45 protein-coding genes, 3 pseudogenes, 1 riboswitch and 1 other annotated feature are annotated in these 50670 nt (G+C 35.8%); of the genes and pseudogenes, 15 read left to right on the forward strand and 33 right to left on the reverse strand.

The genetic code is table 11. The features are described 5' to 3' along the window. Positions 1 to 178 precede the first annotated feature (178 nt). Entirely contained in the window at positions 179 to 610 is a 432-nt protein-coding gene (locus AC1DCY_RS18435; protein ID WP_477352516.1) for a hypothetical protein, read from the reverse strand. Positions 611 to 1005: 395 nt separating this feature from the next. Further along, positions 1006 to 1557 (reverse strand): hypothetical protein, encoded by a 552-nt coding sequence (locus tag AC1DCY_RS18440; RefSeq protein WP_477352518.1) that lies wholly within the window; start codon positions 1555 to 1557, stop codon positions 1006 to 1008. Between the two features lie 56 nt (positions 1558 to 1613). Here AC1DCY_RS18440 and AC1DCY_RS18445 point away from each other — a divergent pair, with 56 nt between their 5' ends. Next, positions 1614 to 2036: an alpha/beta fold hydrolase gene (locus AC1DCY_RS18445; protein WP_477352520.1), complete on the forward strand. Its 423-nt coding sequence runs from the start codon at positions 1614 to 1616 to the stop codon at positions 2034 to 2036. Positions 2037 to 2148: 112 nt separating this feature from the next. Here the strand turns inward: AC1DCY_RS18445 and AC1DCY_RS18450 are convergent, their stop codons facing one another. The 4 genes and pseudogenes from AC1DCY_RS18450 to AC1DCY_RS18465 all read right to left on the reverse strand — a co-directional run bounded on the left by AC1DCY_RS18450 (position 2149) and on the right by AC1DCY_RS18465 (position 9705). Beyond that, positions 2149 to 3321 carry an MFS transporter gene (locus tag AC1DCY_RS18450; RefSeq protein ID WP_477352522.1) on the reverse strand — a complete coding sequence of 391 codons (1173 nt, stop codon included), beginning with the start codon at positions 3319 to 3321 and terminating at the stop codon, positions 2149 to 2151. A 172-nt stretch (positions 3322 to 3493) separates the two neighbouring features. Beyond that, positions 3494 to 5174: pseudogene (gene argS / locus AC1DCY_RS18455) on the reverse strand (arginine--tRNA ligase). Positions 5175 to 5492: 318 nt separating this feature from the next. Beyond that, positions 5493 to 5713, reverse strand: a binding site (T-box leader). A gap of 203 nt (positions 5714 to 5916) precedes the next feature. Beyond that, positions 5917 to 7803: an FAD-dependent oxidoreductase gene (locus AC1DCY_RS18460; RefSeq protein ID WP_477352524.1), complete on the reverse strand. Its 1887-nt coding sequence runs from the start codon at positions 7801 to 7803 to the stop codon at positions 5917 to 5919. A gap of 873 nt (positions 7804 to 8676) precedes the next feature. After that, a complete protein-coding gene (locus AC1DCY_RS18465; RefSeq protein ID WP_477352526.1) occupies positions 8677 to 9705 on the reverse strand; it encodes a hypothetical protein in 1029 nt (342 codons plus the stop codon). A 318-nt stretch (positions 9706 to 10023) separates the two neighbouring features. On the opposite strand from AC1DCY_RS18465, the gene AC1DCY_RS18470 reads away from it, so the two are divergent. Beyond that, positions 10024 to 10290, forward strand: coding sequence for a stage V sporulation protein S (locus tag AC1DCY_RS18470; RefSeq protein WP_477352528.1), 267 nt, complete (start codon positions 10024 to 10026; stop codon positions 10288 to 10290). Here the strand turns inward: AC1DCY_RS18470 and AC1DCY_RS18475 are convergent. Next, positions 10285 to 10482, reverse strand: a complete 198-nt coding sequence (locus AC1DCY_RS18475) for a hypothetical protein (RefSeq protein WP_477352530.1) — start codon at positions 10480 to 10482, stop codon at positions 10285 to 10287. The two genes, AC1DCY_RS18470 and AC1DCY_RS18475, sit on opposite strands and share 6 nt — an antisense overlap. Positions 10483 to 10624: 142 nt before the next feature. Between AC1DCY_RS18475 and AC1DCY_RS18480 the strand changes: the two genes are divergently transcribed. Beyond that, entirely contained in the window at positions 10625 to 12229 is a 1605-nt protein-coding gene (locus AC1DCY_RS18480; RefSeq protein ID WP_427502983.1) for an ABC-F family ATP-binding cassette domain-containing protein, read from the forward strand. A 108-nt stretch (positions 12230 to 12337) separates the two neighbouring features. Here AC1DCY_RS18480 and AC1DCY_RS18485 read toward each other — a convergent pair whose 3' ends face one another. Together AC1DCY_RS18485 and AC1DCY_RS18490 are read right to left on the reverse strand one after the other, a co-directional pair. Beyond that, complete coding sequence (locus AC1DCY_RS18485; protein ID WP_477352533.1) at positions 12338 to 13681, reverse strand: MFS transporter; 1344 nt, start codon at positions 13679 to 13681, stop codon at positions 12338 to 12340. Positions 13682 to 13723: 42 nt separating this feature from the next. Continuing rightward, positions 13724 to 15283 (reverse strand): AMP-binding protein, encoded by a 1560-nt coding sequence (locus tag AC1DCY_RS18490; RefSeq protein WP_477352534.1) that lies wholly within the window; start codon positions 15281 to 15283, stop codon positions 13724 to 13726. Positions 15284 to 15446: 163 nt separating this feature from the next. Between AC1DCY_RS18490 and AC1DCY_RS18495 the strand changes: the two genes are divergently transcribed. Continuing rightward, complete coding sequence (locus AC1DCY_RS18495; protein WP_477352536.1) at positions 15447 to 16064, forward strand: TetR/AcrR family transcriptional regulator; 618 nt, start codon at positions 15447 to 15449, stop codon at positions 16062 to 16064. A gap of 187 nt (positions 16065 to 16251) precedes the next feature. On the opposite strand, the gene AC1DCY_RS18500 is transcribed toward AC1DCY_RS18495, so the two are convergent. Beyond that, positions 16252 to 16725 (reverse strand): DinB family protein, encoded by a 474-nt coding sequence (locus AC1DCY_RS18500; RefSeq protein ID WP_477352538.1) that lies wholly within the window; start codon positions 16723 to 16725, stop codon positions 16252 to 16254. Positions 16726 to 16950: 225 nt separating this feature from the next. On the opposite strand from AC1DCY_RS18500, the gene AC1DCY_RS18505 reads away from it, so the two are divergent. Together AC1DCY_RS18505 and AC1DCY_RS18510 are read left to right on the forward strand one after the other, a co-directional pair. Further along, positions 16951 to 17946, forward strand: a complete 996-nt coding sequence (locus AC1DCY_RS18505; RefSeq protein WP_477352540.1) for a S66 family peptidase — start codon at positions 16951 to 16953, stop codon at positions 17944 to 17946. Between the two features lie 260 nt (positions 17947 to 18206). Further along, positions 18207 to 19016 carry a S1C family serine protease gene (locus AC1DCY_RS18510; RefSeq protein WP_477352542.1) on the forward strand — a complete coding sequence of 270 codons (810 nt, stop codon included), beginning with the start codon at positions 18207 to 18209 and terminating at the stop codon, positions 19014 to 19016. A gap of 256 nt (positions 19017 to 19272) precedes the next feature. Here AC1DCY_RS18510 and AC1DCY_RS18515 read toward each other — a convergent pair whose 3' ends face one another. Further along, positions 19273 to 19473, reverse strand: a complete 201-nt coding sequence (locus AC1DCY_RS18515) for a cold-shock protein (RefSeq protein WP_049665398.1) — start codon at positions 19471 to 19473, stop codon at positions 19273 to 19275. A 224-nt stretch (positions 19474 to 19697) separates the two neighbouring features. Further along, on the reverse strand, positions 19698 to 19979 hold the full coding sequence (locus AC1DCY_RS18520) for a DUF1033 family protein (RefSeq protein WP_477352546.1): 282 nt from the start codon (positions 19977 to 19979) through the stop codon (positions 19698 to 19700). 126 nt (positions 19980 to 20105) lie between these two features. On the opposite strand from AC1DCY_RS18520, the gene AC1DCY_RS18525 reads away from it, so the two are divergent. Together AC1DCY_RS18525 and AC1DCY_RS18530 are read left to right on the forward strand one after the other, a co-directional pair. After that, complete coding sequence (locus AC1DCY_RS18525) at positions 20106 to 21833, forward strand: methyl-accepting chemotaxis protein (RefSeq protein WP_477352548.1); 1728 nt, start codon at positions 20106 to 20108, stop codon at positions 21831 to 21833. Between the two features lie 45 nt (positions 21834 to 21878). Beyond that, positions 21879 to 22160: an acylphosphatase gene (locus tag AC1DCY_RS18530; RefSeq protein ID WP_477352550.1), complete on the forward strand. Its 282-nt coding sequence runs from the start codon at positions 21879 to 21881 to the stop codon at positions 22158 to 22160. A 278-nt stretch (positions 22161 to 22438) separates the two neighbouring features. Here the strand turns inward: AC1DCY_RS18530 and AC1DCY_RS18535 are convergent, their stop codons facing one another. The 4 genes from AC1DCY_RS18535 to AC1DCY_RS18550 all read right to left on the reverse strand — a co-directional run bounded on the left by AC1DCY_RS18535 (position 22439) and on the right by AC1DCY_RS18550 (position 24823). Then, positions 22439 to 22591 (reverse strand): hypothetical protein, encoded by a 153-nt coding sequence (locus AC1DCY_RS18535; protein ID WP_477352552.1) that lies wholly within the window; start codon positions 22589 to 22591, stop codon positions 22439 to 22441. A gap of 504 nt (positions 22592 to 23095) precedes the next feature. Beyond that, positions 23096 to 23362 (reverse strand): hypothetical protein, encoded by a 267-nt coding sequence (locus AC1DCY_RS18540; protein ID WP_477352553.1) that lies wholly within the window; start codon positions 23360 to 23362, stop codon positions 23096 to 23098. A 300-nt stretch (positions 23363 to 23662) separates the two neighbouring features. Beyond that, positions 23663 to 24019, reverse strand: a complete 357-nt coding sequence (locus AC1DCY_RS18545) for a VOC family protein (RefSeq protein WP_477352554.1) — start codon at positions 24017 to 24019, stop codon at positions 23663 to 23665. Positions 24020 to 24145: 126 nt separating this feature from the next. Next, positions 24146 to 24823: a VOC family protein gene (locus AC1DCY_RS18550; RefSeq protein WP_477352556.1), complete on the reverse strand. Its 678-nt coding sequence runs from the start codon at positions 24821 to 24823 to the stop codon at positions 24146 to 24148. A gap of 285 nt (positions 24824 to 25108) precedes the next feature. Between AC1DCY_RS18550 and AC1DCY_RS18555 the strand changes: the two genes are divergently transcribed. The 4 genes from AC1DCY_RS18555 to AC1DCY_RS18570 all read left to right on the forward strand — a co-directional run bounded on the left by AC1DCY_RS18555 (position 25109) and on the right by AC1DCY_RS18570 (position 28056). Next, the gene (locus tag AC1DCY_RS18555) at positions 25109 to 25441 is read left to right on the forward strand and encodes a DUF3139 domain-containing protein (RefSeq protein ID WP_477352558.1); all 333 of its coding nucleotides are present in this window, start codon (positions 25109 to 25111) and stop codon (positions 25439 to 25441) included. A 270-nt stretch (positions 25442 to 25711) separates the two neighbouring features. Further along, positions 25712 to 26155: a hypothetical protein gene (locus tag AC1DCY_RS18560; protein WP_477352560.1), complete on the forward strand. Its 444-nt coding sequence runs from the start codon at positions 25712 to 25714 to the stop codon at positions 26153 to 26155. A 189-nt stretch (positions 26156 to 26344) separates the two neighbouring features. Beyond that, positions 26345 to 26995: a 5-bromo-4-chloroindolyl phosphate hydrolysis family protein gene (locus tag AC1DCY_RS18565; RefSeq protein WP_477352562.1), complete on the forward strand. Its 651-nt coding sequence runs from the start codon at positions 26345 to 26347 to the stop codon at positions 26993 to 26995. Next, positions 26992 to 28056, forward strand: a complete 1065-nt coding sequence (locus AC1DCY_RS18570; RefSeq protein ID WP_477352564.1) for a toxic anion resistance protein — start codon at positions 26992 to 26994, stop codon at positions 28054 to 28056. Before AC1DCY_RS18565 ends, AC1DCY_RS18570 begins: the two co-directional genes overlap by 4 nt. 75 nt (positions 28057 to 28131) lie before the next feature. Here AC1DCY_RS18570 and AC1DCY_RS18575 read toward each other — a convergent pair whose 3' ends face one another. From AC1DCY_RS18575 to AC1DCY_RS18615, 9 genes are all read right to left on the reverse strand, one after another. Continuing rightward, on the reverse strand, positions 28132 to 28329 hold the full coding sequence (locus AC1DCY_RS18575; RefSeq protein WP_053485867.1) for a DUF6501 family protein: 198 nt from the start codon (positions 28327 to 28329) through the stop codon (positions 28132 to 28134). Between the two features lie 306 nt (positions 28330 to 28635). Further along, the gene (locus AC1DCY_RS18580; protein WP_477352566.1) at positions 28636 to 29367 is read right to left on the reverse strand and encodes an amino acid ABC transporter ATP-binding protein; all 732 of its coding nucleotides are present in this window, start codon (positions 29365 to 29367) and stop codon (positions 28636 to 28638) included. A 12-nt stretch (positions 29368 to 29379) separates the two neighbouring features. Further along, on the reverse strand, positions 29380 to 30105 hold the full coding sequence (locus AC1DCY_RS18585; protein ID WP_477352568.1) for an amino acid ABC transporter permease: 726 nt from the start codon (positions 30103 to 30105) through the stop codon (positions 29380 to 29382). Between the two features lie 193 nt (positions 30106 to 30298). Continuing rightward, positions 30299 to 31165 (reverse strand): transporter substrate-binding domain-containing protein, encoded by an 867-nt coding sequence (locus tag AC1DCY_RS18590; protein ID WP_477352570.1) that lies wholly within the window; start codon positions 31163 to 31165, stop codon positions 30299 to 30301. 117 nt (positions 31166 to 31282) lie between these two features. Then, a riboswitch (Lysine riboswitch) is annotated at positions 31283 to 31469 on the reverse strand. 617 nt (positions 31470 to 32086) lie between these two features. Then, positions 32087 to 33322 (reverse strand): 2-oxoglutarate dehydrogenase complex dihydrolipoyllysine-residue succinyltransferase, encoded by a 1236-nt coding sequence (gene odhB, locus AC1DCY_RS18595; protein ID WP_477352572.1) that lies wholly within the window; start codon positions 33320 to 33322, stop codon positions 32087 to 32089. Positions 33323 to 33416: 94 nt separating this feature from the next. After that, positions 33417 to 36242, reverse strand: a complete 2826-nt coding sequence (locus AC1DCY_RS18600; protein ID WP_477352574.1) for a 2-oxoglutarate dehydrogenase E1 component — start codon at positions 36240 to 36242, stop codon at positions 33417 to 33419. 230 nt (positions 36243 to 36472) lie between these two features. Then, positions 36473 to 37858: a sensor histidine kinase gene (locus AC1DCY_RS18605; protein WP_477352576.1), complete on the reverse strand. Its 1386-nt coding sequence runs from the start codon at positions 37856 to 37858 to the stop codon at positions 36473 to 36475. Then, positions 37855 to 38529 carry a response regulator transcription factor gene (locus AC1DCY_RS18610; protein ID WP_477352578.1) on the reverse strand — a complete coding sequence of 225 codons (675 nt, stop codon included), beginning with the start codon at positions 38527 to 38529 and terminating at the stop codon, positions 37855 to 37857. The genes AC1DCY_RS18605 and AC1DCY_RS18610 overlap by 4 nt, the downstream gene beginning before the upstream one ends. Before the next feature lie 309 nt (positions 38530 to 38838). Beyond that, on the reverse strand, positions 38839 to 40866 hold the full coding sequence (locus AC1DCY_RS18615) for a diguanylate cyclase domain-containing protein (protein WP_477352580.1): 2028 nt from the start codon (positions 40864 to 40866) through the stop codon (positions 38839 to 38841). A 560-nt stretch (positions 40867 to 41426) separates the two neighbouring features. Here AC1DCY_RS18615 and AC1DCY_RS18620 point away from each other — a divergent pair. Then, positions 41427 to 41975: a GNAT family N-acetyltransferase gene (locus AC1DCY_RS18620; RefSeq protein ID WP_477352582.1), complete on the forward strand. Its 549-nt coding sequence runs from the start codon at positions 41427 to 41429 to the stop codon at positions 41973 to 41975. 135 nt (positions 41976 to 42110) lie between these two features. Here the strand turns inward: AC1DCY_RS18620 and AC1DCY_RS18625 are convergent, their stop codons facing one another. Then, positions 42111 to 43187, reverse strand: a complete 1077-nt coding sequence (locus tag AC1DCY_RS18625; RefSeq protein ID WP_477352584.1) for an undecaprenyldiphospho-muramoylpentapeptide beta-N-acetylglucosaminyltransferase — start codon at positions 43185 to 43187, stop codon at positions 42111 to 42113. A 229-nt stretch (positions 43188 to 43416) separates the two neighbouring features. On the opposite strand from AC1DCY_RS18625, the gene AC1DCY_RS18630 reads away from it, so the two are divergent. Then, positions 43417 to 44787, forward strand: coding sequence for an MATE family efflux transporter (locus AC1DCY_RS18630; RefSeq protein ID WP_477352586.1), 1371 nt, complete (start codon positions 43417 to 43419; stop codon positions 44785 to 44787). Between the two features lie 38 nt (positions 44788 to 44825). Here the strand turns inward: AC1DCY_RS18630 and AC1DCY_RS18635 are convergent, their stop codons facing one another. The 7 genes and pseudogenes from AC1DCY_RS18635 to AC1DCY_RS18665 form a co-directional block, all read right to left on the reverse strand. Beyond that, entirely contained in the window at positions 44826 to 45074 is a 249-nt protein-coding gene (locus tag AC1DCY_RS18635) for a hypothetical protein (RefSeq protein WP_477352588.1), read from the reverse strand. Between the two features lie 207 nt (positions 45075 to 45281). Then, positions 45282 to 46073: a CAP domain-containing protein gene (locus AC1DCY_RS18640; protein ID WP_477352590.1), complete on the reverse strand. Its 792-nt coding sequence runs from the start codon at positions 46071 to 46073 to the stop codon at positions 45282 to 45284. Positions 46074 to 46465: 392 nt separating this feature from the next. Beyond that, a complete protein-coding gene (locus AC1DCY_RS18645; RefSeq protein WP_477352592.1) occupies positions 46466 to 47368 on the reverse strand; it encodes a CobW family GTP-binding protein in 903 nt (300 codons plus the stop codon). Between the two features lie 81 nt (positions 47369 to 47449). Next, complete coding sequence (locus AC1DCY_RS18650) at positions 47450 to 48955, reverse strand: lmo1851 family serine protease (protein WP_477352594.1); 1506 nt, start codon at positions 48953 to 48955, stop codon at positions 47450 to 47452. A gap of 379 nt (positions 48956 to 49334) precedes the next feature. Then, positions 49335 to 49469, reverse strand: a pseudogene (locus tag AC1DCY_RS18655) (N-acetylmuramoyl-L-alanine amidase); the annotation flags it as partial. Between the two features lie 186 nt (positions 49470 to 49655). Next, positions 49656 to 50159, reverse strand: a complete 504-nt coding sequence (locus AC1DCY_RS18660) for a hypothetical protein (RefSeq protein WP_477352596.1) — start codon at positions 50157 to 50159, stop codon at positions 49656 to 49658. Next, on the reverse strand, positions 50122 to 50370 hold the full coding sequence (locus AC1DCY_RS18665) for a hypothetical protein (RefSeq protein ID WP_477352598.1): 249 nt from the start codon (positions 50368 to 50370) through the stop codon (positions 50122 to 50124). The genes AC1DCY_RS18660 and AC1DCY_RS18665 overlap by 38 nt, the downstream gene beginning before the upstream one ends. A gap of 186 nt (positions 50371 to 50556) precedes the next feature. Between AC1DCY_RS18665 and AC1DCY_RS18670 the strand changes: the two are divergent. After that, positions 50557 to 50670, forward strand: a pseudogene (locus tag AC1DCY_RS18670) (transposase); the annotation flags it as partial.

The raw sequence follows: 50670 nt of genomic DNA on the forward strand, positions 1-50670 counted from the left end.
CTGAAATTGTCTTTTGTCCTTTGTAAAGAAGTCTTAGAACTGCTAATTTTTCATCTTTTGAGTGGTTACTTCGAGCCATAAAAAAATGCCCCCCTAGATAAACAGATTTTTATTTTTTAATCTGTCTACCTAAAGGGGAGCATATCAGAAAAAGAGGGGCATTTTTTAAATCAAATCATTATTTATAAGACTTTTTGACAAGACCTTCACCTGCGATAAAAGTGAAATACGCTTTACCTGTCGGATTGTCATACAACTCGTAATAAGGCATTTCAACGTCAACCTTTGTCCACCCTTTAACTCTCATGTCTTCTCGTAAGATAATCATATAATCTGTACCATCTACAAGGCGTGGTAGAATAGATGACTTAAGTGTCGAAGTAAGAGAAAGAATAACTGAAACGATACCAGCTGCTACACTAAATTTTGTAGCCACTGTAAATACTAATCCAAGGATACCTGCTACAGAAGATAGACTTGCTTGTATTGCGTTTGAATCAGCATCCTCTTTGCGAATATGCTCTTTAGCTACTGTTTGTGCTGTAAACATTTTATCCAAATCATCTCGTGTTACTGTAATAACCTTTGTTAAATATCGATATTGTGTCATATTAATTTCCCCCGTTTGTTTTATTTTTTATATTGTGTTAGCCAACACTATATAAAGAACTTTTCATCTCCTTTTTAACAACCACTTTTCGAAAAAAAATTTAAATAATAATAAATGTAACCTTCAAGTAATTCATTTTTATATAGGGGTAGCACCAGGAAAATGCGGATCTACAACGTTAAGGAATATACACGATTTTATGCACACTAAACGGTAAGCCATAAACGTGTAAATATTGATGTATCAAGTGTTTGCGCTTCCTGTATAAAAAGCTGTATAAATAACGTTAATAGGAAAAGCCACGAAACGTTGTGATAACAACGTTCGTGGCTTTTTAATGTACGCCCAAACTTTCATTTGGGAACGTTTTTTTGTATAGATTTGTATATATCGTGCTATTTATTATTTAATTCCATTACAGCGATGGCTGCCTTTAATCGTCTATCTGGATCATCGCTATTTATTTCATCTTTAATTATTTTCATTGCATCAATTACTAATGAATTTAATTCACTTTCGATTGAAGAAATTTCATATTCATCCGACAAATCATTTATATCTATACCTTGCTTGTGATTTAAATATTTAATAAATATTGATTTATGTTTAGCCATACCTATTAACCCTAATTGGGATTTTATAGATACTTGGATTGCTTCAGGAAGCTCATTACGACTAAATGGCTCTCCGTCAAATAGCCATTCTACTTTACGTTGATGCTCGAACTTTTGAGAATTCGAATCGAAGTAATAATCACTTTTTATGATACCTGTGTAAAATACATCATTGTATGGAACGATGCAATAATCACCTATTTTCATTTGATTAACAAAGCGATCTAATAACCCTACTTTTAAACTTGCATCTCTAGGCATTAAATTTGCCTGGGCTACTACATTTTCAATATCTTTTTTAGTTGAACATCCTGTTAAATCAAAAAGCTTCAAGCTATAGGAATTTATCCTGGAGAAAAAATAAAATTTGATCGTGAGTTTTTAAAGAAATGTATGAAAGTAGAAAACTCCAAGGGAAATACGGTTTAGCTGGAAAGAGTGATCTTCCTGTATTTATAACTGCCTTTAAAAGTCCTATTTTTAAATTATCGGATCTTTTCGCGCTTTCTAAAGGACTTAAAGCAAATAGCAAGGTACATGAATTTTTAGAAGACTTTGACCTAATGGCAGAATCCTCAGATTATCAAGTTCCCGTTTATTATATTTTAGGTGAAAATGACTGGCAGGCTCCCTACATTATTGCCGAAGAATACTTTACTAAAATTAATGCTCCCCATAAAAAATTATTTATCATTCCAAATGCCGGACATAGAATCATGATGGACCAAACTAACTTGTTCTCAGATGCATTATTGCAGATCTTTAATAATGAACATTGTATGGAAACGACTAGAGCTTATAAAAGTTCATAATAATGAAGTAAAGCCGATTTTTTAATAAACGAAGTGAAATCGGCTTTTCTTGTGTCTTTTAGTCGTAGCTTTGAAAAAAAGACATGCTCGTAAATTCGCGCATGTCTCAACATTATTTTTTCTTAAGCTTAATTGTAGTAGCTAGAATGCCAATCATTAAAATTAAAAAAATTATATAAGTAAATGTATGGTTCCCAGTCACATCATAGCAATAGCCGATAAGTATAGGGATAATGGCGCTTATCATAAAGCCACCTGAAAGCACCATAGATGACCAGCTATTTGCCTCTTCATCATTTCTTGCCTCATCCAATGGTAACAATAAGCCGATTGGAAATAAGCCGCTTAATACGATACCTATTATGAATACTGCAATCCATAATAAAGCCCCTGAGCCTAACCATAGCAACATAAAGCCAATCACACCTAAGATCCCTAAAGAAAACAGCCAACCGAATCGACTCGACCATTTTTCCATTAGTATAGGGACCAAAATATTCCCAATCATTTGTACAATAGACATAAATGTTAGCATAGAGCTTGCAGCGCCAATGGAAAAGCCCTTATCCTGTAACATCGGTGCTAGCCAGGACATCATAGAGAAGAACAAAGATGTTTGTAAGCCAAAGTAAATTAAAATTGTCCAAGCACGGACATTTTTCCACGGATTTCGCGCTTCTTTTTCCGTACATATATCTGTTTCTGGTAACTCTTGATTTTGTATGGCCAGGACCCATATGCAAAGAGCAATGATAGCAAGTATTGCCCAACAGCCAAGTGCTATCGTCCAGCTCTCATGAAAATGATTATAAAAAGGTATTGTTAATGCCGCACTCAATGTTGCTCCTGTTCCTATTCCAAATGAATAAATACCTACAACCGTAGTAAAACGGTTCGGGAATTTTTTCTTGATATAGGCATTTAATATTGGTCCAATAAGTGCAATGGCAAATCCTGCAGCAAAGCTTGTGACTACAAGTAGTACATAACTTTCTTTTAAAAAGCGTAGCCCATTTGCTAATGCCAGAATGATTATTAAGAGCGTAATAGCTGTTTTTGTTCCGAGTTTTCTTTGTAATGGTACTGCGGATGGTGCAAAGAGTCCCATACAAAACACCGGAATTGATGTTAAAAAGCTCATTTTTGTATTTGATATATGGAGTGATTCTAAAAGTACATTAAATAGTGGTCCTATTCCTGTGACTGCTGGGCGCATATTGAGCGCAACGAAGAAAATACAAACAACCACAAGTACCATGGAAACACGCCATTGCTTTTTCTCCATACTTTCTAAAAACCTTCTCTCTATTGATACAGTTAAAAATTCAACTAATTTTGTTAGACCTTTGAATTCTCACTATTTCCTTTTACCATTTTTTCTAGTATCGGTCAATTTAATGGCAATTAATGATGAAAAGATGTAGCTAATAACAAGACATAGATACAGCTTACGGTACTTACATTTTTTTTGGCGCTGCAATGCCCAATAATGCTAACGATTCTTTTAAAACAATGGCTACACAATGACAAAATGCTAATCTTGATTTTCTTTGACTGTCATCAACCAATACTTTATTTTGCGCATAATATTTATTAAATTGACGCGCTACTTGTAAGGCATATTTAGCAATTTGCGACGGATCTGCTTGCTCAAAAGCGTTGGCAATTACTTTCGGGAACTGTTCCAGTAATAAAATGACAGGCCAAGCTCGCTCCCCTAATGCTTCAATTGATACTTCATAACTATGTTCATTTGCTTTCTCCAAAAGAGATGAGATACGTGCATACGTATATTGAATATATGGTCCTGTTTCACCTTCGAAATTCATCATGTGCTCAATGGAAAACTCAATATCATGAAGACGATCATTTTTTAAATCATTAAAAATAACCGCTCCTACACCAACCTGATATGCTACATTCTCTTTATCCACTAGATTTGGATTTTTTTCTTCGATATTTCGCTTCGCCGTAGCAATCGCTTCTTTTAGTACATCTGCTAATAAAACAATCTTTCCTTTACGCGTCGACATTTTTTTACCCTCTTTTAGGATCATACCAAAAGGTACATGTTGTAAGTCTTTTGCCCAATCGTACCCCATTTTCTCAATGACCTTAAATAGTTGATTAAAATGAAGAGATTGTTCATTCCCTACAATATAAAATATTTTTTTAGGGTCATATTGTTGTTTACGATAAAAGGCAGCAGCTAAATCACGTGTAGCATAAAGCGTGGCACCGTCTGTTTTAGTAATTAAACATGGAGGCATATTGTCAATTTCAACAACATTAGCACCATCAGATTGCACAAGCAACTCTTTTTCTGCCAACTCCTTAACAACAGCTGCCATTTTGTCGTTATAAAACGCTTCCCCTGCGAATGAATCAAAGATTATACCAAGCAATTGATAAATAGTCTTGAATTCTTCGAGTGATGCATCTCTGAACCATTGCCAAAGAGCTAACGCTTCTTCATCCCCATCTTCTAATGCTTTAAATGCGGTACGTGCCTGTTCATTAAGTGAATCATCCTGCTCCGCTTCCTCATGGAACTTCACATAAATTTTTAGCAGTTCCTCTATTGGGGCAGCTTCAATTGTTTTTTGATCTCCCCATTTTCGATAGGCAACGATTAATTTACCAAATTGTGTTCCCCAGTCACCTAAATGATTAATGCGAATTGCTTGATAGCCGTTTTTCTCGGCAATGTTGGCCAAAGCATTACCGATCACTGTAGAACGTAGATGGCCCATGGAAAAAAGGCTTCGCTATATTAGGTGAAGAAAAATCCAACACTATATTCCCCTTCGATTTCTCCTGAGTCCCGTATAAATTTTTTTCTTTTACTATTTGGCTAAGCACTTGATGTGTAATCGTTGGCTGATGGTAAAATATATTGACATACCCACCTACTACTTGAACTTCTTGAATGAAGTCACAGTTTAAATTGTTTTTTATTTCGGATGCGATACTGTTAGGGGATTTTCTGAATTTCTTTGCTAAAGTAAAGCATGGAAATGCCAAATCCCCTAAGTCTAAATTTTTCGGTTTTTCTAGTAAATTTTGAATTTCATTACCAGACAAATTATTATTTAATGCCACTGCGATGCTTTTCACGATTTGTGTATTCATGTTCATTCTCCTCTCAATTTAAAATCAATTTCGCCTTAGTGTAATTGGCGCTGACGCTTTGCTTTCGCGCAGAAAACATTTCTAGCTCTCGCTACAGATAAACATTGCGTCCGGATGTTGAATTGTGCTCAGACCTGCACGAGGGCCGACACGATGTCGGCCATTTCGGTAATGCCACAGGACATGGCGTTCTTAGACTGAGTTCCTCTATTTCGCTAGGTGTTTGTACACTCACTGAAAAAAGACCACATCTCCTTTTCATCTCCTACCAATAGAGGTAAGAGATTTCTACAAAATGAAGATAAAAAAAGCCCCCGTCTCTAAAATAGAGACGAGAGCATAGTTATCCCGTGGTACCACTCTAGTTGCTACATCAATATGACCACTTTCCATTGTTAACGAGGTGACTCCCCGATATTCCCTACTACTAATTCGAGAACCTTCTCCAAAGTGCGTTTCATTTATGGCTGCTGCATTAGGCTCTCACCATCCCTAATTCGCTTTCCAGTAGCTCCATAAACTACTCTCTTTATCACCGAATTTAACTATAATTTCAAAATATTCTACAGGATTTCCTTTTTTAAGTCAACTGTCTATCGAATCAATTCCAATGGAGTCTAGTAAGATTACTGTTGCTAATTGGACTACTTTCCTTACCTGGGTCACAAGGTCTCACTATGCTTTGATTCTAACTTAATTTCAAACCTACATCATTAATGCCAGTAACTATAAGGAAAAGGAACATTCCTCATGAGTGGGAATGTTCCTTTTCTGCATAATGGATGACATCAGCCATAATGGCATACATCTCTTTTAATTTTAGTTCCTTATTTTCAGAAATTCTTTTCGCTAATTTTTCACTGATAATCCCTTTTTCAATCAATAAGTCCCAGTTGTTTTCACTTGACTGGCCTACTAAAACTTCTGTCAAGAATTCTGCAGCTTCATCTCTTGTAATTGGATTATTTTCTTTTTTAGCTACTTTATAGATAACGATATCTAGCTTGTCTCCTAGCGCTTTCATTTTCTCTGGACTAACACGTTGAATGCCCTCTTTTAGTATTTTCGCAAACTTAATCTTTGTTGCTGAATCTTCAACATATAAGTCATTCGAATAACCACCAACAACGAGTCCATAATTGATTAATGTTTGAATAGATTTATCATACCATTCACCTTTATATGGATAATCCATATTAAATGGATCTACTAAAGCCCCTTGTTTTTTTAAATCTTCCCTTAAGGTATTGATGAGTTTTTTGTTCTTGCTCATTGCTCTAAAAGTTACGTCGTGTTTAATCGCTAATGCTGCCGCTGCTCCCGCTGCTTCTCCTGTCACCATACCGGTTGGAACGATACGTGCACTGCCCGCTGCGAGCGATGAATAACCTGCTGAACGACCTACAACAAGCAAGCCATCGATTTCTTTAGGTACTAAAGAACGGAAAGGAATAGCATATTGATTTGGAGCCGAAATTACATATCCATAATCATGAGGTGTTTGCGCTTGTACATCAACTGGATATGCAGCCAAGCCAATACTATCCCACTGATCATTATTTTTCCAAACATCAGACATCGGTAATTGATATTCTGCCCATATATGTCTTGTTTCTCTGACATATAGTTCCTCCGGATAACTCACAATTTCTGCATTTTCAAAGCCAGGAAACTTCTTTTGCAAATATTGTAAAATATGTTTTGTCTCTTTCTTTCCTTTTTCGATTGCTTCTTGCTTTGATTGTTCATTCAAACCATCGATTCCGAAAATTTGTAAAGCATTAATATAATATTCATCATCAACTTTTGCTAAATTCAAGCCTCGTAATCTCGTACCTTTTTCTACTGGCTTATAGTCATCATGCAGCTTTGTAAACCCCCACATGACTGAATCATTTAGATGAGCACCACCAAAAACATTCGAGTTTGCTGCTTTCTTCACTTCATCCCAATCAACATTTTTTAAATGAATCATCAAGGTAACAGCCATTCTTTTATCCTTGATGCCAATATCTTCTCCACCCATGAAAAAAGGAACTTTTGACATTGCGGCAAAATCAGCATCCTGTGTAGCATCAATAAATGCCTTGCCTTTCACAACATACGTACCATTGTTATTTTTTAATGTCACGGATGTTAGCTGATTCATGTCAAGATTGGCATTTATAACTTCTGTTTGTACAGCAAGCGTTAAATTTGGTTCGTCATCGACAAGTTTTTTAAAGGCAGCCTTAGCATCTAAAATTCCAAATGCATCTTTCCCTCTAACAAGATCGTGCCATTCTTTAAAAATACCCATACTGACTGGTCGTTTAGCGTCATTTCGAGGTATATCAAGGAAATTTAGCATTCCATACGTAAATAGCCCTCCTAATTCCTCACGACGCTCTACTAGAAGTGTTTTTGCACCATTTCGAGCTGATGATACTGCAGCAGCAACTCCTTCTGGTTCTCCACCAATGACAATAACATCATATTCTTCATTTATATTTTTATTTGGAATTGGCTTTTCGTAGTTTTCCAAAAGTTTTTTATGTGCCATTTCACTTCTAATTTCTGTTACAAAATAATAGCTCACTATCCCTAGTACAATTACTAATATTAAAATGGCTGACCTTATCAAGCCTTTACCCATAACATACCTCCAATAGATAAAATTCCCATCTGCATCTCTTCTTTTATAATCATGCCCATCTCTTGAAAGAGTTGACATGACATATTTATATAGTTATTAACGGTTTTACATTTCAACGTGAGTTCGGCAAACCTAGAGGGTCGCTTCAGTCTAGGTATTCTTCAAAATAGTTTTTCATGCAGCAGGTGAAATTGAATCCTTCTAAAACGAACATACCTGACGAATTAAAGGTTTTCATCTCCAATAACAAGTGGCACCATCTCTGGACAATGTTACATGAAAATATGATGAATAATAGTCTTTTACTGACAGTTACCTATACTGATATTCGTGGTGGTGAAGTGTTGGGGTTAAAATAGCAGAATATCATCTTTAAGAACTATCCAAATGCATTAAGAGCATAAGAAACGGTAAATATGTAAGTATAACCTAAAACAAAAAAAGATACATAAACATTCTAGTCGATAAAGTAGCAAAGAAGCAACTAGAATCTATAAAATTGTTGTAGGTCTTTATGATTGTTTTATTATGATGAAAAATTAACTACACTGGAAACAAGTGTATCTTTCAAGAAAATAGTTAATACTATTTTTCAAGCAAATCTGGAGTGAAAGACATAAACAATGTGAAATCAGCTTTCTTTCGTGGCTCATAGTTGTATCTCTGAAAAAAACATGCACATATACTCGCGCATGTCTCAACAGATTAACATACCCCTACTACTTGAACCTCTTGTATTAGTCACAGTTTAAATTGTTTTTTCAAGGTGTGTCTCGAATAGCAATCTGTCCAGATAATGCGACAATGGAAATTTCTTCGAGATTGTCGAACAAGAAATTTATTTTGGCGCAGAATTACTATCTATTTTGTACATTAAAAATGTTCTGCTGAATAATTAACAATAACACTTTTTTCAACCATCCATACATTTCGCACCTTATTTTTCTTGATGTCATAATACGAGAGTACGCTCTCTTTAGGTATATCCAAAATACTATACCCCTTTTTTTCATCAATAAAACTTGATAAGAAATAAAACCCTTCTTTTTTTTCATCGAATTTAATGGAGCGAATTTTCGAATAAATACCACTACTATCTAGTAAAAGCTTTACCTTTTTTGATCTGATATCTATTTCTACAATATGCGAAATAGAACTGTCTATAGCTTCATCATAGCTGATAATTACAGAGCTAGCATCTGGTGCCAATGATGCGCCACTAATAAATCTCTCTACATCGGCTATATGTTTTATTTGTTGACCTTCTATATTATAAATATCTAAACTGTGTTTAATCGGCTGTAATTTCGTTTGATTTTTATTAGCCTCGGTAAGTTTCTTCTGATCTTCGTTCTCGGAGATAGAGACTACAATTAATTGATTATTATTCGGGTTATAATTAAAATCTAAAACACTTCTGTCCTTATTGTCTTCTTCCCATATTTGTATTTTCTTTGTTTGAAGATTGTACGTAGCTATATGAAAATTTCTAAATTCATCTCTTAATAGTACTCTCATCAAGATAATTTTTTGGTCTTTGTCTATTTGGATAACATCAACATTATTAAATACAGTGGTTAACTGTTTTATTTGATTCGTGTTTAGATCATTTTCAAATAATTGTAATGTATGATCTGATATGCCATCAGCAAAATACAATTTATTAGTACGTTCAGAATAAGCGAAAGCAGTATAATCCGCCGTTTCTTTACTAAATAGTAATTTACTTTTATTTTGAATCTGATCAAAATGATAGAATGTAAACTTCAAACTTTTAGGATCAAACACATTGATATAAAGCTTAGATTCAGCAGCAATATGATCATCAATTGAAAATTTTTTTTTACTAAAGGCTATACAAATCATTACGATGATTATGAAAATAAATAAAAATCTTCTCAAAATCCCCTTCCTTTCTACTATATAAAAGGGTCTATTCTGATTAATTACATAAAATTTTGCCATTTTCTCTACTATTAATAGTACCCCTCATTCTTGCCATCTAGAACTCTTCTGTTTAGCAAACGAGTTCTTACAACACATATACCATGGTTTTTATAGAATAAAAGTAAAACCAGTATTATTTGACAGTCGTCTAATGAGAACACGTAAGGAGGGACGATAGCTATTTGGCAATAAAGAAGTTTCAAAATTTTTACTGTAAAAATTTTGAAACTACGAATATAATAGAGTTATATCAGAATAAGGGAGATAATACATATGAAACTGTTCAAAGTGTCTAGTAAATCAAATCCAAATTCATTATCGGGAGCGATTGTTGCGTCTTTAAAAGAAGAAAGCAGCGTGGAAGTGTTCGGAGTTGGCGGAGGGGCAATTAACCAAGCAATAAAGGCTATTGCTGTAGGTAGAAGCTTTATAAAATCAGAAGGAAATGAACTAATTTGCATACCTTCTTTTGAGGACATTCAAATTGATGGTGAAGATCGAACAGCTATAAAACTTACAATTGAAAAACGAGTTCTATAGCTGAATTCGTTTAACTTCTTTGTAAACATTTCTCACAACATCATTTTGTTGTATTAACCTTTTTAATAATGCCAACAGTTCATCATCAAAAGGAACTTTCTTTCTTTTACCTTCCTGGACATTTAACATCTTCCTTTCAATGAGGGATAAAACAATTTTTAATTCAGTTACCTGTTCTTTACCTGGATTCACTTTTTATTAACATTATCCCCCCTCACCTACTCCACAACACCTGACAGCCCATAAACGTAAAACGTTGATTTAATAATGTTTATAGACTATGGTACATATTTCATGATATACTAGTGCCATTGTGAAAAAAGGAGGAACTTGCATGATTCAAGTAAGTAATGTAGGTCTTCGCTATGGCGATCGTAAACTATTTGAAGACGTAAATATAAAATTCACACCAGGGAATTGCTACGGTTTAATCGGGGCAAATGGTGCTGGTAAATCAACATTTTTAAAAATTCTTTCTGGTGAAATTGAAGCTCAAGAAGGTCACGTATCAATGGGTAAGGACGAACGTTTATCAGTCCTTAAACAAAACCACTTTGAATACGATGAATACAATGTATTAGATACAGTTGTTATGGGCAACAAACGTCTTTGGGAAGTAAAAGCTGAAAAAGACGCTATCTACGCAAAAGAAGACTTTTCTGATGAGGATGGCATGCGTGCTGCTGAATTAGAGGGTGAATTCGCTGACCTAAATGGTTGGGAAGCTGACTCAGAAGCAGCAACATTATTAAACGGGTTAGGGATTGGCGACGAGCTTCACTATATGCTAATGGCTGACCTTGAAGGTTCTGACAAAGTCAAAGTATTATTAGCACAAGCTCTATTTGGTAAACCTGACGTTCTATTACTAGATGAGCCTACCAACCACCTTGACTTAAAAGCAATCCAATGGTTAGAAGAATTCTTAATTAACTTTGAAAATACGGTTATTGTCGTATCCCATGACCGTCACTTCTTAAACAAAGTATGTACACATATTGCTGACCTTGATTTCTCTAAAATCCAATTATACGTTGGGAACTATGACTTCTGGTATGAGTCTAGCCAATTAGCACAAAAAATGATGGCAGACCAAAACAAGAAGAAAGAAGAGAAGATTAAAGAGTTACAAGCATTCGTTGCTCGTTTCTCTGCGAACGCTTCGAAATCAAGCCAAGCGACTTCTCGTAAGAAAATGTTGGATAAAATCGAGCTTGACGACATTAAACCTTCTAGCCGAAAATATCCATTCATCAACTTCCAAACTGGACGTGAAATCGGTAATGATGTGTTAACAGTGGAAGGCCTTACAGCAAGCAATGAAGGCGAAACACTATTTAAAGATATTCGCTTTTCAATGAACAAAGAGGATAAAATCATTTTACTTGGTAATCCAATGGCAAAAACAGCTCTTCTTGACATTCTAATGGACGAAAGAAAAGCAGATGCTGGTACGTTCAAATGGGGCGTAACAACTTCTCAAAGCTACTTTGAAAATGATCACGATAAATATTTCGAAGGTTCAGAGAAATCACTAGTGGAATGGTTACGCCAATATTCTCCTGATGATGAAACAGAAAGCTTCTTACGCGGCTTCTTAGGTCGTATGCTATTCTCTGGTGAGGAAGTAAAGAAATCCCCTTCTGTACTATCAGGGGGAGAAAAAGTACGTTGTATGTTATCTAAAATGATGCTTGCTACAGCAAACGTTATTTTACTAGATGAACCTACAAACCACCTTGACCTTGAATCTATTCAAGCACTAAACGAAGGACTTATGCGCTTCAAAGGTGCGATGCTCTTCACATCTCATGACCATCAGTTCATCCAAACAATTGCGAACCGTGTCATCGAAATCCGTGAAGACGGCACAATTTTAGATAAGCTATTAACTTATGATGAATTCCTAGAGTGGAAAGATAGCCAAGGCTTAAACTAATGAACTAAACAGGGTTCTCCTATTCAAAAAGGAGAACCCTGTTTTCTTATTATCGAATATAGCATACTTCACAATCTTACCTTGTATAAAGCAACGTTACGTAAACTATTACTTTGTCGTAGTTGTCATTGCTACTTCCACTTGAGCATCTGACAAGCTTTCATTTTCTTGAACTTTCTCAATAGTTTCTTCATATTGAGTGATCATCCGTGTATCTGGTGAAAATACTGCAAGTAGCAGTGATAACAATAGCCCCGCTATCATTAATCCACCAAATAAATATGGTGATGCCCCATATTCTGTAGCTAAAGATGTCCATAGCATTGGTCCAAAACCGACGATTGCCGCAGCGATTTGATAGCCAAAAGATAGCCCTGTGTATCGAACATTCGCAGGGAATAATTCAGAGAAAAACGTACCTTGAGTCGCAAAAATGGCTGCCCAAACGACACCAAGTAAAATGACTTGCAACGTAAAGAAATAAGTTGAATTGATTGGAATCAATACGAAATATGGAATTGCTAGCAGTAACATTGTGATAAGGCCACCGATATAAATTTTCTTTCGACCTATAAAATCTGAAAAATATCCAACAATTGGCATTGTTACAATCATTGTTGCACAGCTTAATGTTAGTGCAAACAATGCGACATCCCTTGTGTAACCTATATACGTAGTTGCATACACTAAAATAAATGACATTAAAAACACATTAAAGAATCCATCCCCTATTTTTAATCCTATAATGCGGAAAATATCTTTTTTGTTATATTTGAAGACTTGGACAATTGGTAATTTAGCTAATTCACCATTGTCTTTTTTACGTTTAAATTCAGGTGTTTCTTCAATCCCACTTCGAATCCAAATAGCTAATACTATTAAAACTGCGCTAAAAAGAAATGGTAAACGCCAACCCCAGGCCATAAATTGCGCTTCTGTCGTTAATGAAGATATAAGCGTAAAACTAAATGTTCCTAACACTAATCCGATTGGTACACCAAGCTGTGGAATAGAACCAAAAAAGCCACGCACCCCTTTTGTAGCCGATTCAGTAGCTAGTAACACGGCACCTCCCCATTCACCACCAAGTGCAATCCCTTGAATAAGTCGCAAAATTACTAAAAGCGTTGGTGCGAGTAACCCCACTTGTGCATAGGTAGGTAATAAACCTATCAAAAAAGAACTACCGCCCATTCCTATTAAAGTAAGCATAAGCGAGGCTTTCCTTCCGACACGATCACCCATATGTCCAAAAATTAAACTTCCAATTGGACGTGCTGCATATCCAGCTCCAAACGTAGCAAATGCAATTAAAATGGAGATTGCTGGATTAGTAGAAGGGAAAAAAAGTGTTGTAAAAACTAATCCCGTTGCAGTACCATACAAATAAAAATCGTACCATTCAATGACTGATCCTGCTAAACTTGCTAATAATATTTTCACATTTTTCATAGAATCCCATCTCTCTACATTCAATTTTTTATGTCATTCGCTTTAACTAAAAATAGCGTTACGTAAAACATGCTTTTGAATTTTTCCGACAGGTGTACGTGGAAAATCAGTCACAAATTCAATACTATCTGGCACTTTAAATTTTGCGAGGCGTTCCCGACAATGTGCAATCAAAGCCTCTTCACTTATAGTAGCGCCAGCTTGTAAAATAACATACGCTTTAATAGATTCATCACGCATGTCATCGGGTACACCGATGACGGCTGCTTCAAATACTAATGGATGCTCTATTAATACACTTTCCACTTCATTCGCAGCCACATTTTCACCTGAACGTTTAATCATATCCTTTATACGATCAACGAAATAAAAATAACCATCTTCATCAATACGAGCGTTATCCCCAGTTAGTAACCAATTATCTTTAACAGTGTCGTTTGTTGCTTGCTCGTTTTTAAAGTAGCCTTTCATTAAGGTTCTTCCTGGTATCCCTTTAACGGCAATTTGACCAATCTCCCCTTGATTTACAGGGATCCCCTGTTCATCTACAAGCTGAACCTCATAACCAATGCTTGGTCTACCAATGCTCATATTTTTCTGTAATCCAAATAAAGGATTTATCAGTGGAATTCCAACTGTCTCGGTCAAACCGTACAGTTGCAATAACTTCACATCAAATTGCTCCTCAAACTGTATTAATTGGTGTTCTGCAACTGACTGTGCGAATAGGATGAGTCGTAAAGGATTATCCTTTGTCTCTATTTCATAATCTTGCGCTAAAATCATACGAATGGGAGCGGCAAATAAAGAACCAACTGTTCCGCCTAATGCCTTTGCTTGTTTAAAATAACGTGAAGCACTAAATTTCTCAGTAACTGCAATGCTTGCCCCTACCATGATGGCTGACATCGTTGAATAGTATTGGGCATTCCCATGGAAAAGCGGTAAGACAATAAATGTTCGATCTTCAGGTGTTAAAGCCATTGAACGAGCCATTAACTCACCAGTGTAAATATAATTGGCATGTGTCACTTGAACGCCTTTAGGTCTTGATGTTGTTCCAGATGTATAAAGCAATGCCACAATATCTTCAGACGAAACTGTTGGAAAATGTACATTGTTATCGCTTTCACTTTTTATGAGCTCAGAGAAATATAAGACACCTTCTAAGCTACCTTGTTGTCTCGTAATAATAATATTTTGTATAGTCGGTGTTTTAGATCTAATACTGACAAACTTTTCGATAAAGTCCTCTTCAGTAATAATGAGGGCTGCTTCAGAATGAGAAATAATATATTCCATCTCATCTGCTGGTGATAAAATGTTAGTTGGCACCATAATGCCTCCAATTTCAGCTAAAGCAAACCATGCTGTAAAAAATTCCATATTGTTTGGTAAATGTAACACAACATGATCCCCTTTTTTGATGCCGAGTTGAAGAAGTGCATTACTGAAGCGAAAAATCTCCTGATAAAAATCCCCATAATTTTTTTCAAAATAGTTTCCCCTACTATCCTCAAATCGAATAAAACTTTTTTCAGGTTGTTGCTCTACTCTCTCCCTTAAAACAGTACGCAACGTTCTATTCCCTATTAAATCCATGATATTCCCCCCCTAGTTTCATAGACTATAGTCTGTATATTAATCGGCGAGACAATTATTTGTCAATGTTTTTTCTAATAATTCAGAAAACAAAATAATTACATGGACGAGTATTATGCTAAAGTAAAGTAGAATATCTTAAGGGAATTAGGTGATGCAGAGAATGAAAAAGACGCGAAAACAGCAGGCTCAAGAAACGAAAAAACATATCTATTTAACAGCACTTAAATTGTTCGAAACGAAAGGCTTTGATCAAGTCACGGTTGATGAAATTGTGCAAAAAAGCAAAAGCTCAAAAGGTGCTTTTTATGGTCATTTTTCGTCTAAGTACGATATTTTCCTAGATAAATTTAAAGAAATTGATCATTTTTACGAGGAATTTACTACTACACTGCCCGCAAATCTGTGCTTCAAGGAAAAGGTGATCTCATTAATTGATGCACAAATGAAATATTTAAAAGATGATTTAGGAATGGATTTAATGCGTTCTGTTTACAAAAGCGGCTTAATTGAAAACGAAGAAAATTTCTTTTCCAATTCTGAACGCGAATTGTATAAAATTTTAAACTCATTTATACAAAAAGCTATTAAAGAGGGCGAATTATCTGTACAAATAAATGTTCAACAAACCGTAATTTATATTAGTCGTTGTATGCGGGGTTCATTATATGACTGGTTAGTCTTTGGAAAAGATTTTGATTTGTTACAAGAAAGCAAAGGCTTTATTTCAATATTTTTAGATGGTTTGGTATTAAATAAAGGGATATCCATTAAAAATTAGTAGCTAGTGAATCAGCAAATAGAAGTATGTTAAAACAACATTTGACCAAACAAAAATAGGCACTTCCTAGTTAAATTTAAACTGGAAGTGCCTTTTATATTTTTATATGTAATTGTTACAACAACTTTCTTGCAAAATTTTCTTTACACAAATAATGACAGATACACTTTGTATCTGCCATTTACAATTACTTTTGCATTTCCTTCGTTGGTCCCAATACGCCTGGTACCGGTAAGCCCGCTTGACGTAAGAGCACTGTCATTTGTCCACGATGATGCGTTTGATGATCGACCATTACACGTAATAATGCACCTCTAGCTATTGGTCCAGTGAAGCCTTTTACTTCTTCCAGCAAGTCTTCATTTGAAAGCTTTGCCGCTTCCTCTTTCACACTATTTGCTACATTTTCGTAAGCAGCTACAATTTCAGCAGCTGTAGATGGAATTGGATCTTCTTGTCGAGTCATTGGCACCTTTAAACCTGCCAAATAACTGAAATAACCAGCAGCACCAACTAAATGCCAACCTAACCAACCTAGTGTGCTATGACCTTCCACGATGCTTTGCTCTAGCTTGTCATCTGTTATAGCTTTTAATACTTGACTAGTACCATGTGATGATGCTGACCATTCATTTAAAAAGTCCTCTACTTGTCGATACATATAAAACGCCCCCCCCATTTTCGTAAATTCATTTCTATCATATTAAATTATATACTCTCTTACAAGTTTCCAGCATCAAGTTTACATAATAATATTATTTTAAGAACTGTTATAACTATTCATTTCAGTTACTTTTTACATCTCTTTCGTCAAAACAAGTATAAGACTTTTTAAATTGTAAAATCATGTATAATAGCTTTTATCTTAAATTGAAAGAGGTATTTTATGTTTTCCCCATTAAAAAGAGGCGATACCATTGGCATTTACTCGCCTTCCAAACCAGCTACAACTATCGCAAAGGCTCGCTATGAACGAGGTAAGGAACGTCTGCAAGCACTTGGCTTTACTATAAAAGAAGGCTCATTAACAGGAAAAGAAGATTTTTACCGCTCCGGTACACCGAAAGAGCGAGCAGAAGAGCTGAATGCCCTACTTCGTGATCCCCACATCAAAATGATCTTACCTACTATGGGTGGTACTAACGCCAATAGTATGCTGCCCTATCTTGACTACGAAGCATTTAAGCAGAATCCTAAAATACTTATAGGTTTGTCTGATGTAACTGCTATACTTCTCGCAATGTATGCAAAGACTGGAGTTCCTGTCTTTTATGGACCTTCTGTCGCTTCTACATTTGGTGAATTTCCACCTTTTGTTCATTATACAGAGCAATATTTTAAAGAATTGTTTATACATTCATTATCGATTCCCTATAACATGCCAATCCCACCAATTTGGACAGATGATCGACTAAACTGGTTAGAAAAAACGACGGAGAAAACACAGCATCACAATTCATGGATGACAGTTCAACCTGGCATTGCTGAAGGTCGTTTAATAGGTGGAAATATAAATACGATGTACGGCTTCATTGGAACACCTTACTTCCCTCACATTAATGAGGGAGATATTTTACTTCTTGAAGATACATCTAAAACTATTGCGGTTGTTGAGAAAAACTTTGCCATGCTAAAACTACACGGTATGTTCGACAAAGCCTCAGCGATTATTTTAGGTAAACATGAACAATATGATGATTTGGGAACTGGAAAAAAGCCTTATGATGTGTTGCTAGAGCAGCTTGATGGGCGTACTATGCCTATCATCGCTGATGTTGATTGCTGCCACACTCATCCCCTGCATGCCATGCCCATCGGCTTACGTGTACGTGTCAATGCAACTAGCAAAGAGATTACCTTTCTGGAAAACTGGTTTTCATAACATTCGTATAACCTATATACTTCGCGTATAATGAAGGCAAATAGCTAAAGTAGTCTACGTATAAACCAAAATTAAACTACGACATCAATCACTACTGGAACAACTGTCTATTTTAATGTTATTCAGCTTACAAACTCAGAGGATAATGGCGACAACTTATAAGGAATCTTTCGTCATTTCCTCGGCCCTAAAAAATTGAATAAGAATTACTCATAGGTGTCCTACTTGGGCGCTTTTCATTTTGGGTAAGGAGGGTTTTTATGAATGATATACATAGATCAACAACTGATGAAGAATTAACAGAAGAAGAATTGATTGAACTTGTGCTCGCTGAACAGCAAAAGGCGCTAGCACAAGAACAAGAAGAACAACTGCAAGGTAAAAAGCCTAAAAAACGAAAGCCAATTGTCAAATGGATTGTCTGGAGTATGGCATTTGTGTTATTTTTCAATACATTTGCACTTATCTTTCAAATTTACTCCATTCCAGCTCTTGAATTTTTGAAGGTGTCTGCACGGCTATCAGCGCAAGAAGATATAAAAACCTATAAAAAAGCTGTTGTAGAGATCTCTACAGGTTCTAGTAAAGGCACGGGTTTTGCGATTTCTTCAGATGGACTAATCGTAACCAATGCACATGTTGTAGAAGATGCTCAATCATTAATCGTTATTTTCCCTGAAGAAGGTTTAATGGGTGCCGAGTTACTGCAAAGTTTCCCAGAAGTAGATTTAGCATTATTACAAGTAAATGGTGATGAGTTACCTTCCCTCTCACTTGCTGAAAATCCTAGCTATAGCCAAAATGAGCATGTCTATTTCGTTGGTAATCCACTAGCGTTTACAGGCATTGCAAATGAAGGTACTTTACTGGAATCGACATACCTCGAAGATTGGCAAGAGCCTGTTATGATGATGAAAGCCCCTGTTTATAGGGGAAATAGTGGCAGTCCTGTCATAAATGCTGCTGGTGAGGTAATCGGGATCGTTTTTGCAACGGCGCAAAAAGATCCATACGGTCGTGTCGGTTTGTTTATTCCTGTTGAAGTGCTACAACGTATACTAAGTAAATAATTCCCCTAAACGTTGCTTGCCTCAAATAATGAGACAAGCAATTTATTTAGTTTACATAATAAAATTATAACTTATTAACAGAAATTGAGAAACTGCATTTTTGATCTGTATGAATAGTAGTATCTAAACTCTTTCATATAGCAAGTCACTAGTAATCATATTTTGTAACTCTCAAATTGTTCGAAGCACGCAAAAAAAGACATCCTATATCAATAGGATGTCTTTTTTTAACGAAAGTAATTTTAATTACTGAGAATTAAAGTTTAGTTACGTTAGCAGCTTGTGGTCCGCGGTTGCCATCTACAACTTCGAATTCCACTTTTTGACCTTCGTCAAGAGTTTTGAAACCTTCGCCTCCGATAGCTGAGAAGTGTACGAATACGTCGTTTTCGCCTTCTACTTCGATGAATCCAAAACCTTTTTCTGAGTTAAACCATTTTACTGTACCTTGTTTCATTTAAGAAAACCTCCAAAAAATAAAAGTGAACAATATGTAATTTCTTCAGCGTATGAGAAAAATTCACATATTACAAAGAGTACCGTACTAACGCGATCACTTTTTGTAATATGTGAATTCATGTTTCCGGTGAAGCAATTAAATTGTTAACTTAAGTATAACCGCCATTCATAATATTGTCAAATAAAGAAAAATGTTTTTTTATTAATTTCTAAATTTTATTACTATTTCCCAGATTTTAAAGCGATAATACCGTGATATATTTGTACATCATCATCACAGGCTTCACAAAAAACACTTTCATCTTCTGACCAGAATGCCCAAAATCCCCCTTCTTTCGTTGCCTCATTGTCATATGTTAATCGGAAGTGCTGCAGTTTCGTTTGTAATGCAGACTTAAATTGCTCCTCCGTTTCAAATGTTTCATTTGTTTGAATAAAAGCCTCCCAGCCTTCAAACTTCCACCAAGGCTCATAATCAGCTTTCATGTAAATGATTGTATACATATTTGCCACATTCCCTGCTGTAATAAGATATTTTCATTTTAGCAAACACACTTGAAATGTCTATTAAAACACTCTGTAATATGCTATTATTACCTTATTATTCATAATTTTTGGAGGTATTTTTTTATGTTTTCAAGTATTCGACCTAAGGCCGAGCTCGACGAATTATTAAAGCGTGGTACAAATTTAAATGCTACAGGTCGTTTTAATAAAACACTAGCATTTAACCATTTCAATGCTCAAGATGAAGAGAATTTAAAAACTCTCTACAATAAATTAAAAGATATCACGCCTTCAATGAATGCTATTTTTAATAACTATTTAAGAGAAATCTCTCTCTCCTCTCAGCTAACAATTAGTGAAGAAAATATTAATCGATACTTAACTCAATTTTTCTTAGCTACTCGTGATGATGACTATGTAGATGAAACCGTTAAATTTTTCAATTTATTCAGAAAGAATCAATATGAGCCGGGTAAGCTAATCGTCGTCTTCAATCAATTTGCATTTTATATTACTACATACATTTTACATAATTTTGGTTTAAAACCTAATAAAGCATTTGAATATATGAAATCTTTCCAATCTGCTGTTAATGTTGACCAGGAATTACTCATCGAAGTATTAACAGAACGTACTATTGAAAATGTAGTCGCTGAAATTTCCTCTTTAATGGATGTCAACGCAAAAATCATGTACATGAAAGATTTAGTATTTAGCTTAGATAAACAAAACGAAGAAATCCAGTCCTCTACCGCAGCAACTGAAGAAATTGCCGCTTCTATTAACGAAGTTGCTCGGATGTCTTCTCGTATTTCTGAAAAAACAACTGAATCTGTTGATCACGCTGTACAAGGGAAAAATGCAATTGAGCATGCCCTTTCTGAAATCTTTAAAACAGAAGAGACATTTACAACAATTGTTGAATCCTTTTCAGAATTACAAAAGCGGGTAAATGATATTGAAAATGTTGTAACGTTAATAAACCAAATTGCCGATCAAACGAATTTACTTGCTTTGAACGCTTCTATTGAGGCCGCACGAGCAGGTGAACATGGTAAAGGATTCGCCGTAGTTGCGCAGGAAGTTCGAAAGCTTGCTGAGGGAACGGTATCAGCGCTTAGTGAAGTAACTACAAATGTACATCATTTAAAGAGCTATTCAAATGATGTGTCAAACTCAATTACAGAAACGACAGAGATTATTAAAGATGCAACAGTAGAGGCCAAAGAATCGTTACCATTATTAAATGCGATAGTTAGTGCCATTGAAGGTATTAATCTGGATGTCACAAATACAGCTGCGATATCACAAGAACAGGCTGCAGCTATTGATGAAGTATCAGCAAGAATGATTGAAATTTCTAACCTTCAAGATGACATCCGCGAATATAGTCATAACACATCTAGTGATATTCACTCATTAGGTAAAGAAATTAATCGATTCCGCAATGATATTATTGAGCATAATAATGTTCAGCTATCGTCTATTGCACTTTTACAATTATCAAAGGCCGATCATATTTTATGGAAATGGCGAATTTATAATATGTTCCTTGGTCTTGAAAATGTCGAACCAAGTGATGTTTCTTCGCATACTGATTGCCGTCTCGGTAAATGGTATACATCTACACGCACCGTAGAACGTTTCGGACACTTACAGGAATACCGTGAATTAGACGCATATCATTTACATGTTCATGAATCGGCGAAGTTAGCAGCGGTGGCTTTTAAGGCTGGGAATATTCAACAGGCGGAAGTTCATTTACAAGAAGTAGATCAAGCTTCTAAGCAAGTTCTCTATTTTATCAATAATTTAATTGCATATTTAGAAAAAGAACGTGTAATGCACTAAACACAAAGGAGGKGCTCCCCCCTTTAACTAGTAGGAGGTGTTAGCTTGAACAAGCGAGCGCTAATTAAATTTTTCGGTGATGTATATGGGACTGGCTATCGTTTTTTCATTAAACAAAAAGCGATTGAACTAGGATTAAAAGGATATTGTATACTAAATAATCAAGATCAAATTGAGGTTGAAGTTGAAGGAGCAAAAAAAGCGATAGATGAATTCTTGGTATTTGTTCAAAAGGGTGTTAGCCCACAAGCAGATTCCAATTCATTTACTTTGGAGCTTTTTGATGATTTAAAAGGTTATACACGTATGGAGTCAGACATTGTTTAGTCTGGCTTCTCTATTTTTATAGTGCAGATATACCAAGGTTTATCAAGTTTGTCGGCTATTTTCAACATGGAATGAATACGGTTTATCTAAAATGACGTTGCTAGGGATAAATTTATATTTTACTAATTAGGATTGGGATTAAAACCCCAGTTCTTTTTATTTTTCCCTTCCACATAAAACACCTGCCGTAGCAAGTGCCAATAATTATTTTGATGCTTTATTATTTCACTCTAAATGCGCCCTTTCGAATTTTTCTTTTAGTTCCGTTTCTCTTTTGGCTAATAGCCGTGGAACACTAGTTTTATTAAGAATCTTGGCATATTTTTAAATGCTTCCTCTAAAGGTTGGTCTGACACATCTTTGAATAACGGAAAAAATACCATATCGAGTCGTAATGTATCTTGAATTTCTAAAGTGGTGGCATATGCCATTCTACTGTTATCATCCAACTTTTAAGAGTAATTTCATCAATTTTATGCATTAAATGAGATATTGCCTTTCTAGCACTGCTTTTTCGAATATGTGTTGTGTTTGTTGCAGCATGTCCTCATTCCTCTTTTCATCTATGTTTTATTTAGTTGCTACCGCATTTAAAAGTAATTGTTTGTTGTGATCAGACATTACACGCCATTCTTTAACCGTTACTTTCATTTGCCCTCACATCCTTTCGAATATACGCTTCCAAACACTGTATGCAAGTGTTGGTACATGTAAGACAATTCCACATCGATTAATCGAAGTCCATTCGAGACATCAATCGGATTTCATGTCATAATAAAAAGCCACACCCTATAATGAGTGTGACTTTGAAATCCTAATTATAATTCCTCTAAATAGACTGTAATCATAGAATATACGGAATCAAATGTCATCACTGGAAATATAAAGAATAATCAAAAGCCACACCAAAATAGATGTGACTTGATATCAATATTCTATTTAGTAGGTAATGTCTCAATGGTTTTACTGTTATTACAGATAAGACATTTAGCTTTAAATTTTATACTCTTTGAAAGTATCTGCAACTTACTTAAGTCTTTAGTCAATTGTTCTATTTCAACTAAACCTTCATTTTGCAAATTACTAATTTCCAACTCAAGTTGTTTTAATGATTTTTGAATTAATTCTATATCTTCCTTGTATTTCTCTAAAATAATTTTAGTATCCATGATCTCAATCTTATTTTTTATGTTTTTTGGCATATGCTGACTCTCCTTTTTTACATATAAAGTCACCTTTATAGCGCAATCTTTGTTACATGTGATATCGAAAAATACTTTAAGACATGAAATTATCTCAATAATTGGATTTAATTAACACTATTATAATGTTGTTTAACTTATTTAACAATATTATTTTTAATCATATGAAAATCAATTATGCCTCGGTTGAACCCGCATTCATCTTACACCTATATAGGTGGATGTCTACTGCTGAAAGAAGTTAAAAAGCCACACCTTGTTAGATGTGACTTTCTGAAACAATATGGTCAATATGTTTGCCTAAATAAATTGTAAATACTCTAAGACATTTCCGAAAGGATCTCTGAAACTAATAACTTTTCCTGGAGGACAATCCATCGGCTCATCTGCAATAAACTCAACATTATGTTCTTTTAACTTATTGACGGTTTGATGAATGTCCTCTGTTTTTAAAGCTAAAACCACACCTAAAGAATCTTTTGGAATTGATTTAGCTTTTTTCGATTCTTCTAATACTAATGGTAAATCTCCGTGAACAAGTGTTACAATTTTGGGTCCATACTGTTTGTTTACCTCAAAACCTAAAACAGTTGTGTAAAAATCAATTGCTTTTTCAATGTTAGGTACATAGATGCTGATAACACAAACTTGACTCATAATTCATCCCCCTATTATTCCGTTAATCACCTTTTGTTTATAATAAATAATAGAATATTAGGAAAAATCTTTCAACTATCAAGTTATAAAAAAGCGATACCCACTTGGTTATAGGCTTAATAAAAATCATTGCTCGATAATTAACTCACCTTCATAATTGACAATTAATTTCCTTCCGTTATCGACTGTAATCTTGAGAGGAAAAATAGTAGAGTATTTGTCTGAAAAAAGCCATCTTCTTCCGGGGTGTGCAAGGATTAGAAAAACGCCTATATCTCTTATGCCCATAAAGTTAAGAAATTTTTCGTTTAACGGTTTGTGGTCTCTTTCAAATATATTAGCATTGCTTAATGCTTTCCCTGCCTTAAACACATCATCAACTATAAGACCTATTTCACTAATATGCAAAATACTATTAATAGTAAACGGCTCTGAGCTTTCTTCGTTTATGCCATAACGAGCTATAAATTCTACAATATTACCTGATGGGTCCTCAAAATATATTGCGTGGGCTGGTAAATGTGAAAAGTTTACCTCATCTTCTCCATCCTCTATTAAAAGTTGGACTTTGTTCTTCAACCAAATTTTCGCTTCTTCAAATTGGTTTGCTGGAATATTGAAGGCAAAATGATAAAATGGTTTGCTTCCTGTTTCACTATTCGTGAATTCCAAAATACTAGTGCCTGTTTGAATTTGAAAGCTATCTCTATTTTCAGCGATCATAAGAAAACCTAATTTATTAATATAGAATTCTTTCATAGTTTGTAAATGATCAGTTTGTAAAGTAAGGGATTTAATTTTCATATACAACATTCTCCTATTTCACATGTATTTGTAAAATAATATAATAAAAACAATACCCATTCGCATCAATCTTTCGGCTGAAATAAACGGTAATTTTCGAAATATTATAGACTCATACAGTTTCGACCATGTCCGAACCATCCAATTCATATGCCCTAATAGTTAATTCTAATTACTTGCTTTTATTTCCCCTTTACATTTCTTCTTTCTTGAATAATAAAAGCCTTCCATTAAAAAAAGTTGTTCACTTGAATATTGGATCGAACTTGTTTAAGGAGATGTCAAATGAAAAAGTTTTTGATAGTTGCGTTATTATTCATGTTGCTTCTTCCATTTTGTACAGTACAAATCAAAAAGCAACTATATGAAAAAAGAATTAAAAACTATTTGATTGAAGATATGTCTTATCAAAAGGAAGCTATTCAATCTATAGAATGCAAATGGCACTTTGCAGGTCTTCCAAGTTATTGGGTAAACGTTATATTTTCAGATGAACCAAATGTCGTCTATATCTATTTTGCTCATAATAAAAAACATTTAGGGCAATTTGAGCACTATACAATTGATGGGACGACTCTTTTGACAGAACAATTAGAGTATTTTCAGTCTAATGAATAGCTTAAAGTGGACGTGATGCTAGACTCGAAATATAAGTGTATTTGAGATATAAATCTCGAATAGCTTATTAGTTAAAAAAAACAAATATAACGATGATGGTGAGGAATGAACAACCGTGAAAAAACAATACTAATAAATAAATATTTGACTAACAACGTGTGAAGCGATCTAAAAATTCGCGAATCACATTAAATTTGAATACAATATAATGAGAATTATTAATCCTGAGTATAGAGATTCTTTCCTTCATTTCGGCAAGGCTTTCCGTCGTTGGGGACTCTTTCCGTCGCTCGGGCGATTCTATCCGTCACTTCGATAGTTCCATCCGTCGCTCTGACGACTTTATCCGTCACTTCGGCAGGGCTTTCCGTCGTTGGAGACTTTATCCGTCGTTTGGGCAATTCTATCCGTCACTTCGATAGTTCCATCCGTCGCTCTGACGATTCTATCCGTCACTTCGGCAGGGCTTTCCGTCGTTTGGAACTCTTTCCGTCGCTTTGGCAATTCTATCCGTCACTTCGGCAGGGCTTTCGTTCGTTGGAGGCTATATCCGTCTCTTTGGCGATTCCATCCGTCACTTCGATAGTTCCATCCGTCGCTCTGACGACTTTATCCGTCACTTCGATAGTTCCATCCGTCGCTCTGACGATTCTATATGGAACTTCGACAGGGCCTATCCCTCTTTCCAGAGAAACAGCAATGTCGGAAATTTAGTTTGATTTCTTTTTCGTCTATCCCCTTTTCTTCCTAATAAGCAAAGGATTTTCATGTTCTTATGTAATATCATTGAGAAACTTTACAAATAGCAGTAAAATTTATGTAAGGTTTATTTTTTCATTGAAACTTTATGTCGATTATTTCGTATAAGAATATAGACATATTTAAATGCTAGGAGGAAGAAACATGCTCAGTGTCGGACAGTTTTTCTCTAGACATACCGCTAGCTTCTTAATTTCTCTCACAACTGTTTCTATCGCAGCATTTGCGGCAAATCCAGGATTCTTCCTTGGTGGTTTATTGTTTGCTGGAACATACGCGTCAAGTACAGGGGTATTGAAGTATAGACAGAAAAAGAAATTCATGCAAATAGCAGGTATAACAAAAGAAGAGTACAAACATATTGAAACACAACTTAAAGCAGCCAATAAAAACATTCAAACATTAAGTCAAAACTACTTACGTGTACGCTCTGTTTCTGCATTTAAGCAATTACTCGAAATGACACGTATTTCAAAAAATATCGTGAAAATTGTTAAAACAGATCCACGTAAATTTTATAATGTAGAACAGTTTTTTTATGCACACCTTCCTTCAGCTGTCGAATTAACGGATAAATATACGATGTTATCGAGACAGCCTGTGAAGGATAAGGAAATCCAAATTACATTATCAAAAACAAGAGAAACACTTACAGATTTAAATGATACGATTCAAATTGATTTAAAGGATGCGCTTTCCAACGATATCGACCATCTTCAAATGGAAATCGAATTTGCGAATCGTTCCAATATAAGACGAAAAGAACAATTGGAATGGCGAGGCGATGATAAGTGACAGCAAATGAACACGCATTTCAACTAAATACAATACAAGGTATTTCCCCTCTTGTGCAATCTTATTTGGAAACTAAAAATAATGAGGCGATGGCGACGTATGAAACGCTGTCGCCTCTTGCACAAAGTCGAGCACTTCTATATGCTAGTCAACTTGACCTGACAAACTTTGAATCTGTCCTGTCTTTAGGGCAAGGCTCACAGCGAGCTCTTTCTCAATTTGCAGATCGCATGCTTGCACAAGTCAAACAAAAAGACGTTACAAAAATTGGTCAAATGTTAGACTCATTAATGCAAACGTTAGACCGTGTGGACCCTAACGCATTAGAACCAAAAAAGCAGTCCTTTTTTAAAAAAATGTTTGGTAAAATAGAGCCTACAGTTAAGCAAACATTAACGGAGTTTGAACGTGTTAGCATCCATGTAGAACGAATTGGTGTTCAGCTTGAGCGTGCACAGCTTCAAATGATAAAAGATGTGGAAATGCTAGAGGAACTTTATGCACATAATAGAGGGTTCTTTGAGGAGTTAGCGACTGCTATTGCAGCAGGACAAATGAAAAAGCAACAAGCCATTGAAGTTGAGCTTCCTGAAAAGGTTACTAGTGTACAGGCTACGAAACAGCCTCTAGCTATTCAACAGCTTAATGATTTTGCCGCCCAAATCGAACGTCTAGATCAACGTATTTACGACCTACAAATTTCTCAGCAGGTTGCCTTACAAACTGCGCCACAAATACGCATGATACAGCAGTCCAATCAAACGCTAGCGGAAAAAATCGAATTTTCTATCGTTACCCTTATACCACTTTGGAAAAATCAATTGGCCATGATGTTATCCATGCACATGGATCATCACTACGCGCAGCTAGAGGAAAGATTATCACGAACAAACGATCGTTTCACGAGCCCTTCCTTTGAGCAGCAAGTATCGAAATTTAAAGAAACACAGCATGAGCTTAAAACAGCTATCAAAGACGTCTTCGCCCTTCATACAGCTACAGAACAAGAAAAACAGCATCTACAGGATGTAGCTGAATTAAAGACCTTTAAGAGGGAATGATTTCGTTTTTATAACAAACAAGGGTGGCTCAGAAATCATCTGAACCACCCGTTTATTTTCATTCAAACCTACTGCTTATTCGAAATAATCTTTATAGTAGCCACCGATATTACCAGTGTTATCGATAATAAAAATGAATTCTTCTGTTTCATTTTTTACATCATATTGTTTCCCTACTGTTAATACGTTTGAAACTAAATATTTTGATGCATTTGTATGCTTACAAGTAACTGTGCGTACTGTTGGCGCATCTTTCCATTTTAAATGTAACATAATCTCTCTACCTCTCTTTACTAGCACGAAGCTAATGTCTACTGCTTATTCTATAATATTTTTCAACTTTTGTGGAGAAAAAAACCATAGAAGACCATATTTTTTCCGTAACTATCGTTTTTTTACCATATCAATAATAAAATTTTTACTCGAGGTGTTAATATGAGCTTTGGTGGTGTACCGCAATGGTTTTTTATCCTAGCCGTTGCATTTGCAATTTGCTTTATTTTATACGCAGAATGGAATTCTAGAAAATAAGTGAGCCCATTAATTTGGACTCACTTTTTTTGTTATTGTAATCGAACGTTATTTTAATGTACGTTTTAAAAACTCTTTTGTTCGTTCATGCTGAGGGTTTACTAACACCTGTGATGGCGGGCCTTCTTCTACAATTACACCTTTATCCATAAACACGACGCGATCTGCTACTTCTTTGGCAAATTCCATCTCATGTGTAACAATTAACATTGTATTCCCGGCATCCGCTAACTGACGCATTACCTTCAACACTTCACCAACCATTTCTGGGTCAAGAGCTGATGTCGGTTCATCAAATAGCATTACATCTGGGCTCATTGACAATGCTCGCGCAATCGCTACACGCTGTTTTTGACCGCCAGATAGTTGCCTTGGTTTCGCATTAACGTATTGATCCATACCAACAATTTGCAAAAATTTTATAGCAATTTCGTCGGCTTCTGCCTTCGAACGCTTTAATACTTTCATTTGACCAACTGTACAGTTTTTTAGCACATTATGATTGTTGAATAAGTTAAATTGCTGGAATACCATGCCTAAATGTGTACGATATTCTTGGATATTATGCTTTTCGTTTAAAATGTTTTCACCTTTGTAAATAATTTGACCACCACTTGGTGTTTCCAGTAAATTAATGCAGCGTAGTAGTGTTGATTTACCAGATCCGGAAGAACCAATTAAGCAGACAACTTCACCCTTTTCTACTTGGAAATTTACATCTTTTAACACTTGGTTACGCCCAAATGATTTACTTAAATGCTCTATTTTAATAACTGTCATCTGTTCGTCCCCCTATATTGCTTCTTTCTGTTCTTTTCGGTATGCATCTGGTCCATCCAGTCGTTTTTCTACATACAGTAAAATTCTTGATGCTGTGAATGTCATGATGAAATAAAGGACGCAAGCTACAAAGAAGGATTCAAAATAGCGGAAGTTATTACCTGCTATTGACTTTGTTTGGAAGTATAATTCCGTAACCCCGATAACGTTTAATACTGCTGTATCTTTAATATTCATAATTAATTGGTTACCTGTTGCAGGCAATATATTTCGTGCAACTTGTGGTAATACAACATGTAGCATGATTTGAAAATGATTCATACCAATTGCCGATGCGGCCTCGTACTGCCCATTATCGATGGAAACAATACCACCACGCACAATTTCAGCCATATAGGCACCTGTATTTAGTGAAACAACTAAAATCCCCGCCGTAATAAAGTGCATATCAATACCAAATGCCATATCTAATCCGTAAAATACAACCATAGCTTGTACAATCATTGGTGTACCACGGAAAAATTCAACATAGCATGTTAGTATAAAATTAATGAGCTTTAAGCTATAGAACTTTACACCTTTTTTACGAACCTTGATGGTATGCATAATTCCGATGAAAAATCCGATAAGTGCACCAATAATTGTACTAGAAATCGAAATAAGTAATGTATAATACGCACCTCGTAAAAACATTTGCCAGTTGTTCTCAACAATAGAAATAATCCATTCAAGACTCATGATGTTCCTCCTAACAACGTCGTGTTGCTTGTTCGTTAAAGTCGTGTCTTAGCTATCTACCGTTTTTGATTGGGCCATTTCTTTCTTATATCTTATGAAACTTTTAGCTAAGACATTATTATTTTTTAAAGAGATTCTTTTTTTAAAATTGTATTGGGATTGCACGGACTAGCAGTTAGCCCGTGCATTCATCTTATTGTGCTGCTGGTTGTTGGTGAATTGCTTCTTCCATAATTTTTTGGCGATCATCTTCCGAAATCCCTTTTAAGATTTCATTGATTTTTTCAAGATCTGCATCACCTTTACGTAAACCAACTGCAATAGATGTATTTGAAATATCCGTATCGAAGCCTTTTTCAAACTTTACATACGTGAACTTATCATTTGCAGCAGCAGCCGAAATACCTTCTGGACGCTCTGCTACATAACCATCAATTTTTCCAGCTTCTAATGCTACACGCATTGCTGGGAAGTTATCCATTGCTGTTTGTTTTTTTACATCTTTAATTTGATCAATAACATCGTAGTTAGACGTATTTAATTGTGATGTAATTTTAGCACCGGAGAAATCTTGAATAGATTTTGCATCTTCATATTTACTGCCTTTTTTAATAACCATAACAAAATCAGACGTATAGTAGTTTTCAGTGAAATCAATTGTTTTCTTACGCTCAGCAGTAGGCGACATACCTGCAATAATTGCATCGATTTTGTTTGATTGCAGTGCCGGTACTAAGCCATCCCATTCTAATTTTACGATGACTAATTCTTTTCCTAAGCCCTCAGCGATTTTTTTCGCCATTTGCACATCATAACCACCCGCATATTCTGCATTATCCGCAATTTTCACTGCGCCATTTGAATCATTTTGCTGTGTCCAGTTAAACGGAGCATAGCCTGCTTCCATCCCTATACGGAACACACCGCCGCTTTCACCCTTATCAGTATTTGCCCCCCCATCACTAGACGACGTCTCATCTTTTTTGTCACCAGTACCACAAGCTGCTAACAAAATTGCAGTCATGACGGTTAACATTAATACCAACCATTTTCTTTTCATGTAAAACTCCCCTTTTCTGTAAAAAAATAAGACAACTGTACCAAAAAAGACCTAAGTTCTGAACTTAGGTCTTATCTTTTTTAACAGTTGCCCAAATCCTCACTATAATTCCCAAAATTCCGAGATAGCACAACCTAGTAAACCTGGAAAGAAATTTACTAGGACAGTCCTGCACTTATTCACTGCAGACCCAGCATAAAAGTACGAGCTCCTTTTATACTTCGGCGATAGTTCCTTCTTCATTGCGTCTTCGCTTGCTTATACTCAACAATGAACTAATAAATACCGCGCCTCTACCTCACAATAGGATAAATGTGAGGTTTGTTTATTTAATTGATATTAAGATACTACTATAAAACTAATATGTTCGTCAAGATAATTTTATTACTTTTCTGACTAATTACAATATTAGGGTTTTTTTCTTCTAAAATCCTTAGAAGCAACTTTGCAAAGTTGAAAATAGTGCTTAAATTTTTAGTCATTAAGATCCCGTGATAGTTGATTTCCGTTCAGCCTGGGCGCTTTCTTGGGGGTATCCGATGAGCGTTTAGGCCAAAAGGATGTTGGTCACGAAGAACGTTATCACAGGACTTGATGCTTTTAGCCTTCGTTTCACTATTGCTGATACCTTAGGAGTAGCCTAGCCTGGCTTCCCTCCAAATCCAATCAACTTATAAACGTGTATTCGTTTTTACAAATACAAAGATGTTATTTTTGGAAAATTCTCATTTTTTTATCACAAAGGCTCTTCATTAGTAATTCAAAAGAATCTGTTATTCCACAAAATTAAATTCTTTTATACTATATACTTTATAACTACATGAAGCTTTCTTACAAATATTCCTGAAAATGAAGAATGTTTTATGACAAGCAAAAAAACCCTGCGAAACAATGTTCGCAGGGTTTTAATAAACTCAGGAATTAAGAATTTAATAATAAATCTTCTGGGTTTTCAAGTAATTCTTTAACAGTTTTAAGGAAGCCTACAGAATCTTTACCATCGATAATACGGTGGTCATAAGAAAGAGCTAAGTACATCATTGGGCGAATTTCTACTTCACCATTCACTTCAACTGGACGTTTTTTGATAGTATGCATACCAAGGATACCAGCTTGTGTACCATTCATGATAGGTGTAGACATTAATGAACCGAATACCCCACCATTTGTAATTGTGAATGAACCACCTTGAAGATCTGCTAAACCTAATTTTTTGTCGCGTGCTTTTTTCGCTAGGTCTGCGATTGAATCTTCAATTTCAGCAAAGTTTTTGCGGTCAGCGTCACGTACAACTGGTACTACTAAACCTTCTTCTGTTGATACAGCTACACCGATATCAAAGAAGTTGTTTAAGTGAATTTCATCACCAGCGATTTGTGCGTTCACATATGGGTATTTTTTAAGTGCTGCAACTACAGCTTTTGTAAAGAATGACATGAAACCAAGTTTAGAGCCAGTTGACTCGAAGAATTGGTCTTTTTTACGAGAGCGTAAAGCCATAACGTTTGTCATATCTACTTCGTTGAATGTAGTTAACATTGCTGTAGATTGTTTTACTTCAAGTAAGCGTTTTGCAATTGTTTGGCGACGACGGCTCATTTTTTCAACTGTTACACGTGATTCATCTACAGCTGCTACTGCTTTAGGTGCTGCTGGAGCTGCTTGTGGAGCTGCCACTGGAGCTGTACCATGAGCTGCTACGTCTTGTACACGTACACGGCCTTGTGGATCTACTGGAGATACAGCAGCAAGGTCAATACCTTTTTCACGAGCAAGTCTACGTGCTGCTGGAGATGCGATTACACGCTCACCAGAAGTTTCTTCTACAACTGGAGCTGCTGCAACAGGAGCAGGTGCCGCTTGTGGCGCTGCTGGAGCTGGAGCTGCTTCAACTGGTGCTGCTGGAGCAGGTGCTGCACCTTCGCCAGCTTCTACTACTGCGATAACTTGACCTACTAGTACAGTTTCGCCTTCTTCAGCTAAAATTTGAGTTAAAACTCCCGCTTCTTCAGAAATGATTTCAGCGTTTACTTTGTCTGTTTCAAGTTCAACGATGAATTCACCTTTTTCAACGCGATCGCCCACTTTTTTTACCCACTGTGCGATACTACCTTCTGTAATCGATTCTGCTAATTCAGGGACTTTAATTTCAGCCACTTTCATTTCCTCCTTTAATTAACGTGCATTGGTGCACATAAAAGGGCTACTGCCTAAGCAGCAAGTAGCCCGGCTCTCAAATTTTAATATGTGATTATTTAACCTTTACAGGCTCAGCAACTGCTTCTTCTACAACTGCTGCTTGAGCTGCTTTATGAGAATCTGCATCACCTTCAGAAGTCGAGCTCATTGCAGGACGGCCTACATAACGTAACTTTTTACCTTCTGAAAGGTCGTGTAATGTTTCTAATGCATAATTCCAAGAACCTTGGTTTTTAGGCTCTTCTTGTACCCAAACAACTTCTTTTACATTTGGATACTTAGCAATAATACCAGCAACTTGCTCTTTTGGGAATGGGTAAAGTTGTTCTACACGAACAATGTGTAAGTGATCGAAGCCTTCACCATCTTTAATACGATCTGCGATGTCGATCATTACTTTACCTGAACCCAATACAATGCGTTCTACAGCTTCTGATTTTGAACCTAGGCCTGGTTGTTCAATTACTTCTTGGAATGAACCATTTGCTAATTGATCAGCATTTGCTGCAGCCAATGGGTGACGAAGTAAGTACTTAGGTGATACAACTACCAGTGGTCGTACGCCTTCTGTTCCTAACAATGCTGCTTGACGACGTAATAAGTGGTAGTAGTTACCTGCGTTTGAGCAGTTTGCTACGAACCAGTTATTTTCAGCTGACATTTGTAAATAACGTTCCATACGGCTTGAAGAGTGTTCTGGACCTTGACCTTCATAACCATGTGGTAAAAGAATGACTAAACCAGATTTTTGACCCCATTTAGCACGTGCACCTGAAATAAAGTTATCGAACATAACTTGTGCCATGTTAGCAAAGTCACCAAATTGCGCTTCCCAAACTGACAACACATTGTTATTTTCTAAATTGTAACCATATTCAAAGCCTACTACCCCAGCTTCTGTCAGTGGAGAGTTGTGTACTGTAAATGATGCATTTGCACCTGAAATATGGTGAAGTGGCGTGAATAAATTGCCATTGTTTTTGTCATGTAACACTAAGTGGCGTTGAGAGAACGTACCACGTTGTGCATCTTGACCTGTAAAACGTACTGGTGTGCCATCTTGAATAATTGTTGCATAAGCTAAAGTTTCTGCATGACCCCAGTCGATTTTTGCAGAAGCAAATGCATCACGGCGTTTTTCTAAAATTTTGCCAAGTTTTTTCTGTGGTTCAAAGTTATCTTCAAACACTAAAAGCTCTTCATTAATTTTTTCTAGACGTTCCGCACCAACTGCTGTATCAATTTGTGGGAATTCTACTTTTAATTCTTCTGGCATTTCTAAATGCTTGTGTTCATCTTTATCTGCCATTTCTTTTACATGATCATAAGCTGCTTGCATTTCTGCATAGATAGCTGTATCTAATGCTGCAACTTCATCAGCAGAAACTACACCCTCAGCTGCTAATTGAGCACCATATAAAGCACGAACTGGCTCATGTTTAGAAACTAATTTATATGTTTCTGGGTTTGTTACAGTTGGATCATCAGTTTCATTGTGACCATGACGACGGTAACCGATAAGGTCTACGATGATATCTTTACCAAATTTTTGACGGTAGCTAGCTGCGAAACGACCTACTAATGCTACAGACTCAGGGCTATCTGCATTCACATGCACAACTGGTACTTCGTAACCTTTAGCAGGGTCAGAAGAGTAAACAGATGAGCGAGAGTCTTGTAGTTCAGTTGTAAATCCAATCATGTTGTTAGCAATGATGTGGACTGTACCACCAGTAGTGAAACCTTCAGTTTTTGCGAAGTTTAATACTTCAGTTACGATACCTTGACCTGGGAACGCAGCGTCACCGTGTACAAGAATACCTAATCCTTTTGTGCGGTTATGAACAGCTTGACCTGGTTTAGAAGTGTCATCTTGTGCTGCACGAGCAGTACCTAAAACAACCGGATTTCCTACTTCTAAGTGAGATGGGTTATAAGCAAGCTTAACGTTCATACCAGATTCACGCATATATGAAGCACCCATATGGTACTTAACATCACCAGTCCAGCCTTTAGTAATTTCAAGGCGACCATTTTCTGGCATAAATAAATCATTAGAAACATGTGCAAAGTCAGAGAACATCATATCGTATGGTTTATTTAAAATGTGTGTTAATACATTTAAACGACCACGGTGAGCCATACCAATACGTACATTTTCTACATTATTTGCTTCAGATGTTTTTAAAATTTCATCAAATAAAATGATTTGAGTATCTAAACCTTCACCAGAGAAACGCTTTTGACCTACAAAAGTTTTATGAATAAACTTCTCGAAGTTTTCAACACGAGTTAGACGGTCTAATAAAGCTTTTTTCTCATTAGAAGCTAATGCTTGTTTAAATGAACCTGTTTCAATTTGTGCTTGAATCCAATCACGTTCTTCTGTTGCTACTACGTGGTTATATTCAAATGCTACTTTATCTGTATAAACAGATTTTAAGAAATCGATTGCATCTTTACCATTTTTCACGTTTGCTGGCACATCTTTGAAGAAGATTGCTGCAGGAATTTCAGCTAAATCTGCAGCGCTAAGGTTGAACGCGCTCTCTTCAATTTGAGCTGTTTGTAGTTCACGGTTTTTCAAAGGATAAATATCTGCCGCTAAATGACCGTTTGTACGGATTGCATCTGCTAATTTCACAGCTGCTAATACTTTCTTGTAATCGCCAGCAGGAGCTGCTGTTACATTACTAGATACAGCTACTTCACCTTCTACTACTACTGGTGCACCAAATTGTTGAAATAATAATACTAACTCCGGTTCTACTTCTTCAGGAGACTGTAAGAATAAGTCGTATTGCTCCATCACATATCCTAGGTTAGGACCAGAGAAAGCTGACCATGGAGAACTTACAGTTGTAACGTTGTTCGACATGAAAAATGACCTCCAAATTTTGCCTTTCGGCAGTTCCATTAATTAAATTACAATTAATTATATAATAATTTTCCGTTCTTTTAAAGGATGTTTGACATCTTATCCATTATTTAAAGAACGTTTTTTCCATCTCAATCTTACTACTCTTCACAAAAAATACAACTCTTTTTAGCAAATTAAGCAATTTTTTTCTCAAAGGATGAAATAATTAAATAAAGCATGGATTTTTCTCAATATTTCAGCGGGAATTTCAGTAAGAAAACGGTTCCAACATTTTTATCACTCTTGACTTCAATAGAACTATTGTATTTTTCAAGTAACATTTTTGTAATACTAAGCCCTAAGCCTGTACCGCCTATTTGACGATTTCTTGCCTCATCAACTCGATAAAAGCGATCGAAAATGTATGGAATGTTTTCTTCCGCTATACCAATGCCGTTATCTTCTATTTTTACTAATGCTTCCTTTTCTGAGACAGATAGTACAATTTGAATCTCAGGAATTTTTTCACAATAACGAATTGCATTTTCTATTATATTACGAACAATTTGGCTAAGTGCATTTTCTGTTATAAATAATCGCCCTATTTCTCCATCTTTCGACAGCGATATTCGAGCATCCGGATGAAGGAGTCTTGTGTCCTCTATAACCGCTTCTATAACAGCTACTGCATCAGCCTCACTTTTGATGTCCTTTTCTTCACGACGTGCAAGTTCTAGTAATTCTTCGATCATTTTACGCATCCGGGCAATTTCCATTAGTGACGTATCAATAGATTCCTCTAATATTTCTGGATCATCCTTCCCCCATCGTTTTAAAAGGGAGAGATGTCCTTCAATTGCCTGAATTGGCGTTCGTAATTCGTGAGAAGCATCCGCTACAAATTGTTGTTGCTTTGTAAATGATATTTGCAATTCATTCATCATCGTATTGTACATTTTCAATAAATCGCCAATCTCATCATGAGACGTGTGAGTTAATTGAATTGGTTCATTAAACCCTTTATCCATAACAGTTTTCATGGATGCACGTAACGCATGTAGTGGCTTTATCAAATAATTAGCTAGATAATAGCCAATTGAGGCTGATAACACTAATCCTCCTACCCCCGCTATGAGCATGGCAGTCAATAAATAATGCATTAACGACTGAAACTTAGATAATGGATGAACAACTTGAATATACCCTTTAAAGAAGCCAAGCTGAATCGGCTCATTAATAACAAAGGCATCATTTTTATCAATTGTCATTTCTACAACTTCATGCAATACGGTTAGTGGCGCAGCCTGCGAAGTATTATTAATACTTAAAATCTCAATACCATCTGCATTAAACATTCGGACGGTTTGATCTCGATCCACAATGGTTTTTAAAAGACCCGTGTTTTGTTGAATTTGCTGTACAGTAAGATTGGGTCCTTGTGACTCCAAAAAGGAAATCAAATCATCATTTGTAAGTTTAATCTTACTTTGCTCATCATTTATTAGCCAATTATGCAATGAAATATAAACGACAATACAAATAATCGTATAGCTAAAAAATATAACAGCACTAGAAGTTAGCATCCATTTTCTTTGTAATGACTGATTGACTAAATAATCTCTTATTTTTTTCATTCGCGCATCACGTACCCAACACCACGAACTGTTTCGATATATGCATTCATATCACCAGGTAGTTTATTTCGCAAATGCCGGATATATACATCTACGACATTTGTCTCTATATCCGTATCATACCCCCAAACAGAGGTTAAAATTAGTTCGCGTGTACAAACTTTATTTTTATGCTCTATCAATAATTTAAGTAAATCATATTCTGTTTTTGTTAAATCAAGCTTTTTCCCTTGTACAATTACTTCATATGCCGCTACATCGATTTCGATATCACTAAAATGTAATGATTCCCCAATTTTTTCATCTGGCGTGATCCGACGTAAAATAGTACGAATTCTAGCTAGTAGTTCTTCAATAGCGAACGGTTTTACTATGTAGTCATCTGCACCAGCATCTAAGCCAGCTACACGATCCATTACAGCATCTCGAGCCGTTAACAATATAATAGGCACTTTTGACTGCGTGCGTATTCGACGACAAATTTCTATTCCATTTATCCCTGGAAGCATAACGTCTAATAACAGCACATCAAAATTATCGGATGAGGCTAGCTCAAGTCCTTCTCGTCCATCAAAAGCGACGATTACATCGTAACCTTCATGCTTTAACTCCAGCTCCACAAAGCGAGCGATATGCTTCTCATCTTCTACCAAAAGTATTCTTTTAGGCATTTCTTCACCTTCTATTCTAAAATAACTATGAGGGGTTTCCTCTTAAATACTGTTATAGCATAACACCAAACAAAAAGTCTGTACCACAAGTAACTACTTGTTTGTACAGACTTTTTTTAACTTCTTTCAGCAATTAATGTCACAAAATCGGAAAGGAGTTAATAAAGGATGTTAGCCGTTATCGAATCCATGCGATAACGGCTAACTGACCTGCATCACGCAGGCATAAGCACAAAGCCGATTCCGGACGCATTGTTTATCTGTAGCGAAAGCGAAGCGTCAGCTACAATTATTGCAAGGCATAATTGATTAGATGTCATTAATATAGAGATTATTTTTCCCAATTTCCTTCGCCTTATATAAAGCTTGATCTGCTAATTCTAGCAATTCATTTAATGTTTGACCGTGATCTGGATAATAAGCGATGCCAATGGATACAGTTGGTGCAAAGTGATGACATTCAATCGTCCAACCTTTTTTTAGTTCATTACGAATGCGGTTAATAATATCCATCATTTGTGTATGTCTCGTCTTGTCGTCCTGAGTTAAACCCGTTAGGACGACAATGAATTCATCGCCACCCATTCGTATAACTAAATCATGGTTACGTACAGCCGTAATTAAAACTTGCCCACAATTCCGGATAAATTCATCCCCCATGTCATGGCCGTACCGATCATTAACATGCTTAAAGTCATCCCCATCGATATAGAGCATAGCTATACACTCATTACGTTCTTGCGCTTCTGCCAATAGTTTCGGAAACTCCTTTTGTAAAAAACGACGATTTGGTAGTTGTGTTAACGTATCATGGTAAGCTAAATATAATAAATCATTCTCGCGTTCCTTCCGATGATTTATTTCACGAGATAACATCATGATTTGAGAAACTTTTTCACGCTCTGGATCATGAACAACCGTTACATTTCCTTCTGTCCAAACAGGCGTACCGTCCTTTGCCCTTAACAGTAGCTCAAACTGCGTTTCCGTTTGTCCCGAATAATTATTTAAAAACGTTTGCCAAGATTGCTTACTTTGCTCATCGACAATGTTACTGTAAAACTGACCTTGTAATTCTACATTTTCGTAGCCTAAGAAAATCTCATAGGAAGGCGAGGTATAAATAATAATGCCATCTTCGTTTGTAATGACAATCAAATCATTTGTATTTTCTGTTATAAGACGGAATGTGCGTTCAATATTTTTCAATTCCGTTAACATTCTTTTCTTGTCCGTAATATCATAGTTAATGGATAAATATTGTTCTGTCTCGCCGAATTCATTTTTTAATGGAACTATGGCTGCTTCTACCCAAAAATCAGCATGGAATTTTGTACGGTAGCATAGCTCGCCTCGCCAAATATTCCCCGCTCTAAGTGTTTTAGTAATTAATTGTAATAAATTATCCTTGTTGTCACGAGGCTCTATTAATTTATAAGGTTGACCTATTAGTTCTTCAGCCTTGAAACCAGTCGCATTTAAAAACAAATCATTAACTTCTAGAATTTTAGCATCACTATCTAAAACTGCAATGGCCGCTGCTGAATTTAGAGCAGCCTTAAAAACCTCTAAACCATGAGATTTTGAGCGTAACTCCGCTTTTTGTTCAGTGTATTGTGTAAAATCTTGCATGAGAAGGAAAATAGCAAATGAATTATCCCTTTGCATGACTGGAGATAGTGAAACTAAATACATGCGCTCTTTTTTATCCAGTGTATGAAGCTTGATGAGTTTTTCACCAATATTTTCGCCCATAGCTGCACTTTGTAAATAGCTCTGTATATTCCCTACTTCATCTTTAGGAACAATTGGTAGCTCGATGAATAATTGTTGTTTAACTGTTTCAGTATCTAATTTAAAGTCTTCCGTGAAGCTGGAGTTCACCTCATAAATAGCTCCTTCAGCTGATAAGATGACTGTCGAAAAAAAAGCATGATCAAACATTGAGCGTAGGAATAAAAACTTATCTTCAATGCTACGATCATAGAGAATTTCTTTTGTGATGGCTAAAATATAGTCTTCATTATTATGTTTAAGTGGCCGAACAGATGTCTCATATTTACGAACTTCAGATTTATAATAGGCATAATCCATATAATCAACTTGACTATACTTTTCAATTGCCTGATTGTAATTTTCTTGAATTACAGAAAAAATTTTGCGACTCGAGGTAAGGGTAGAAAGCATTTTCCCAATAGCCTCATGTGAAAACAAAGCTCGAGCTGCTTTATTTAAGCGAATATATTGATAGTCGTCTCCCACTTTTTTCATTAAAAAGACAAAATCTTTGCCAATAAACAATTTATCAAATAAATCTTCGCTTAAAAGATATTCCATGCTGTCATGTCACCCCCATAAGTCGTTAATATTAATATAGAATTTTTATATAGTTTTTGTATATACAAAAAAAATCAATACTACTATTATAACATAATTTAAAAGAATCACCCTTCACGAATTGGAAAAATTTTATCCTTTTAAGGTTATTTTTTGATATTTTACCTCTTTCTTTGAAATAACGTAATCCCAAAGAAACATATTATAAATATTTCCACTCATTAAATTGATATTTTAGACTTAATGCTCCCCCAAAATAGAAATATACAAAATTTAACTATCTATGCAATTGTTTATTTTTTCAGAATTTACTGACTAATAAACTTATTTTTTGTTTTAGCGAGGAAAATGATTGCATAAAGCAGTAGGATTGTTATATTATATTAAAAAAACTAGCCTTTTTTCGGTATGGTCGAAAAATCAGTAAGACAGCGGGAGATTATGGATATCATAGTTTTAACGTCTAGTTCTTTGGGTTTTAATTCCAGTACGAATTTTAGTTTTCTTCTTTATGTTTTAAAGGAATTGTTTTAACTACCCTAGTAAAGGAGGCGTTTCGTATGCTTAAACATCGAGACCTACATGAATGTACAGAGCTCTATGAGCTATTATCACACCCTTCTGTTTTCCCTTTTGTCCGTCAAAAAGCCACATCAGCTGATGAATATTGGTTTATGACAAAACAACTGATTGAAGAAGAAGCGAAGGGACTCGCTATTTCAAGGACGATTACTGATGATTGGGGTCAACCAATCGGCACCATAAGCATTCATGATGTCGAGGATGGTGCAGGCTTTTTAGGAACGTGGATTGGACTCCCTTATCAAGGTCAAGGTTATAACCAAAAGGCGAAAATGCTTTTTTTGAATGAACTATTTTTTGAATATAATTTCCATACGGTATTTCTCCGTATTCGTGTTGAAAATATAAAATCTCAGCGTGCAGCCTTAAAGCTACCATATGTTATGAGCGCAAATGAAAGCCACCCAACATTATTAGCACAGGTTAACAGTGGCGAGGCGCAATTTAGTTTATATAAAATTCCAAAAGATTTGTTCTATCTGACAACAGCCAATCAAATGGCAGAAGGCGAAGAACAAGCGATGTAATCTATATAATTTTCATAAAAAAAGCTATGTGCTCTGTCTTGATGACAGGCACATAGCTTTTTTCTGTTTTTGGTACATATTATTGCTGTATTGTTATATAAGTACAAGCTATGCAGTTGGATACAAGTAAGGAGCCTACTTTTTATATTGTAAAATCAATTTCGCCATTTCTTCTGGCGTTTTCGGTCTTTGAGTTTTCTCCATTGTTGAAACCATTTCTGCTTTGCGCTCTGTTAACACATGAACTGATTTTTTAAAGGATTCCTTTGTTAACTCTTCCTCTTGTAATACTTCCGCGTAACCCTGTCTTTTAAATAAGTTGGCATTTAATATTTGGTCACCGCGACTTTTCTGTGCAGATAATGGCACTAATAACATCGGCTTGTGAAGTGCTAAAAATTCAAAGATCGAATTGGAACCAGCACGTGAGACGATAAAGTCTGCAGCATGTAATAAATCCGGTAATTCTGTTGTCACATATTCAAACTGCTTGTAACCAGGTGTAGATTCAAATGTTTTGTCGTAATTTCCTTTACCACACAAATGAATGATCTGAAACTGTTTTACAAGCTCTGGTAAATTTTGACGAAGTGCATCATTCAAGACAACTGAACCTAGACTCCCTCCCATTACAAGAAGAACAGGTTTTAATGTTGTAAAGCCACATAATGATAAACCTTCCGCTCGATCTCCCATAAATAACTCTTGGCGAATAATGGAGCCTGTGCATGTTGCCTTTTCTTTCGGTAAGTGCTGCAATGTTTCTTCAAAAATCGTAAAGATGTGTGATGCAAATGGCAGCGCAATTTTATTGGCCAAGCCAGGTGTAACATCTGATTCATGGATGACTACCGGTACACCAGCAAGCTTTGCAGCCATGACAACTGGTACAGAAACAAAGCCACCTTTTGAAAAAATTACTTGTGGCTTCACTTTTTTGATAATACGAAAAGCCTGCATAATTCCAGCAAGCACTTTAAAAGGATCTGTAAAATTTTTCATTGAGAAATAACGACGCAATTTCCCGCTTGAAATACCGTAAAACGGAACACTTGGAAACGCCTCGCCTATTAATTCTTTTTCAATGCCTTGGTCTGAGCCAATATAGTGGACATCATAACCTAGTTCTTGTAAAGACGGGAGTATCGCTTGATTAAGCGATACATGACCAGCTGTCCCTCCACCGGTTAAAATGATTGTTTGTTGTTTCACATTAATTCTCCTATTCCATTTGTAGCTGACACTTCGCTTTCGCTACAAAAAACATTTCGCTTAAAGATGTTAAAAAGCCATTGTAGCAGTCACTACGTTTTATTTACAGTCTTTTATTTTACTATATGCGAACGAAAAGATATAGATGAAGCTGCTTTTAATTTTTCAGCTTTCCTCTATTAAGTATGCTATACTAATTTAATTATGTTAATGAAGGAAGATTTACACTATGAATCAGACAACTACATTAAAAGAAAAATATGCATTACTATTAAAAATTATTGTACCCATTTTAGTCACACAAGTAGCTATATATCTTATTTCTTTCTTCGATATTTTAATGTCGAGTCGGTACGGTACCGCTGACTTAGCTGGCGTGTCAATCGGTTCCTCTATTTGGATGCCTATTTACACTGGGTTATCTGGTATTCTCCTTGCAATCACACCTATTGTCTCACAGCTTGTTGGCGCTAAAAAAGAGCTGGCAGCAAAGAAGGTTGTTCAGCAAGGAATCTATATAGCCATCGCACTATCGATACTTATTTTAATTATATTATTATTTGGTATTGATTGGATTCTTGGCAATATGAATTTAGAAGCCTCTGTACATACTATTGCTAAATCATATATTTATGCGATGTGCGTTGGACTAATACCACTCTTTTTATTTTTTGTCATGCGTTGTTTTATCGATGCACTTGGACAAACTCGCGTCACAATGATTATTACTTTACTTACAACGCCTATTAATATTGTGTTGAATTATATTTTTATTTTCGGCAAATTTGGAGCACCCGAGCTTGGCGGAGTCGGTGCAGGCGTTGCAACGGCGATTACATACTGGCTAGTTTTCTTGATCACAGTATGGATTATTGCAAAACGCGTGCCCTTTGAACGCTTCCGCCTATTCCATGACTGGCCAAAATTAGAATGGCTTCGTTGGAAGGAAATTTTAATCATTGGTGTACCGATTGGAATATCATTATTTGCAGAAACGAGTATTTTTTCTGCTGTCACGATGATGATGAGTAGCTTTAGTACAGAAATTATCGCAGCCCATCAAATAGCTTTAAATTTCACTTCCCTGCTCTATATGGTGCCTCTTAGCATTTCGATGGGTGTTACAATATTAGTAGGTTTTGAAATAGGCGCTGGCCGTTTGCACGATGCTAAACTATATAGCTATTTATGTGTTGGAACCGCGATATTATTTAGCTTTATTTCAGCTTGTATCCTTTTTATCCTTCGAGAGCCTGTTGCCAATATGTATACGACTGATGGCAAAGTGCTAGAATATGCCAGTCATTTTTTAATATTCGCAGCTATATTCCAGCTATCTGATTCTATCCAAGCGCCTGTACAAGGAGCTTTGAGAGGTTACAAGGATGTTACCATGAGCTTTATTATGGCCATTATCTCGTATTGGATTATCGGCTTACCTGTCGGATATGTACTGGCTACTCAGACAGACTTCGGGCCATTTGGATACTGGATTGGATTAGTGGCAGGTCTGACTACAGGTGCAATTACTTTATTAATACGTTTAATATTTGTTCAAAAAAGATTTAAAAGTACGGCCAAAACAACAATAGCAAACTAGACTTTGTTCTAGTTTGCTTTTTTCATTTAAAGAAGTAACTAGAATGAATGAAAATCTTCTTCTCCTAACGTTACACCACACTTCAGGAAATTTTTAAAAAAACCTTGTAGTGGAGACTGGGCGACTTCTCGAGGATCAGCAATAAAGGAACGAAGGCTAAAACCATCACGTCCTGTAATAACGCCTTCGTGACCAACATCCTGTTGCTTTCGCACAGTAAACATTTGCCGCTGTCGCTTCGCTTTCGCGCAAAAATCATTTGTTGCCCCAAGCGCTTCATCTGACACCGCCAGTAAATCGCCTAGTTGGAATGGAAATCAACCTCTCGTTTTGCCGAAGTTCAAACAAGACAAATTTCTAGTTTGCTTTTTTTATAAAAGTAAAATTCCCTGTCCACATAACATTTAATTTCGCACTTCAACTATAAATATAAAAAAGATGTCCACTAAGATTTTACGTCTTAGTGGACATCCTATTATTCAATAAAGCTATTATTATTTTTGGATAAACTGTTGTGTCCAGTAGTTACCTGATTTCACATAGCCAACACCAATATGCGTAAATTTCTCATTTAAAATATTCGCACGGTGACCTGGTGAATCCATCCAAGCTTGTACTACTTCTTGAGGTGTACGTTGACCTTGTGCAATATTTTCACCTGCACTCTTATACGTAATTCCTAAAGCTTTCATACGATCAAATGGTGAACCGAATGTTGGGCTTGTATGTGAAAAATAGTTTTTAGATTGCATATCTTGTGATTTTTCACGAGCAGCTGCCATCAATTTATCATCCGTTTTAAATGGTGCTAATCCAGCTTTTGTACGTTCAGCGTTTGTTAATTTTACTACCTCTTGTTCAAAAGCATTCACATCTGAGTTAGTAGATGTTGATGGTGTAGATTGAGCTGGTTTAGTAGCTGTATTATCTTTTTGAGTTGTTTGTGTATTGTTATTTGTTGTTGTTTGTGTATTGTTATTTGTCGTTTGATTATTTTTTGGTGTTTGTGTTTCTTTTGATGGTGCTTGTGTTTCTTTCGATGGTGCTTGTGTTTCTTTTGATGGTGCTTGTGTTTGTGGTAGATTTACATTCCACTTATGATTTGACAATTGGTTTGCCAATTGGTTTGCTAATTGGTCTGACCATTGATTTGACCATTTATAAGAATAAACTTTATTACAGTCTGTAGTTGTGTTCCCCTCTGTAGTATTTTCTGCAGCGGAAGCCATTTGAATTGGAGCTGCTAATAAAAATGTTGCACAAATTGCAGTTAGTGTTTTTTTCATTTTTGCAATTCCTCCTTCTATGCATCCAATCGTAAAGTACGAATTTAATAAATTTCTTGCCAACATCTGCTAACAACACCATCAGAGAAATAAATTCGCATCAAATAGAGGGTTTTTAGCAATATTTTTTAGCAAGTATCGCCAGTCTATGAAATACTTACGTTTCAAATAGGGTTGACACCCCTAAAAAACTATCAATTATTTTCAATATTCAAATAGATTAACACGCCAAATAAAGTCTTAAAATACCGAAACACACTTACTTTATTTTACTAGTACAAAAAAAAATCTGCTTTGATTACTACGTCAATAAGAAAACAGAAACAGAACATTCGTTTCTTATTAGTAGGAATCAGCAGATTTTATATGTTTATATAGAGAAGCCTAATCTTTTATTTAAGACCTATAACGTTTATGCTACTTACATCTTCACCAATGATTACGAGTTTTGCAGGCATTTTTACGTATTCTGGAAGCCATTGGACCATGCCATACGCATATTGAAACAGCATAGGATTTTTTACACCTTCAATTGGCACATAGCCTTTCATTCGATACACGGTTTCAGGCAATGTACGTACCCAATCCTCAAATTGCTCCTGTGTAAAGTCAACGTCTTTAAATTCAACTAATCGTGAACCCAAATGCATTGATGCTATTGGGGCTTTCACAACATCTTGTTTATCCACCTGAGCTGTTGCCTTTAATTCTTCTAATAAACGTAACGGTACTCGCCCATTTGTAGTTTGCAAAATAAAAGCATGAGGATTAAATCCTTGTAGCTCATAAACAACCTGGGCCTGTTCTGCCTCAGTTAATAAATCTGTTTTGTTAGCCAGCAATAAATGCGCGTGACGAATTTGTTCCATAAATAAGGAGCGCACTTGCGGAGTCAATGTTTCTCGATCTAGCCACAGCTTTGAGTCAGCAACCGTGACAATTCCTTTGACATTTAACTTTTCCGCAAATAACGGTGAATAAACAGCGTCTAACGCTTCTACAGGATGTGCAGCACCTGTTGTTTCAATAATTAAGACATCAAAGTCACTATCTAATAGAAGAGATTGAATCTGTGCCTCTGTTTTTTCAGCGCCAGAGCAGCAAATACAGCCCTCTAGCATTTCCTTTAACGGAATATCCTTTTCCACAGCCTGTGAGTCAAATGGTAGCTTTCCAAGCTCATTCATAATGACAGCAGGCTTTAAATCTTTATCCTTTAGTTGTCGAATAACATCTGTTAGCATGGATGTTTTTCCGCTACCTAAAAAACCACTAAATAAGTATACGTCTTTCATAATTATTACCTCCATAAAAAAAGCTGTCGCAAAAGGCCATTAGAGACGCCTGCTGCGACAGCTACTTTGTTAGTTTGTAGTTTACTCAGTTTTTGCTGGTGTACCAATAAGCAGTTCTTTTGCTTTTAACAATTGAGGATCATCTGCTTTTATTTTAGCACGGATTGCATCCATTAAAGCATACGTTGTTTCGCCCGTTAACACACCAGTTTCTTCAAGACCACTTGCAGCTTGCAGTTTTTTCACTGCACGTTCTGTATTTTGTTCAAAAATACCGTCTGCTGTACCAGGCTCATATCCTAGAACTTCTAGCATCTCTTGTGCCGCTTTTACAGAGTTAGACTGCACGCCATTTTTCATTTCCATAGATGGATCTAAGTAAGGTAATGATGCATAAGATGGGTATTCCACTTTAACATCTGGAGCAATCCCTTTTTCGTGAATCCAGTTACCATTTGGTGTAAGCCATTTACCTGTTGTGAGTTTAAGGTTAGAGCCATCTTTTAATGCTGTGACATTTTGCACTGTACCTTTACCAAAAGATGTTTCTCCAACAATTTTAGCACCGACAGATTCTTTTAATGCTCCAGCTAATATTTCAGAAGCAGAAGCACTGCCGCTATCAACAAGGACTGTCACTGGAACATTGTATTTTTTACCAGCAATAGCATTTGTAATTTTCGGCTCTTCGTCTTTTTGTTGTACTTGTACAATCGGTTTACCTTCTGGAACAAATAAATTCGAAATTTCTATTGCAGCATCTAGGTAGCCACCAGGATTTTGACGTACATCTACTACGATACCTTTCAATCCTTTACCTTCGTAATCTGCAAGAATCTTCTCAAATTCTTTTGCTGTATCTTCACTAAATGACGTGATTTGAATATGGGCAATATCCCCTTCAAGCATTTCTCCGTAAACCGTTTCAACCGGAATTTCATCACGGACAATTGTCATATTAAGAGGCTCAGCGTTTCCTTCTCGTTTCACGGTTAATTTTACAGATGTTCCTTTTTCACCACGAATACGAGCTACCGCTTCAGATGCACTTAAGCCATGAATGCTTTTTCCATCAACAGTTAAGATAATATCTTTCGGTAAAAGCCCCGCCTTTTCAGCAGGTGAATTTTTAATAGGTGACACAACTGTAATAGAGCCGTTACGCTCTTGAATTTCCGCACCAATTCCTTGGAAACTAGAAGACAATCCAGACTTAAATTGATCTGCTTCTTCCTTCACCATAAAATCAGAATACGGATCACCTAAAGCGTCAAACATGCCATTAATAGCGCCATCGACCACTTTTGAATCGTCGATATCTTTGTAATAGTTGTTTTTAAGCAAATCATAGGCTTCGTATAATTTTGAAAATTCCGCACGTCCAGTCGGTACTTTCACTTCAACTACTTTCTTTTCTCCGAATGTTAACGCAAATATCGTTAAACCTGCAGTAATAAGGATTGTAAAGAACATCAGCATGATAAATTTAAACGGTTTCATTTGTATAAATTTCCCTGCCGGTTTTACTTCAGCAGGGGTTGTTTGTTCCGGCTGCTGTTCTATACTATCTTTTTTCTGTTCATCCATCTTGATTGTCACCACTCTCATATACACTAACTTGTTGTCACACTATTACCATCTTAACAGGTTATAGAGAAGACGAAAAGAAAAAGACTGTCAAAATTTCACGACAAATCTTGTCCTACAACAATCTTCATAAAATCCAGCATTTCTTAATCACTATATTGTTAAGCACATTATTCTATGTAAATGTTTTTGCTTTAGATTTTATAAAAGTAAAGGTGCCCTAAAAGCACTTCCTAAAAGCACTTCTGTTATCTGCTAAGTTGAAGGTATATAATGGTACTGCTTTTCTATTTTACTCGTTTCCTCGAAGCAGTCAACTAAAATCCTCATAGAATATTAGAAATTACATATCCTCTCCTCAGCATTCCCAAAAAATGTTCAATGATTGTACAGCTTCCTTATCATCTACTTCTTCCCTACTGTTGCCATTTAACTGCAGATGAGCATGGGCGTCAGCATCAGCTCCAACGCTTGTATTGTCTGTTTCATGAACGACAATATACTTTTTTTGTATTTTTCACCGATTTTGAACGCTTGTGAAGTTAATACTAGTATATCAAAGGTTCCCCCTTCTTTTTTCCTAGGGTGAAAATTGGGGTGATTGAACTTGTATCTTAACATTCGTAGTTTAAAGATCGATATTTTAAGTTCATTCTATATTATATACAAATGTTTAATATAGATTTGCACTAATAAATTTTTAACTCAGTTCTTTTAATTTTTTTATCACCGAATGTACGGTTAACCTATGAAAAGTAAGAAGCTGCCCCTTATAAATGACAGAAAAAATACCGTACGGGGTTGGTGAAAATTCCATCAACTCTTCTCTATCTTTAAGATCAATAAGTTCAACTGGTATATTCAATTTATTTGCACCAGCTATAATATTTTCTGTGGCAATTTCGACATATGGACATTGGAATGTACGTAAAATCGTTAAGTTATTAAATTTTTTTAATCTCTCCTCCCAATCATTCGGAAAATAGGGTTGTTCGGCTACGTTGTTGCTCAATGGGTAGACAAGTAATTCAAAATCATATGGCGCCGTATCTATAAGTTGAAAATCATTTTTCAAAAAAATCTCTTTACTTGGCGCCCAAGATGTTTTTGAATTAGAAATAACAACGACACCTTTTTTGGCTTGCTTTTTGGCATCCTCTAAACATTTATTGATTAATTGAGTACGTAACCTTTCCGACTTCACTTACCCATAAACAATGAATCACTAAATAACCATTTGCATGAACCACTCTTGATGAATTTTCTGCTTCTATATATTCAATAAACCCTACTTGTTTTTTATTGTCGATTACTTGCACATATTTCAAGCCTTCTTCAAATCTATTGTTTAGCCATTTGTTCTTATTTAAATATCCACTTGATTTCTTCTTACTTCTAAGACAATAACTCCCCATCCCCTCTAAAAGCTCATTATTACAGATTTTCCGAACGGGAAAGCCCAATCCTTCAGGTGTGGGATGAGAGTGAGGTCGGATACGGAGTGCTACTAAAAAACTGAAAGGTTTGTGGTACTTCAAGTATCCGAAAATTCCGCACTTTTTTGTATGTATGTTGCATTTATAAATAAAGCTGATACATTTAAGTTGAGAGAGGAATTTCCTCATCTTCAACATTTGCCAAGCCAATGAACACATTCCTATTTTGTATCTACCGCAGGAAACGTATCGAGTGAAATCATCAAGCATTATGTGGAA

The sequence above is a fragment of the Lysinibacillus sp. 10T31 genome (assembly GCF_056394365.1).

Excerpts from the sequence above, each read along its gene's own strand:
- AC1DCY_RS18495 (WP_477352536.1), top strand. The coding sequence starts at position 15,447 with ATGAAAAAGACGCGAAAACAGCAGGCTCAAGAAACGAAAAAACATATC.
- AC1DCY_RS18605 (WP_477352576.1), bottom strand. The coding sequence starts at position 37,858 with ATGAAAAAAATAAGAGATTATTTAGTCAATCAGTCATTACAAAGAAAA.
- AC1DCY_RS18515 (WP_049665398.1), bottom strand. The coding sequence starts at position 19,473 with ATGAAACAAGGTACAGTAAAATGGTTTAACTCAGAAAAAGGTTTTGGA.
- AC1DCY_RS18435 (WP_477352516.1), bottom strand. The coding sequence starts at position 610 with ATGACACAATATCGATATTTAACAAAGGTTATTACAGTAACACGAGAT.
- AC1DCY_RS18580 (WP_477352566.1), bottom strand. The coding sequence starts at position 29,367 with ATGACAGTTATTAAAATAGAGCATTTAAGTAAATCATTTGGGCGTAAC.
- AC1DCY_RS18500 (WP_477352538.1), bottom strand. The coding sequence starts at position 16,725 with ATGTATCGACAAGTAGAGGACTTTTTAAATGAATGGTCAGCATCATCA.
- AC1DCY_RS18535 (WP_477352552.1), bottom strand. The coding sequence starts at position 22,591 with ATGGCATATGCCACCACTTTAGAAATTCAAGATACATTACGACTCGAT.
- AC1DCY_RS18545 (WP_477352554.1), bottom strand. The coding sequence starts at position 24,019 with ATGAGTCAAGTTTGTGTTATCAGCATCTATGTACCTAACATTGAAAAA.
- AC1DCY_RS18585 (WP_477352568.1), bottom strand. The coding sequence starts at position 30,105 with ATGAGTCTTGAATGGATTATTTCTATTGTTGAGAACAACTGGCAAATG.
- AC1DCY_RS18615 (WP_477352580.1), bottom strand. The coding sequence starts at position 40,866 with ATGGAATATCTTTTAAGCGAAGATTTATTTGATAAATTGTTTATTGGC.
- AC1DCY_RS18520 (WP_477352546.1), bottom strand. The coding sequence starts at position 19,979 with ATGTATACAATCATTTACATGAAAGCTGATTATGAGCCTTGGTGGAAG.
- AC1DCY_RS18640 (WP_477352590.1), bottom strand. The coding sequence starts at position 46,073 with ATGAAAAAAACACTAACTGCAATTTGTGCAACATTTTTATTAGCAGCT.
- AC1DCY_RS18445 (WP_477352520.1), top strand. The coding sequence starts at position 1,614 with ATGTATGAAAGTAGAAAACTCCAAGGGAAATACGGTTTAGCTGGAAAG.
- AC1DCY_RS18645 (WP_477352592.1), bottom strand. The coding sequence starts at position 47,368 with ATGAAAGACGTATACTTATTTAGTGGTTTTTTAGGTAGCGGAAAAACA.
- AC1DCY_RS18650 (WP_477352594.1), bottom strand. The coding sequence starts at position 48,955 with ATGGATGAACAGAAAAAAGATAGTATAGAACAGCAGCCGGAACAAACA.
- AC1DCY_RS18565 (WP_477352562.1), top strand. The coding sequence starts at position 26,345 with ATGCTCAGTGTCGGACAGTTTTTCTCTAGACATACCGCTAGCTTCTTA.
- AC1DCY_RS18665 (WP_477352598.1), bottom strand. The coding sequence starts at position 50,370 with ATGGGGAGTTATTGTCTTAGAAGTAAGAAGAAATCAAGTGGATATTTA.
- AC1DCY_RS18555 (WP_477352558.1), top strand. The coding sequence starts at position 25,109 with ATGAAAAAGTTTTTGATAGTTGCGTTATTATTCATGTTGCTTCTTCCA.
- AC1DCY_RS18550 (WP_477352556.1), bottom strand. The coding sequence starts at position 24,823 with ATGAAAATTAAATCCCTTACTTTACAAACTGATCATTTACAAACTATG.
- AC1DCY_RS18525 (WP_477352548.1), top strand. The coding sequence starts at position 20,106 with ATGTTTTCAAGTATTCGACCTAAGGCCGAGCTCGACGAATTATTAAAG.
- AC1DCY_RS18540 (WP_477352553.1), bottom strand. The coding sequence starts at position 23,362 with ATGCCAAAAAACATAAAAAATAAGATTGAGATCATGGATACTAAAATT.
- AC1DCY_RS18600 (WP_477352574.1), bottom strand. The coding sequence starts at position 36,242 with ATGTCGAACAACGTTACAACTGTAAGTTCTCCATGGTCAGCTTTCTCT.
- AC1DCY_RS18505 (WP_477352540.1), top strand. The coding sequence starts at position 16,951 with ATGTTTTCCCCATTAAAAAGAGGCGATACCATTGGCATTTACTCGCCT.
- AC1DCY_RS18480 (WP_427502983.1), top strand. The coding sequence starts at position 10,625 with ATGATTCAAGTAAGTAATGTAGGTCTTCGCTATGGCGATCGTAAACTA.
- AC1DCY_RS18485 (WP_477352533.1), bottom strand. The coding sequence starts at position 13,681 with ATGAAAAATGTGAAAATATTATTAGCAAGTTTAGCAGGATCAGTCATT.
- AC1DCY_RS18450 (WP_477352522.1), bottom strand. The coding sequence starts at position 3,321 with ATGGAGAAAAAGCAATGGCGTGTTTCCATGGTACTTGTGGTTGTTTGT.
- AC1DCY_RS18610 (WP_477352578.1), bottom strand. The coding sequence starts at position 38,529 with ATGCCTAAAAGAATACTTTTGGTAGAAGATGAGAAGCATATCGCTCGC.
- AC1DCY_RS18510 (WP_477352542.1), top strand. The coding sequence starts at position 18,207 with ATGAATGATATACATAGATCAACAACTGATGAAGAATTAACAGAAGAA.
- AC1DCY_RS18490 (WP_477352534.1), bottom strand. The coding sequence starts at position 15,283 with ATGGATTTAATAGGGAATAGAACGTTGCGTACTGTTTTAAGGGAGAGA.
- AC1DCY_RS18620 (WP_477352582.1), top strand. The coding sequence starts at position 41,427 with ATGCTTAAACATCGAGACCTACATGAATGTACAGAGCTCTATGAGCTA.
- AC1DCY_RS18470 (WP_477352528.1), top strand. The coding sequence starts at position 10,024 with ATGAAACTGTTCAAAGTGTCTAGTAAATCAAATCCAAATTCATTATCG.
- AC1DCY_RS18590 (WP_477352570.1), bottom strand. The coding sequence starts at position 31,165 with ATGAAAAGAAAATGGTTGGTATTAATGTTAACCGTCATGACTGCAATT.
- AC1DCY_RS18575 (WP_053485867.1), bottom strand. The coding sequence starts at position 28,329 with ATGTTACATTTAAAATGGAAAGATGCGCCAACAGTACGCACAGTTACT.
- AC1DCY_RS18630 (WP_477352586.1), top strand. The coding sequence starts at position 43,417 with ATGAATCAGACAACTACATTAAAAGAAAAATATGCATTACTATTAAAA.
- AC1DCY_RS18460 (WP_477352524.1), bottom strand. The coding sequence starts at position 7,803 with ATGGGTAAAGGCTTGATAAGGTCAGCCATTTTAATATTAGTAATTGTA.